The sequence below is a fragment of the Streptomyces sp. SYSU D01066-1 genome, from assembly GCF_054956795.1.
The window spans coordinates 112812-170482 of sequence record NZ_JBUDHV010000007.1; the positions used below are offsets into that span (position 1 = coordinate 112812).

Here is a 57671-nt window from a genome sequence, read left to right on the forward strand (position 1 = left end):
AGTCACGTCGCCTTGGATGCGCCCTGGTGCAGCTGACCTCCGACGGCAGCCGCACCGACGCGCACCGCTTCTATGAGCGGCTGGGCTTCTCGGCGTCCCACGTGGGCTTCAAGCTCCAGCTCTGACAAGGAAGCTCCAGCTCCGACAAGGCCGGGAAGATGTCCTGTTTCACGTGAAACAGGACACTCCCGCCACTCAGCCGATCCCCCGCCACCCCCGCGGGTCCACCCCGCCCGGCACGGGAGCGTCCTCGTCGTACGGCCGCCGCGTGAAGACGAACGACCCGAGGTCGAGATGGCTCACGGTCCCGTCCGGACGCCGCACGGCCCGCAGCAGCTCACCGGCGTAGTAGCCCTCCAGACCGCGCCAGGTACCGTCGCCGTTGGGCCGGAACCGGGAACGCCGGCCGCCGCCCGTCAACGGCTCCAGGGATACGCCCCCATCGGCGGTGAGCCGCAGGGCGAAGGTGTTCGTACCCCAGTACCACGGCCCCGTCAGCTCCAGTACCGACGCGTCGGCCTCCGGCAACGGCCGCCAAGGCTCGGGAATCCGCGGCTCGGCCTCCGCGACGATACGGACCAGATCGGCACCCACCGCGGACAGTCGCGGGCCCGAGGTGCAGTTGGCCAGGACCACTGCCGCGACATCGTCCTCGACACCGATGGTGAGGTTGGCCAGGAAACCCGGCAGCGAGCCGGAGTGCCCCACCAGCATCCGTCCGTCCCCGTACTGGATCTGCAGACCGAGGCCGTACGTCATGCCGTCACCGACATCAGCCGCCTCGGCGGGTGCCGCGGGCGCTCGCATCTCCCGCACGCTCTCCGCGCTCAGCACCTTGTCGTCCCCGTGCGTCAGGAACGCGGCGAACCGCGCCAGGTCTGCGGTCGTGGACCAGAGCTGACCGGCCGGTGCCATCCGCCCGAGGTCCTCCAAGGGCTCGGCCAGCATCACGTCCGCCCACGGGTGCACCGCCCAGCCGTCCGCGTGCGGCGGCCGGGGACGCGTACTCGTACGCCTCAGTCCCAGCGGTTGCAGCACCTCCCGCCGCAGTACGTCCTCCCAGGGCGCCCCGCGCACCTCCTCGACCAGCGCGCCCAACAGGGTGTAGCCCGGGTTCGAGTAGTGGTGCCGACGGCCCACCGGGTGAAGGAGAGGCTGTTCGCCCAGCACATCGGCGAGTTCGGGACGGAGAGAACCGGGGGTCCGCTCCCACCACGGGGCCGGCGTCTCGGCCGCCAGACCACCGGTGTGCGCGAGCAGACCCGCGATCGTGGCCTGCCCCGCCCCGGTGCCCGGCAGGTGCTCCTCCAGCGGGTCCCCCAGGTCGAGCAGCCCCTCGTCCCGCAGGCGCAGCACGAGAACGGCCGTGAAGGTCTTGGTGATCGACCCGATCCGGTACTGCACGTCCGCGTCCGGGACCTGCCCGTCCACCGATGTCCGCGCGCCGTGCCAGACGGCCCGCCCGCCCCGGACGACCGCGGCGGTCAGGGACGGCGCCCGGCCCTCGGACTGGGCCACGGCGATCCGGTGCAGCAACGCACGGCGGGTGGCGGGAAGCAGCTCTTCCTCAGATGACGTCATGGCCCCAGTCCACCCGCCCGGGCCGCCCGCGTCGAACTCATTTCGCCGGGACGGCCGGTCCTTCCACCATGGGGCACGGAGAATCCGTCTCCCGAGGGCGGCCTCTCCTCGGGGCAGGCGGCGGATTCCGGCGGTGACCTCGGCCCTTCCGCGCTCCGTCGCCACGGACCGACTTCCGCCGACCCTGGTCTCTCCCGGACCTCGCGGCTGCCCGCAGCCTGGCCGCGGCATCGGCACTGGCTGCTGCCGGGCAGGGGACCGACCCGGGTTCGGTGCCGGGCAAGAACCCGACCTGGGGTTGGTGCCGGGCAGGAGCTCGACCCGAGCTCGGTGCCGGGCAGGGGTGCGGGCCCGCTCCGGGGAGCCGGTGCCGCCCGCGCCGCTGCGGACCGGGAGCCCTGGAACCGGCCGGAACGCGTGAACGCGATCCGGCCGGCTGCGGTCCGGCCCTCGCCGGCACCGCCGACGGCCCACGCGAGCACCAACTGGGCCAGGTGCCGTCCGCTCCACCCGCTCGCGCACGGTCACGGCACGCTCGGACTCCGCGTAGGTGGGTGGTGCCCCGCGTCGTGGGCCCGCTGCCCGCCGTCGAGGGAGGCCGGCTGCCATCGGTGCCGGCTCACACCCAGCGCGCTGCGGTGAGTGCCGCCCGAGCTCTGTCCCGAGCCGCTGGACCTGCTTGCCGGGCACCGCGGCGGTGACGCCACCGAAGACGGGAGCCCCGCACCGGCCCGGATCAGGTCTGCGCCATGTCCACGAAACGCGAGTAGTGCCCCTGGAAGGCGACCGTGATCGTCGCGGTCGGACCGTTCCGGTGCTTGGCCACGATCAGGTCGGCCTCGCCCGCGCGCGGCGACTCCTTCTCGTAGGCGTCCTCGCGGTGCAGCAGGATGACCATGTCCGCGTCCTGCTCGATGGAACCGGACTCACGCAGGTCGGAGACCATCGGCTTCTTGTCCGTGCGCTGCTCGGGACCGCGGTTGAGCTGTGAGAGCGCGATGACCGGGATCTCCAGTTCCTTCGCCAGCAGCTTGAGGTTACGGGACATGTCCGAGACCTCCTGCTGCCGGCTCTCGGCCCGCTTGGAGCCGCCGGACTGCATCAGCTGGAGGTAGTCGATGACGACCAGCTTCAGGTCGTTGCGCTGCTTGAGACGTCGGCACTTGGCACGGATCTCCATCATCGACAGGTTCGGGGAGTCGTCGATGTAGAGCGGAGCCGCCGAGACGTCCGGCATCCGGCGGGCCAGCCGCGTCCAGTCGTCGTCGGTCATCGTGCCCGACCGCATGTGGTGCAGGGCGACACGGGCCTCGGCGGACAGCAGGCGCATCGCGATCTCGTTGCGCCCCATCTCCAGCGAGAAGACGACGCTGGGCAGGTTGTGCTTGATCGACGCGGCCCGCGCGAAGTCCAGCGCCAGCGTCGACTTGCCCATGGCGGGACGCGCCGCGATGACGATCATCTGCCCGGGGTGCAGCCCGTTGGTCAGCGAGTCGAAGTCGGTGAACCCGGTGGGCACCCCGGTCATCTCGCCGCTGCGCGAGCCGATCGCCTCGATCTCGTCGAGCGCGCCCTCCATGATGTCGCCGAGCGGCAGGTAGTCCTCGCTGGTCCGCTGTTCGGTGACCGCGTAGATCTCCGCCTGCGCCCGGTTGACGATCTCGTCGACGTCGTCGTCGGCCGCGTATCCCATCTGGGTGATCCGCGTACCCGCCTCGACCAGGCGGCGCAGGACGGCCCGCTCGTGGACGATCTCGGCGTAGTGCGGGGCGTTCGCCGCCGTGGGTACGGTCTGGACGAGGGTGTGCAGATAGGACGCCCCGCCGACCTTGTTGATCTCGCCTCGCCTGGTCAGCTCGGCGGAGATCGTGATCGGGTCGGCGGGCTCACCCTTGGCATAGACGTCGAGGATCGCCTGGTAGATCGTCTCGTGGGCCGGCTTGTAGAAGTCGTGGCCCTTGAGGATCTCCACCACGTCGGCGATGGCGTCCTTGGACAGCAGCATGCCGCCGAGCACCGACTGCTCGGCGTCCAGGTCCTGCGGGGGGACCCGCTCGAACGCCGGGCCCGCGCCGTCCCAGACCCCGCTCTCCCGGCCGCGCTCGTGCTGGTCGTCGCGCCCCCGCGCCCCGTCACCCCGGCGGCGGGAGGCGGGCAGACGATCGCTTGGGCCGCTGTCGGCCCACGGCTCGTCCAAGGGCTCGGAAATGCTCACCGAGCCACCTCCTCCCGTCCGCGGCGCGGACCTCGCCGTGCCCTCAGTTCTACGGCACGGCACTGACAAATAAGAGGCCCAACTCCGGTTCCGCCGCGGCGGATTTATACCGTTTCGCGAACCGGTGGACGGAGCGGGCGCCGGACCACCGTAGGCCCGTCGGCACCGTCAGCCAATCTGGTTATCCACAGGCCATGTGGACGACGGCCCAGATGCTGTGGAGAACTCCGCGAAACCTGTGCACGACCCGGTGGACAGCCCTGTGAACAAGCCCTCGCCGTTCCCAACGTGACCGCTGTGACCAGCGCTTTCGCCATCCACCGGCTGTGCAGAAGAAAAACTTGCCCGGTCGGGTCAAGATCGTTGTGGACCGTACACGGATATCCACACACCGCGACAAGAAGTAAGGGTCACGACTGCTTTGCATCTCTTACCTGTGGAAGATTAGATTGGTGCTCATGACACAGGCCCCCGCGCGCTCCCGCCCCACCCGGGCCCGGCACGACCGAGAGATCATCGCTCTGGCCGTTCCCGCTTTCGGCGCCCTCGTCGCCGAGCCGCTCTTCGTCATGGCCGACAGTGCGATCGTCGGCCATCTCGGCACCGCGCAACTCGCCGGCCTCGGCGTCGCCTCGGCCCTTCTGACCACCGCCGTCAGCATCTTCGTCTTCCTCGCCTACGCCACCACGGCTGCCGTCTCCCGACGAGTCGGCGCTGATGATCTCCAGGCCGCCATCCGGCAGGGCATGGACGGCATCTGGCTGGCCCTGCTGCTCGGCGCCGCCGTCATCGCCGTGGTCCTGCCCACGGCTCCGTCGCTCGTCGAACTCTTCGGCGCCTCCGACACCGCGGCCCCCTACGCCACCACCTACCTGCGCATCTCCTCGCTCGGCATCCCCGCCATGCTCGTCGTGCTCGCGGCGACCGGTGTCCTGCGCGGTCTGCAGGACACCCGGACTCCCCTGTACGTCGCCGTCGGGGGCTTCGTGGCGAACGCCGCTCTCAACGCCGGGCTGGTCTACGGTGCCGACCTGGGCATCGCCGGCTCAGCCTGGGGCACGGTCATCGCCCAGTGCGCGATGGCCGCCGTCTATCTGGTGGTCGTCGTCCGGGGCGCGCGCCGGCACGGCGCCTCACTGCGCCCGGACCTCGCCGGGATCAGGGCCTCCGCCCAGGCCGGCGTACCACTGCTGGTCCGTACGCTCTCACTGCGGGCGATCCTGATGATCACCACGGCCGTGGCGGCCCGCCTCGGTGACGCCGACATCGCGGCTCACCAGATCATCCTGTCCCTGTGGAGCCTGCTCGCCTTCGCCCTCGACGCCATCGCCATCGCCGGACAGGCCATCATCGGGCGCTGTCTGGGAGCCGGCGACGGACAAGGGGCCCGGGACGTCTGCCGCCGCATGGTCCAGTGGGGCATCGCGGTAGGAATCGTGCTCGGCGTGCTGGTGGTGGTCACCCGGCCGGCCTTCCTGCCTCTGTTCACCGGTGACTCCGCGGTCAAGGACGCGGCTCTGCCCGCTCTGGTGGTCGTAGCGCTGTCCCAGCCGGTCTGCGGTGTCGTCTTCGTCCTGGACGGCGTCCTGATGGGGGCGGGCGACGGTCCGTACCTGGCCTGGGCGATGCTGGTCACCCTGGCGGTCTTCACCCCGGCGGCGTTGCTCGTTCCCGTCTACGGCGGCGGGCTCACCGCCCTGTGGGCGGCCATGACACTGATGATGACCGTCCGCTTGGCCACGCTGTGGCTGCGGACGCGCTCCGGCCGCTGGGTCGTCACGGGCGCCACGCGCTGACCGTTTCACGTGAAACACCCGCTGTGCCGCATTGAAGGGTTTCTGAGGGATGCCTGCGGCGCTGCCACACACCGCACCGGGAACGCGCGTGCCGGACGTCGCTCCCTCTCCCCCGGAGGTCCCTCAGAAGCCCCCGATCCGGCACGACGTTCCACAACGTCCCACGTCGCCTCACATACACGAGGAGGGGGCCGTGTCCCAGCAGGACACGGCCCCCTCACTCACCGCTGAGCGGGTACGGCACTCAGGCCGCGACCACCTCAAGGCTGACCTTGGCGTCGACCTCGGGGTGCAGACGCACCGACGTCTCGTGGGCGCCCAGCGTCTTGATCGGCGAGCCGACCTCGATGCGGCGCTTGTCGACCTCGGGGCCACCGGCGGCCTTGATCGCCGAGGCGATGTCGGCCTGGGTGACGGAACCGAAGAGACGACCGGCCTCGCCGGCGCGGACCGCCAGGCGGACCTTGACGCCCTCGAGCTGGGCCTTCACCTGGTTGGCCTGCTCGATGGTCTGGATCTCGTGGATCTTGCGAGCACGACGGATCTGCTCGACGTCCTTCTCGCCGCCCTTGGTCCAGCGGATGGCGAACTTCCGCGGGATCAGGTAGTTGCGAGCGTAACCGTCCTTGACGTCGACGACGTCGCCCGCGGCACCGAGGCCGGAGACCTCGTGGGTGAGGATGATCTTCATGAGTCGGTCACCCTTCCCTTATCGCGCGGTGGAGGTGTAGGGCAGCAGCGCCATCTCACGGCTGTTCTTCACGGCCGTGGCGACGTCACGCTGGTGCTGGGTGCAGTTGCCGGTCACGCGGCGGGCACGGATCTTGCCGCGGTCGGAAATGAACTTCCGCAGCATGTTCGTGTCCTTGTAGTCCACGTACGTGACCTTGTCCTTGCAGAAAGCGCAGACCTTCTTCTTCGGCTTGCGCACAGGCGGCTTCGCCATGGTGATTCTCCTGTGTGATCAAGAAGTGTGGGTACGAGCCCGTCCCCGAGGGACGTCCCTGGAAGGGGCGCCCTAGAAGGGGGGCTCGTCCGAGTAGCCGCCGCCACCGCCGCCGGAGTTTCCACCCCAGCCACCGCCGCCGCCCTGCTGGCCACCGGCGGGAGCACCGGTCGCCCACGGGTCGTCGGCCGGAGCGCCGCCGCCCTGCTGGCCGGCGCCGGGGCCGCCGCCCCAGCCGCCGCCCTGGGCGCCGCCGCCACCGCCGCCGTAGCCGCCCTGGCCTCCGCGGCCCTGGCCCGAGGTCTTGGTGACCTTGGCCGTGGCGTTGCGCAGGCTGGCGCCGACCTCGTCGACGTCCAGCTCGTAGACCGTGCGCTTGACGCCCTCACGGTCCTCGTAGGACCGCTGCTTCAGCCGGCCCTGCACGATGACGCGCATGCCTCGCTGAAGCGACTCGGCGACGTTCTCCGCCGCCTGGCGCCAGACCGAGCAGGTCAGGAAGAGGCTCTCGCCGTCCTTCCACTCGTTGGTCTGGCGGTCGAAGGTGCGGGGAGTGGACGCGACACGGAACTTCGCGACGGCCGCACCGGAGGGGGTGAAGCGCAGCTCGGGGTCGTCGACAAGATTGCCGACGACCGTGATGACGGTCTCGCCTGCCATGGGGGAACCTCTCGGCGGGTTTGCTGCTGGCTGCTTGTGCTGCTACTCGAATCCCGGACCGGCTGAGCGGAAGCTCAGTGGGTCTCGGGACGGAGGACCTTGGTCCGGAGGACCGACTCGTTCAGGTTCATCTGGCGGTCGAGCTCCTTGACGACCGCAGGCTCGGCCTGCAGGTCGATGACCGAGTAGATGCCCTCGGGCTTCTTCTTGATCTCGTACGAGAGACGACGACGGCCCCAGGTGTCGACCTTCTCGACCTTTCCGCCACCGTCACGGACGACGGACAGGAAGTTCTCGATCAGCGGAGAGACAGCGCGCTCCTCGACATCGGGGTCGAGGATGACCATCACCTCGTAGTGACGCATGTGGAACCCACCTCCTTTGGACTCGGCGGCCACGGTCGTTCCGTGGCAGGAGGGTTGTGATGCGTTCGCCTCGGTATCCGTCAGTAGAACAGCGGCCACTGACAATCAGGACGATCGTCGCGGGCTCTGAAGCTGCGGCTGAGCAGACACCGGTGCAGACGGTACACAGTACCCGCACCCCGGCTTCCGGTTGAAATCCGGCCGGGGAGACAGACAATCTGTACACAAAGGGTGTGTAGGGCGCTACCATGCGCCGCCTATCGCAGGAGGTGCCCCCATGGCACAGGCAATGCGAACCGGCACCGCCGGCGGCCTCTTCGCCACCGACGGCAAGCCCCATCCGCTCCAGGACGCCCTGATGGCCGCGACCTTGGTGCTGGGCATCACGTCGTTCATCACCGCGATGTTCCACCATCTGCACCTGCTCAGCTCCTGGGCCGGCCTGCTCGGCATCGTCGCCGGTGTCTACGGCCAGTGGATCTCGGTGACCACCCGTGAGCGCTTCGGCCTGATCGTGGGCATGGGAGCCGCGGGCGTCGGTTTCCTGCTGGGCATGGCGCACGGCGGCCTGTTCGGCGGGGTCATCGACTGACGTCCGGGGTCGTCGACCGGCGTCGGGGGCACCGCGACCGGACAACGGGTGACGCTCCGGTCCCCGGTGGCTTCCGGCCCGGCCCGGGCGAAGGAGCCGTGGGCCCAGTCGGGGCGCCCCGCGGGCGCAGTAGGCTTCGCGCGAGAGCCGGAGCCCCTGTACCCATGGGGACGAACCAGCCCGAGGAGCGCCCCGAATGAGCCTGACCCTGAGGACCATCAGCCGCGAGCAGCATCTGGCGTACATCCAGAGTCTGCCGTCGGCGAGTCACATGCAGGTCCCGGCATGGGCGGACGTCAAGGCGGAGTGGCGTTCGGAGAACCTCGGCTGGTTCGACGACCGGACCGGCGAACTGGTCGGCGCGGGCCTCGTCCTCTACCGCCAGCTGCCCAAGATCAAGCGGTACCTCGCCTATCTCCCCGAGGGCCCGGTCATCAACTGGTTCGCGCCGAACCTCCAGGAGTGGCTGGAACCGATGCTGGCGCACCTCAAGCGCCAGGGTGCCTTTTCGGTCAAGATGGGTCCGCCGGTGATCATCCGTCGCTGGGGCGCGGCCTCCATCAAGAAGGGTATCCAGGACCCGGACGTCAAGCGCCTGCGCGACATCGAGGCCGACTTCATCGAGCCTCGCGCCTTCGAGGTGGCCGACAAGCTGCGCAAGATGGGCTGGCAGCAGGGCGAGGACGGCGGCGCCGGCTTCGGTGACGTACAGCCGCGTTACGTCTTCCAGGTCCCGCTGGCCAACCGGTCCCTGGAAGAGGTCCACAAGAACTTCAACCAGCTGTGGCGCCGCAACATCAAGAAGGCCGAGAAGGCCGGCGTCGAGGTCGTCCAGGGCGGTTACCACGACCTGGAGGAGTGGCAGCGGCTGTACGAGATCACGGCCGTCCGCGACCACTTCCGGCCCCGTCCGCTCTCCTACTTCCAGCGCATGTGGACGGCCCTCAACTCCGAGGACCCCAACCGCATGCGGCTGTACTTCGCCCGCCACAACGGCGTGAACCTCTCGGCGGCGACGATGCTGGTCGTCGGCGGGCACGTCTGGTACTCCTACGGCGCCTCCGACAACATCGGACGCGAGGTGAGGCCCTCCAACGCCATGCAGTGGACGATGCTGCGCGACGCCTACGCGCTCGGTGCCACCGTCTACGACCTGCGCGGCATCTCCGACTCCCTGGACGAGACCGACCACCTCTTCGGCCTGATCCAGTTCAAGGTCGGCACGGGCGGCGAGGCCGGCGAGTACCTCGGCGAGTGGGACTTCCCGCTCAACAAGCTGCTCCACAAGGCCCTCGACCTCTACATGTCGCGTCGCTGACGCCGCCTTCCCACCCCCGACACACGCTGCCACGAGAAAGGTTCCAGGTCCGGCCATGGCGCTCACGCTCTACGTCGACACCGCGCGCTGGCGGGCGCACCACAAGCACGTGCAGGAGCAGTTCCCCGCACTGGTCCCGGTCTGCAAGGGCAACGGCTACGGCTTCGGGCACGAACGGCTGGCGGAGGAGGCCACCCGGCTCGGCTCCGACGTGCTGGCCGTCGGCACGACGTACGAGGCCGCCCGGATCAAGGACTTCTTCGGCGGCGACCTGCTGGTCCTGACGCCTTACCGGCGCGGCGAGGAGCCCGTGCCGCTGCCCGACCGGGTCATCCGGTCGGTGTCCTCGATCGACGGGGTCTACGGTCTCGTCGGCGCCCGGGTGGTCATCGAGGTGATGTCCTCGATGAAGCGGCACGGCATCAGCGAGCAGGAGCTGCCGCAGCTGCACGCCGCCATAGAGAACGTCCGGCTGGAGGGCTTCGCCATCCACCTGCCGCTGGACCGCGCCGACGGTTCGGACGCCGTCGAGGAGGTCATCGGCTGGATGGACCGGCTGCGCGCGGCCCGGCTGCCGTTGCACACCATGTTCGTCAGCCACCTGAAGGCCGAGGAACTGGCCCGCCTCCAGCAGCAGTTCCCGCAGACCCGCTTCCGCGCCCGGATCGGCACCCGGCTGTGGCTGGGCGACCACGACGCCACCGAGTACCGCGGGGCCGTCCTGGACGTCACCAGGGTCGTCAAGGGGGAGCGGTTCGGCTACCGGCAGCAGAAGGCGGCCTCGGACGGCTTCCTGGTGGTCGTGGCGGGGGGAACGTCGCACGGCGTGGGGCTGGAGGCGCCGAAGGCCCTGCACGGGGTGATGCCGCGGGCCAAGGGCGTCGCCCGGGCCGGTCTCGCCACGGTGAACCGGAACCTGTCGCCGTTCGTCTGGGGCGGCAAGCAACGCTGGTTCGCCGAGCCGCCGCACATGCAGGTCTCGATCCTGTTCGTGCCCTCGGACGCGCCGGAGCCGAAGGTCGGTGACGAACTGGTCGCCCACCTGCGCCACACCACGACGCAGTTCGACCGGCTTCTCGACCGCTGACGGCCGGGCCTGGCCGGCCAGGCCCGGGGCTCGACGGCCCTGAGCGCCCGCCTCGGCCCCGAATCAGCTCCCACCGGTCCACCGAGGCCCTCCCGCAGCACACAGGCCGTACCCGGCGATCCGGGTACGGCCTGTGTGCTGCGGGAGGCAGTCGCTTCCCGGGAGCCCGATCAGCGCGGCCCGTCGCCGTGGCGCTCGGTGCCCCACTCCACGGGCGGACCCTCGGACTCCTCCGGGTGCCGCGCCGTCCCCGCCCCTCGGGCGAGGGCGAAGGCGTCGGCGGCGCCGTCGAGCACCCCGCCGGAGGGATCGTCGTCACCGGCCCTGCGCACCGGGTCCCGGTCCGGCATGAGGATGTCGCGGACGACCATCACGCAGAGGTAGAACGTGCCCAGCAGATGCAGTCCGATCGCCCAGTGGTAGCCGTCGGGCGGCAGCCCCTTGTGGGCGTCTCCGCTGGTCGTGTACGCGAGGTACATCCAGATGCCCAGGAAGTAGGCGACCTCGCACGCCTGCCAGATCAGGAAGTCCCGCCACTTCGGCCGGGCCAGCACCGCCAGCGGCACCAGCCACAGGACGTACTGGGGTGAGTAGACCTTGTTGGTGAGGATGAAGGCCGCGACGATCAGGAAGGCGAGCTGGGCGAAGCGCGGCCGGCGGGGCGCGGTCAGCGCGAGTGCCGCGATGCCGCCGCAGCACAGCAGCATCAGCAGCATGGCGAGCGTGTTGACCGTCTCGGTGCTGAGCGGGTCGTCCGAGTTCTGCGCCAGGATCAGCCAGAAGGATCCAAAGTCGACGCCCCGCTCCTGGCTGAAGGTGTAGAACTTCGACCAGCCGTCGAAAGCGAAGAGCATCACCGGCAGGTTCACCACGAGCCAGGAGGCGGCGGCGCCGCCGAGAGCGGCCCCGTACTCCCGCCACTTGCCCGCCCGCCAGCACAGGACGAGCAGCGGCCCGAGGATCAGGAACGGGTAGAGCTTGGCGGCCGTGGCGAGCCCCAGGAGGACACCGAAAGCCAGGGGGCGGCTCCTGGACCACATCAGCATCGCCGCGGCCGTCAGGGCGACCGCCAGCAGGTCCCAGTTGATGGTGGCGGTGAGGGCGAGGGCCGGCGCGAGGGCGACCAGCAGGCCGTCCCACGGGCGCCGCCGGTGGGTCCGGGTCACGCAGACCGCGATGACCACCGCGCAGATCATCAGCATGCCCGCGTTGACCAGCCAGTACCACTGCTGCTGGTCCTGGGTGCTGTCGGCGCCCGGTGTGAGCCAGGACGCGACCTCCATGAACACGCCGGTCAGCACCGGGTACTCCAAGTACCGCATGTCCCCGGGGAGCTCGTCGAAGTACGGGACGAGCCCGTCCGCGAACCCGCGTCCGGTGAAGAGGTGCGGGATGTCCGAGTAGCAGGCGTGTGTGTACTGCGAGCTGGCGCCGAAGAACCAGCCGCCGTTGTAGCAGGGTGCCTTCTGGACCAGACCGAGGGCGAACATGCCGATCGCCACGAGTGCGATCACCCGTACCGGGGTCCACCAGGACGTGCCGAGCAGGGCCCGTCGGCCGAGAGGGCCACCGAACAGCTCGCTGCCGGCCGCCGCGACCCGGTCCTCCCGGGTCGGCCGCACCGGGTCCGGCCGGGCGCTCGCTTGCGTCGATTCTGCACTGGGCATGGGGCACATCCTGCCGTACGCACCTCTGAAAACACCGAGGGCCGCCGCACCAGGTCGGTGCGGCGGCCCTGTTTCACGTGAAACATACGGGTGTTTCACGTGAAACGCCCATGCCGGGCGATCCGGAAGCTATCCGAAGATGCCTCCGTCATCACCCCGTGTGCCGCCGGCTTCCTCCGACTCCGTAGCGGATGACGAGGGGGACTCGCTGGCGCCGCCATCGTCCTCGTCACCCGTCTCGGTACCGCCGTCCGACTCCTCCTCACAGCCCCAGTCCCAGGCACCACAGGTCTCGCTGGTGCTGGGCGTCGGCGAGGTCTCTTCCTGCGTCTCCGATTGCGTGGGGGTCGCCGACGGGCTCTCCGATTCCTCCTCCTCGGTCTCCGTGACCGAGGGGGACGCCGACGGCGAGGGCTTGTCGTTGACGACCTCCCCGATGGACTCCGGCTTGGGGAACTTCACCGCCGGCTCACCCTTGAGCGCGTCCTCCATGTAGTCCTTGAAGATCTCGGACGGGAAGGAGGCGCCATGGATCTCCTTCTGGCCGCCGGTCCCGTACATCTCCAGGAACTGACGGTTCTTGACGCTCTCGTCGTCCGGGTAGCGGAACATGCTGATCGCGGTGGAGAGCTGCGGGGTGTAACCGACGAACCAGGCCGACTTGTTGCCGTCGGTCGTACCGGTCTTGCCCGCGACCTCGCGGCCCTTCAGCTGGGCGTTGGTACCCGTGCCCTCCTCCACGACGGTCTTCAGGACGTCCGTGACGTTGTCCGCGACCTTGGCGGTGAACGCTTGCTCGGTCGCCACCTTGTGCGTGTAGATCGTGCCGTCCTTGTTCGTCACCTTCGTCACGGAGAAGGGGTCACGCTGCTTGCCGCTGGCGGCGAAGGTGGCGTAGGAGCCGGCCATGCGGATCGCGCTCGGGTCGGAGATGCCGATGGAGAACGAGGGGAAGGTGGTGCCCGCCAGGCTGTCCTCCAGGAGACCGGCGTGGATCGCGGAGTCCTTCACCTTGTCCAGACCGACGTCCATGCCGAGCTGGACGAAGGCGGAGTTGATGGACTCCCGCATCGCCTCACGGAGATCGATCATGTAGTCCGGCGCCTCACCCGCGGAGGCGTTGGCGTTGCCGTCATTGGTCTGCAGCCACTCCTCGCCCTCCTCGTTCTGCCAGACGCTCCCGTCGTAGTTCTTGACCTTCCACTTGTTCTTGCCGCTGTACAGGCTCTTCGGCGAGACCAGGGTGCGCTCGTCCTCCGACTGCACCTCCCCGAGGTCCGGATCGCGGACGCCGTACGTCATCGCGGCGGCGAGCACGAACGGCTTGAACGTCGAACCGACCTGGGCACCGGTGACATCGGCGTTGTTGGTGAAGTGCGTGGTCGCGTCCTGACCGCCGTAGATGGCCTCGATGGCACCGGTCTCGGGGTTCACGGAGGCACCGCCGAACTGGACGTCGGTGTCCTTCTCGGGGCGCTTCTCCGGGTCGATGTTCTCCTTGTAGACCTTGGTGACCGCCTTCTCGAGCTCCTCGACCTTCTTCTTGTCGAAGGTCGTGTAGATCGAGTACCCGCCCTGTTCGAGCTGGTTGGTGGTGACCACGTCGTTCTTGACCAGCGACGCCTTGGCCAGGTCGACCAGGTAACCGATCTGCCCGCTCAGCTGGGTGTTCGACCGCGGGTTCTCCCACTTGGGGAGTTCGGTGTACTTGGCGCGTTCCGTCTCGCTGAGGTGCCCGTACTCGACCATCTTGTCGAGGGTGTCCTGCATCTGCAGCAGGGCCCGCTTCTGGTTGGCCTCCTGCGTGGCGGACGAGTCGATGGACGTCGCCCCGGCCGGGTCGTAGTAGGTCGCGCCCTTGAGCATCGCCGCGAGGAAGGCGCACTCCCCGGGGTTCAGCTCCTCGGAGTCCTTGTCGAAGTACGCCCGTGACGCCGCCTGGATGCCCCAGGCGCCGCGGCCGTAGTAGGCGGAGTTGAGGTATCCCTGGAGGATCCTCTTCTTGTCGAGCTTGCTGCCCACCTTGATCGAGACGAAGATCTCCTTGACCTTGCGGGAGATCGTCTGCGACTGGTCGTCCAGCATGGCGTTCTTGACGTACTGCTGGGTGATGGTCGAGCCGCCCTGGGTGTTGCCGCCCAGAGCCATGTTGTACACGGCGCGCGCGATGCCCTTGGGGTCGATGCCGCTGTCTTCGTAGAAGGTCTTGTTCTCCTGCGAGATCACGGCGTTCTGCATCGCCTTGGGGATCCGCGAGAGGTCGACGATCTGCCGGTTGCGCTCGCCGCCCGTGGAGACCATCTGGGTGCCGTCGGCCCAGTAGTAGACGTTGTTCTGCGCCGTCGCGGTCTTCGCCTCGTCGGGAATGCCCACCATCGCGTACGCGATGCCCGCCGCGGCGACCATGGCGCCGAAGAACCCGACGCACAGGCCGGAGACCAGCTTCCAGGAGGGCACCCAGCGGCGCCATCCGTACTTGTCGAAGCGCGGATAGTCGATGATCCGCTTCTTCCCCGGTGCGGCTGCCCGGCCGCGCCCGGACGGCGCCGCACGCCTTCCGCCGCGGCCCGGTTCGGCCGCCCTGCGGCGGCCACCACCGCCGCGCTGGGCCGCACGACGGGCCTCGGCGCGGCTCCCGTACTGTTCCTCACCTCCCGGCGCGTGCGAGCCGGACGGAGACTCTGTGGCGCCTCGCGGTGCCGCACGGCGGCCGGAGGACGAACCGGACTGGCCGCGTCGGGCCGCGGCACGTCCGCCTCCCTGCGGCTGCGGCGGTTTGCGACGGTGCTCGCTCATCGAACGACTACTCCTCGGGCAGGCGCACCATTGCGCGCCTCGCAACGGCGGCTGGTTTCCGGTCCCCCCGAAGTACGGATGCGGCCCCTGCCGTATTCACCCGTACTGCACCAGGGACAGGGACGCCCCCGGGCATCACTCGGTTCCCGGTGGTCTGCATGGCGCACAGACTACGCACCGGCGAAACCCCTGAGCTTCGAAGTTCACCTCAAATCAGGCAACTTGCTTCCCATGAATCAACGATGTGATCCCGTTCACGGGTTTCCCTCTTGTCGCACACGAGGGGCCGTTCTATCGTCTGGATGTATCGAGTCGATACATCAGCTCGGCATAAGGGCCCAGGCGATCAGGGGGAGGCGACGATGAGCCGGCGTTCCGGCATCCTCGAGTTCGCCGTCCTCGGCCTGCTCCGCGAGTCCCCGATGCACGGCTATGAGCTGCGTAAACGGCTCAACACGTCCCTGGGTGTGTTCCGGGCGTTCAGCTACGGAACGCTGTATCCCTGCCTCAAGACGCTGGTCGCCAACGGCTGGTTGATAGAGGAGCCGGGGAACGCCCCCGAGGCCACCGCCCCTCTGGCGGGACGTCGAGCCAAGATCGTCTACCGGTTGACGGCAGAAGGTAAGGAGCACTTCGAGCAGCTCCTCTCGCAGACGGGTCCCGACGCGTACGAGGACGAGTCCTTCGCCGCCCGCTTCGCCTTCTTCGGACAGACGTCGCGTGACGTACGCATGCGCGTACTGGAGGGGCGTCGCAGCCGGCTGGAGGAGCGCCTGGAGAAGATGCGCGCCTCGCTGGCGCGCACCCGGGAGCGTCTGGACGACTACACGCTGGAGCTCCAGCGCCACGGCATGGAGTCCGTGGAGCGCGAGGTGCGCTGGCTGAACGAGCTCATCGAGAGCGAGCGGGCGGGACGGGACCTGCGCGGTTCCGGCCCCGAGGGGTCCGCTCGACAGGACACCACACATGGAGCGCCGGGCGGTCTGCCCCGGTCCGGGGACGACCCGCGGCCGGACACGCCCGACGACACCGCCACGTGAGCGCCCGGCCAGGGCCTCACTCGTACACACAGGGAGCAACCGGAATGGGTTCGGTTCGCGTAGCCATCGTCGGTGTGGGCAACTGCGCCGCATCGCTGGTGCAGGGCGTCGAGTACTACAAGGACGCCGACCCGGCGGCCAAGGTCCCCGGCCTGATGCACGTCCAGTTCGGCGACTACCACGTCCGTGACATCGAGTTCGTCGCCGCGTTCGACGTGGACGCCAAGAAGGTCGGCCTGGACCTCGCGGACGCCATCGGCGCCTCCGAGAACAACACCATCAAGATCTGCGACGTGCCGAACACCGGTGTGCAGGTCCAGCGCGGTCACACCCTCGACGGTCTCGGCAAGTACTACCGCCAGACCATCGAGGAGTCCGCCGAGGAGCCGGTCGACATCGTCCAGATCCTCAAGGACAAGCAGGTCGACGTCCTGGTCTGCTACCTGCCCGTGGGTTCCGAGGACGCGGCGAAGTACTACGCCCAGTGCGCCATCGACGCCAAGGTCGCCTTCGTCAACGCCCTTCCGGTCTTCATCGCCGGCACCAAGGAGTGGGCCGACAAGTTCACCGAGGCCGGTGTCCCGATCGTCGGCGACGACATCAAGTCGCAGGTCGGCGCCACCATCACGCACCGCGTCATGGCGAAGCTGTTCGAGGACCGGGGCGTCGTCCTGGACCGCACCATGCAGCTGAACGTCGGCGGCAACATGGACTTCAAGAACATGCTCGAGCGCGAGCGCCTGGAGTCCAAGAAGATCTCCAAGACGCAGGCCGTCACCTCCCAGATCCCCGACCGGGACCTCGGCGCGGACAACGTCCACATCGGCCCGTCCGACTACGTGGCCTGGCTGGACGACCGCAAGTGGGCCTACGTCCGCCTGGAGGGCCGTGCCTTCGGTGACGTCCCGCTGAACCTGGAGTACAAGCTCGAGGTCTGGGACTCCCCGAACTCCGCCGGCGTGATCATCGACGCCCTGCGCGCTGCGAAGATCGCCAAGGACCGCGGCATCGGCGGCCCGGTGCTCTCCGCCTCGAGCTACTTCATGAAGTCCCCGCCGGTCCAGTACTTCGACGACGAGGCCCGCGCCAACGTCGAGAAGTTCATCGCGGGCGAGGTCGAGCGCTGACCCGCTCCCGACCGCGACCGGAGGAGGGCCCCCGAGGCAGTACGCCCGGGGGCCCTCCCCGTATGTGAGGTTGTGCCCCATGGCCGTCGTCCGTGACCTGCGTGTCCTGCTGCGTCTGAAGGGGTTCCGGCGCCTGCTCGCCGTCCGCCTGCTCTCCCAGGGGGCCGACGGTGTCTACCAGGTCGGCCTCGCCGCCTATGTCGTCTTCTCCCCGGAGAAGCAGACCTCGCCCGCCGCGGTGGCCTCCGCCATGGCGGTGCTGCTGCTCCCGTACTCGTTGGTCGGCCCCTTCGCCGGCGTCCTGCTCGACCGCTGGCGCCGCCGCCAGGTCTTCCTCTTCGGCAACCTGCTGCGCGCCCTGATGGCCTCGGTGACGGCCCTGCTGATGATCGCCTCGGTCCCGGACTGGCTCTTCTACGTCTCCGCCCTGTGCGTCACCGCCGTCAACCGCTTCGTCCTGGCCGGACTGTCCGCCGCGCTGCCCCGGGTGGTGGACGCCGACCGCCTGGTGATCGCCAACTCGCTCTCCCCGACCGCCGGAACCCTGGCGGCGACGGCGGGCGGCGGCCTCGCCTTCGTCGTCCGCATCGTGATCGCCGACACCGACGCCGCGGTGGTGGTCCTGGGAGCCGTCCTCTACCTGTGCGGCGCCCTGGCCTCCCTGCGCATGGCGGCGGAGCTGCTGGGACCCGACCGGGCGCTGATACGGCCCCGGCTGACCACCGCCCTCACCGGTACCGCACGCGACCTGGTGGCGGGGGTACGTCACCTGTCCGCACCGGTCCGCAGGGAGGCGGCCTGGTCGCTGGCCGCCATGACCCTGATGCGGTTCTGCTACGGCGCCCTGCTGGTGATGCTGCTGATGCTGTGCCGGTACGCCCTGTCCTCCGGGACGGACGAAGGACTCGCTCTGCTGGGACTGGCACTGGGCGTCTCGGGCGCCGGCTTCTTCGCGGCGGCGGTCCTCACCCCCTGGACGGCGGGCCGGCTCGGCCCCGGCCGCTGGATGGCCCTGTGCGCGGCGGCCGCCGCGATCCTGGTGCCCGCCCTCGGTCTGCCGTTCGCCACCGGGCCCCTGATCGCCGCCGCGTTCGTCCTGGGGCTCATCACCCAGGGTTCGAAGATCGCGACCGACACCATCGTGCAGTCCTCGGTGGACGACGCCTTCCGGGGCCGGATCTTCTCCGTCTACGACGTGCTGTTCAACGTCGCCTTCGTCGGCGCCGCCGGCGTCGCCGCCCTGATGCTGCCGCCGGACGGCCGCTCGGTACCGCTCGTCATGACGGTGACCCTGGTCTACGCGGTGGTCTCGGCGGCCATGGTCCGTCGCGTGCGCCGGCAGCCACAGCCGCGCACGCCGTAGCCGCAGTCGCAGCCGCGTACGCCGTAGCAGCGCCGGCGCCGGAGTCCAGGGGCGGTGTTTCACGTGAAACACCGCCCCCGCGCGGCCGTGAAACGTGGGCATGTTTCACGTGAAACATGCCCACGCTCACCCTTCCTTGCCCGCCCACCACTCCCGGAGCGCCGCCACCGCCGCCTCGTGCTCCATCGGCCCGTTCTCCAGCCGGAGCTCCAGCATGTGCTTGTACGCCTGCCCGACGGCCGGGCCGGGACGGATGCCGAGGATCTGCATGATCTCGTTGCCGTCGAGGTCCGGGCGGATCGAGTCCAGTTCCTCCTGCTCCTGGAGCTGGGCGATCCGCTCCTCCAGGCCGTCGTACGCACGCGACAGCGCGGTCGCTTTGCGCTTGTTGCGGGTCGTGCAGTCGGACCGGGTCAGCTTGTGCAGACGGTCGAGCAGCGGGCCCGCGTCCCGGACGTACCGGCGCACCGCGGAATCGGTCCACTCCCCGGTGCCGTACCCGTGGAACCGCAGATGGAGCTCGACCAGCCGCGAGACGTCCTTCACCAGCTCGTTGGAGTACTTCAGCGCCGTCATGCGCTTCTTCGTCATCTTGGCCCCGACCACCTCGTGGTGGTGGAACGAGACCCGCCCGTCCTTCTCGAAGCGACGGGTGCGGGGCTTGCCGATGTCGTGCAGCAGAGCGGCCAGCCGGAGGACCAGGTCGGGTCCGTCCTGCTCCAGGGCCATCGCCTGTTCCAGCACGATCAGCGTGTGCTCGTAGACGTCCTTGTGGCGGTGGTGCTCGTCGCTCTCCAGGCGCAAGGCGGGCAGCTCGGGCAGGACGTACTCGGCCAGGCCGGTCTCCACCAGGAGCGTCAGCCCCTTGCGCGGGTGCGCGGACAGGATCAGCTTGTTCAGCTCGTCCCGGACCCGCTCGGCCGAGACGATCTCGATACGCCCGGCCATCTCCTTCATCGCCTTGACGACCTCGGGAGCCACCTCGAAATCGAGCTGCGCGGCGAAACGCGCGGCCCGCAGCATCCGGAGCGGGTCGTCGGAGAAGGAAGCCTCGGGCGTTCCCGGCGTGCGCAGCACCCGGGCCGCGAGGTCGTCCCGCCCGTGGTGCGGGTCGATGAACTCCTTCTCGGGAAGTGCGACGGCCATCGCGTTGACGGTGAAGTCCCGCCGGACGAGGTCCTCCTCGATGGAGTCGCCGTAGGACACCTCGGGCTTGCGCGAGGTGCGGTCGTAGGCCTCCGACCGGTACGTGGTCACCTCGATCTGGAGGCTTCGGTCAGCGTCTCCGACGCGGGCGTCCTTCTGCGCGCCGACGGTCCCGAAGGCGATCCCGATCTCCCAGACGGCGTCCGCCCAGGGACGGATGATCTTGAGGACCTCCTCGGGGCGGGCATCGGTGGTGAAGTCCAGATCGTTGCCGAGCCGCCCGAGCAACGCGTCGCGCACCGAGCCGCCGACCAGGGCGAGGGAGAACCCGGCCTCCTGGAAGCGGCGGGCGAGATCGTCGGCGACCGGCGAGACGCGCAGCAGTTCGCTCACCGCGCGGTGCTGCGCCTGACTCAGGGCACGGGGGTTGACTTCATTGGCGTTCGGCACAACAGAAAAGGGTACGTGGCCCGAGCGCAGGCGGGCGCACCACTTGTTCGGACGCTCCCCTTTATACGGGCATATACGAGGCGTCCGGATCTCGGACCCGTTCCCGTCGCCGGCCCCACACCCGATCTTGTGGCCACTCCGCGGCACTTCCCCCCAGCGCGCATCGTTACCATGCCTGGACGCACATTCCGACGACCACTGACGACGAGGACGGGCGAGCGCGTGGCCGAGGCGGCAGACTTCCAGGGGACCCATCCCTCACCTGCCCGCCGCTGGGTACGGCGCACCGCGGCACTGGTGGCCTCCGCACCGCTGCTGGCGGGCCTCGTACAGGTGTCGGCCACCGGTCCGGCCCAGGCGGGGGAGCAGACCGGCGCCCGGGCCGCGGCCGGGTCGGACGGGGTGTCCGTGGCCGTCGACTCGCTCAGCCCCGCCGCCCCCACGGACGGCGACACCGTCACGGTGTCGGGCACGGTGACCAACAATGGAAAGCAGGCGGTCACCGACGCCCAGGTCGGCCTGCGGGTGGGCGAGCAGCTCGACACCCGGTCCGCCATCGACACGGTCGCCAAGAACAGCGACGACGTCGACGCCTCGCTCGGCACGCGGATCGACGACACGTACTCGGAGGAGTACGCCGAGCTCACTCCCGGGGTCGCCGAGCACTTCACCATCTCGGTCCCGGTCGACGCGCTGGACCTCGGCGAGGACGGCGTCTACGAGTTCGCCGTGACGCTTTCCGGGCAGACCTCCGCACAGCCCTGGGAACGGGTTCTCGGCGTGCGGCGGACCTTCCTGCCCTGGCAGCCGGGCGAGGCCGGCACCAGGACGCAGACGACGTTCCTGTGGCCGCTGGTCTCCACCGCCCACATGGCCGCGGAGACGGGGTCGAACGAGCAGCAGACCCCGGTCTTCCTCAACGACGACCTGGCCGAGGAGATCTCCCCCGGCGGCCGTCTGAACCAGATGGTCTCGCTCGGCAAGGAACTCGACGTGACCTGGGTCGTCGACCCCGACCTGCTGGCCTCCGTCGACGCGATGACGCGCGGCTACGAGGTCCGGGACGCGGACGGCAACGCCACGGCCGGCACCCACCAGGCCGTCGCCAAGCAGTGGCTGGCCGACCTCCAGAAGGCGGTGGCGGACAAGGAGGTCGTCGCGCTGCCCTTCGCCGACCCCGACCTGGCCTCCCTCGCGCACAACGGCACGGACTTCACCGGTTCGCTGAGCCAGCTGAAGGAAGCCACCGATGTCGTCGCCAACACGGTGGAGCCGATCCTCCACGTGGAACCGACCACCGACTTCGCCTGGCCGGTGGAGGGCGCCGTCGACCCGTCGATCGTCAAGGTCGCCACCTCCGCCGGGGCCGACAAGGTGATAGCCCGCAGCGACAGCCTCCAGGAGAGCAGCGGACTGTCGTACACGCCCTCCGCGGCCCGGCCCATCGGCGGCGGGACGACGGCGGTCGTCGCGGACGCCCGCCTGTCCACGGCGTTCGAGGGCGACCTGACCAAGGCGTCCACCTCCACGGCGGCCGTCCAGCGGTTCCTCGCGCAGAGCCTGTCCCTGAACCAGCAGACCGGGAAGCAGCGCAGCATCGTCGTCGCCCCTCAGCGCACGCCGACCGGAAGCCAGGCCCGGGCGATGGCCGAGGCGCTGACCGCCCTGCAGGACGGTGGCTGGTCCGAGTCCCAGGACCTGTCCGACGCCGCCTCGGCCAAGCCGGACCCGAGCGCCACGACGAAGGTGCCGTCGCGCGCCTCCTACCCCTCCTCGCTGCGCAAGCAGGAGCTGCCGTACTCGGTGTTCGAGCAGATCGCCCGGACGCAGGACAAGCTGGACCACTTCAGGGCCGTCCTGTCGGACCAGTCCCGGGTGGTGACCCCCTTCGGACGGGCCATGAACCGGGAGATGTCCGCGTCCTGGCGTGGCCGCGCCTCCGAGGGACAGACCTTCCGCAACGACGTGGAGACCTACCTCGACGGGCTGACCGGCCAGGTCCGACTGATCGACAAGTCGGAGACGAAGCTGTCCGGGCGCAGCGCCACGATCCCCGTGACCGTCCAGAACAACCTCGTGCAGGACGCCGACGACCTGGTGCTCCGGCTCACCTCGACCAACCCGACGCGTCTGAAGATCGGCGGCAAGGACTACCAGGAGCAGCCCGTCTCGGTCTCCGGCGGACACAGCCAGTCGGTGAAGTTCACCACGTCCGCCAACGCCAACGGACGGGCCACGGTGATCGCCCAGCTGTACACGGCGGACGGCCGCAAGTACGGCGCACCCGTGACCTTCGACGTGAAGGTCACCGAGATCACGGCCACCGTGATGCTGGTCATCGGCGGTGGCGTCCTCCTCCTCGTCCTCGCCGGCTACCGCATGTACCAGCAGCGCAAGCGGGCCGCCGCCCGCGGCGACGACGAGGGTCCCGGCGCCGGGGAGGAGAACGCGGACGGCCCCGGGAACCCGAAGGGTCCCGCCGGCCGTCTCACCGAGGATTCCGGGGCAGGCGCCCCGGAGCAGCCGAGTGACCCCGGAGCGGACACCGCAGCGGAAAGCGCCGACCCGTCCGGGACGGGTGAGAGAGTGGACCGTTGAGATGTCGTGGCCGGTGGGCCCGGGACGATGAGGTGGGGTAACCATGAACGCGCCGTACGACGGTGACCGTGGCGAGGCCGCGGGCAGCTCGGGCTACCCCGAGGGCCCGCCACCCGAGCACGACCGGACGCCGTCGCAGCCGCCGGCGGACATGTACCTCCAGGACGCCTACGACCAGGACCCCTACCGGGCGCAGGACCTCTCCGCGCAGGACCCGGTCGACGAGGCGCTCTACGACCGTGCCGCGCACCCCCCGCCGCCCCCCGGCACGTATCCGCCCCAGCGGCCGGTCTACGGGCCGCCGGCCCCGTCGCCGTACGCCCCGGACCCGCAGGTCTGGGCGCGGCCCCCGGCGCCCGAGCCGGAGGGTCCCACGCAGTACCTGCCGTACGGCGACGATCCGCGAACGACCCAGTTCGTCGGCGTGGACGACCTGGTCACCCAGGCCGGTGAACCGCGCCACGAGCCGGACGCCTTCGCCCATCTCCTCCGCGACCAGCAGCAGGGCGGCGGCCACCCGTCGTACCAGGAGGGCCCCTCGGTGCCGGGTCCGTCCCCGGCGCCGAACCAGCGGGCGGCCGCACCCGGCCCGTACGGTGAGCACACGGCCGCCCCGCACGGCCAGTACGGAGCGGCCCCGGCACCCGGCCCGTACGGCGCGGAGCCGCCGGCCCAGAGCCAGTACCCGGCCCCTCAGCCCGGCCAGGCCCAGCATCCGGCGCCCCCGCCCGGCCAGTACCTGACCGCGCCCCCGCCGGCCGCCGAGACCCCCGCGCAGGGCATCGACGCCGTGCCGCCGCCGGCCGCCGCGGTCCCGGCCAAGAAGGGCGGCCGTGCGGCGGGCCTGCTGAAGTCGAGCGCCGTGATGGCGGCGGGCACGATGGTCTCCCGCCTCACCGGCTTCGTCCGCTCCGCGCTGATCGTCTCCGCACTCGGCGTCGGCCTGCTCGGTGACACCTTCCAGGTCGCCTACCAGCTCCCGACGATGATCTACATCCTCACCGTCGGCGGCGGACTCAACTCCGTCTTCGTGCCGCAGCTCGTCCGCGCGATGAAGGAGGACGAGGACGGCGGCGAGGCCTTCGCCAACCGCCTGCTGACCCTGGTCATGGTGGTGCTCGGCGCGCTCACCGTCCTGTCGGTCCTCGGAGCGCCGATCCTCATCCGCCTGCTGTCCGATCCGGTCGCCAGCGACCCGGCGGCCAACCAGGTCGGCATCACCTTCGTCCAGTACTTCCTGCCCTCGATCTTCTTCATGGGCGTCCACGTGGTGATGGGGCAGATCCTCAACGCCCGCGGCAGGTTCGGCGCGATGATGTGGACCCCGGTCCTGAACAACATCGTCATCATCGTGACGCTCGGCATGTTCATCTGGGTCTACGGCACCGCCGCCTCCTCCGGGATGGAGGTAACCACCATCCCGGAGGAGGGGCAGCGGCTCCTCGGCGTCGGCATCCTGCTCGGCCTGGTCGTGCAGGCGCTGGCGATGATCCCCTACCTGCGCGAGACCGGCTTCCGGATGCGGCTGCGCTTCGACTGGAGGGGACACGGCCTCGGCAAGGCGGTCACGCTCGCCAAGTGGACCTTCCTGTTCGTCCTCGCCAACCAGGCCGGCGCGATCGTCGTCTCCCAGCTGTCCACTGCTGCGGGCAAGGTCTCGCCCGTGGACGGCACCGGCTTCGCCGCCTACGCCAACGCCCAGCTGATCTGGGGTCTGCCGCAGGCCATCATCACCGTCTCCCTGATGGCCGCCCTGCTGCCCCGCCTCTCACGCTCCGCCGCCGAGGACGACACCGGCGCCGTCCGCGACGACATCTCCCAGGGGCTGCGCACGACGGCCGTCGCGATCGTGCCGATCGCCTTCGGCTTCGTCGCGCTCGGCATCCCGATGTGCACCCTGATCTTCGGCTCCTCCGGCACCGGCGAAGCCACCAACATGGGCTACATGCTGATGGCCTTCGGCCTCGGCCTGATCCCGTACTCCGTGCAGTACGTGGTCCTGCGCGCCTTCTACGCCTACGAGGACACCCGGACGCCGTTCTACAACACGGTCATCGTGGCGGCGGTCAACGCCGGCGCCTCGGCCGTGTGCTACTTCGTGATCCCGGCGCGCTGGGCCGTGGTCGGCATGGCCGCCGCCTACGGACTGGCCTACGCCATCGGCGTCGGCATCGCCTGGCGCCGGCTGCGCAAGCGGCTCGGCGGGGACCTGGACGGCTCCCGCGTGCTGCGGACCTACGCCCGGCTGGCCATCGCCTCGGTCCCGGCCGCCCTGCTCAGCGGAGCGGCCTGCTACGGCATCGGTCACACGCTCGGTCAGGGCGTCGTGGGCTCCTTCGCCGCCCTCCTGGCCGGCGGAGCGGTACTGCTCGGCGTCTTCTACCTCGCCGCCCGCCGGATGCGGATCGAAGAGCTCAACTCGCTGGTCGGTATGGTGCGCGGACGCCTGGGACGCTGAGACAGGGGGTAGGCGCACAACCATCGTTCACCGCCGCGTGTCGTGCATAGCGGCGGACTGTGGGCACAATTGGGTTCGGCGTCGGACGACGCGCAACGGGTGTCCGTCGCGCAATGAATGGGGAGGCAGGGACGACGGTGGCGGAACGGAGCACAGCTGCCGTCGACGTGGCGGACAACAGCGACGACGAGTCGCTGACCGCGGAGGCGGACCAGTCCACGGCCGACGGGGTGGCCAACAACCGGGAGCGGGACACGGACAGCGACGAGGCACAGGCGAGCGCCGGCACCCACGGGTCCGGGAAGGCATCGCCTCCCGAACTGCACAGCGGTCACAAGCTCGCCAGACGCTACCGCCTCGAGGAATGCGTCACCCGCCTGGACGGCTTCAGCAGCTGGCGTGCCGTGGACGAGAAGCTCCGCCGCGCCGTCGGCGTCCACCTCCTGCCGGCGGAACACAGCCGGGCCAGGTCCGTGCTGGCCGCCGCCCGCTCCTCCGCGCTGCTGGGCGACCCCCGGTTCGTTCAGGTGCTGGACGCCGTCGAGGACAACGACCTCGTCTACGTCGTCCACGAGTGGCTCCCCGACGCCACCGAACTGACCGCGCTCCTCGCGGCCGGCCCGCTGGAGCCGTACGACGCCTACCAGATGGTCACCCAGGTCGCGTCCGCCATGGCCGCCGCCCACCGCGAGGGCCTGGCCCACCTCCGCCTCAACCCCAACGCCGTGCTGCGCACGTCGACCGGGCAGTGGCGGATCCGGGGGCTGGCCGTGAACGCGGCGCTGCGCGGCATCACCTCCGACACCCCGCAGCGCACCGACACGGAGGCCGTCGGCGCCCTGCTGTACGCGTCCCTCACCCAGCGCTGGCCGTACGAGGACGACGCCTACGGGCTGTCCGGGCTGCCCAAGGACCTCGGTCTGATCCCGCCCGACCAGGTCCGCGCCGGAGTCCACCGGGGTCTGTCGGAGCTGGCCATGCGCGCGCTCGCCAACGACGGCGCCACCGCCTCCCGCCACGAGTCCGCGTGCACCACGCCGGAGGAGCTGGTGAAGGCCATCGGCGAGATGCCCCGCATCCGCCCGCCGGAGCCGGCCTTCACGACGCCGCCCGAGTACCAGCGCACGACCTATCAGCAGGGCTCGTACGGCCGTGGCCGCCCAGCGCCGCATCCCGGTGTCGCGCAGCCGGTGCCGACCCCGCCGCCCCCGCTGCAGAGCCGTACCGGCAAGGCCCTGAAGTGGGGCGTCTCGGCCCTGCTGATCGCCGCCCTGGGTCTCGGCAGCTGGCAGCTGGCCGACGCCCTGATGAGCCGGGGCGGCCAGTCCGACGACCAGACCCAGACGCAGACGACGGACGACAACGACAAGGGCGCGTCGAGCAAACCGGAGTCCGGCAAGCCGATCGCCATCAGTGGCGCCCGCGACTTCGACCCCTTCGGCTCCGACCAGTCCGAGAAGCCCTCCGAGATAGGGAACGTCCACGACGGCGACACCTCGACGTACTGGCAGACGGACCACTACTACAGCAGCGACTTCGGTCGTCTGAAGTCCGGCGTCGGCGTCATCCTCGACCTCGGCAAAGCGCAGCAGGTCGGAAAGGTCACCGTCACCTTCGTCGGAAGCACCTCGGTCGAACTGCGCAGCGCCGACGCGGACGCCGGATCCGAGCCGACCTCTTTCGACGCCTATTCGAAGGTCGCCGAGGGCAAGGGAACGACCGTGGAGCTGAAGCCCGACAAGACCCTCGAAAGCCGCTACCTCCTGGTGTGGCTCACCGATCTGCCGATGCAGTCGAACGGGGAGTGGCGCGGCAGGCTGGCGGACATCGAGGTGACCAGCTGATCACACGCGATGCGGAGGACATACGTCCTCGTCAGACATGGGCCCGGCCCTTTTCGGTCCCGCTGGGTGAGCACCTTACGGTCCGTCTCCCTGCCGCATCCGCCCTCGGACGTCTTCTCACCATTCACCGATCCAGCACCCTTGTTCCCCTTCCCTCCCCTTTCACCCTTCCCTGAGGGAGCAAGCACCTCGGCCGCCTTCGATACGGACTCCCCAACAGTCTCCGGGCGCGTCCTCGCAGTCGGTACTGGTCCACCGGAGGACCGATCGCAACACCAGCAGGGCTGGGAAAGCCGCTGCCACACGAGCGCCCGTACCACCTCGGGCGGCCGCTTCAGCGGTTCCGCTTGGAGCAGACATAGGGCTCGGGCCCGCCAGAGCCACGCTTCCGAAATCCCCCTGTTCTTGGTGTTCTCTTCGGCGCCATTGACCCCCTGTCTCCTCTTGCGGAGCAAAACGGCGGATGAGGGCCGGTACTCACCCGCTGAGAAAATGTCCGATATCACCGCCACACCGAGCGGTTTGTACCCGGGCCCCCATCCGCGAAAGGGAACGAAGCGTTGTTGTTGTACGTCGGACCCGGTCGCTTCACGTCGGTGCACCGACCGTCACCGTGTCCGTGGAGCAAGTCGCGGGCGCGGCCGTAACCGCTGTTGAGGAAGACAGCCGCGTTCACGTCGTCCACGGGGTACGTGAGCAGTGAAGCGGAGGCCGCGGTGTTCACGTGGCTGCCGGCGCTTTCGCCGACAGCGGCGCCAAGGCCGCCGCGGACGCAGACATCACGGCCGCTGCAACGCGTCGCCTGGTTTTCGCCCATTTCGCGACAGGCGGATCAACGCTTTGGTATTCCACAGCCAGTCATGACAGTCAGACATGCGTGAGGCACCGTCTTTTCAGCTGCTTTACCTTGAACCGTCCGGGACGCGTACGCGTTCCCCGTACCAGTAATTGCCGCGCCCTCGTCCCCGCTCCGGCTGGTTGCGCGGTATTACGCAGTCTGGGCCGAACGGCTAGATTGACAGCGTCACGGTCGCCTCCCCTAAGGACTCGGGGGATATGAGTGGATAGCGCGCGGAGCCGAACCGACTGGTCAGACGCTGAGCTCCTGGCCCGCCACGTCAAAGGCGATCCCGATGCCTTCGGTGAGCTGGTAAGACGGCATCGGGACCGGCTCTGGGCGGTCGCCCTGCGCACGCTGGGCGACCGGGAGGAAGCCGCTGACGCCGTGCAGGACGCTCTCGTCTCCGCGTACCGGGCCGCCCACGGCTTCCGCGGACAGTCGGCCGTCACGACCTGGCTGCACCGGATCACGGTGAACGCCTGTCTGGACCGCGCCCGCAAGGCGGCCGCACGGAAGACCGCCCCGGTCGACGACGCCGAACGCCTGGAACAGTTACTGGAGCCGCACGAGTCGGCCTCCGCTCCCGCCGAGCGCAATGACCTGCACCGGCAGCTCATGGAAGCCCTGGGCACCCTGCCACCGGACCAGCGGGCCGCCCTCGTCCTGGTCGACATGCAGGGCTACCCCGTCGCCGAAGCCGCCCGCATCCTCGATGTGCCGACCGGCACGGTGAAGAGCCGGTGCGCTCGTGGCAGAGCCAGACTCCTGCCGCTGCTCACTCATCTGCGCCCGGACAGCGGCGACGACAGTGAACCGGGCGCGGGACGGAACCGGACCCAGGGGACGCCCGTCCCACCCACAGCGGGGCCGAACGATTCAACCGCAGCGAAGGGCGGAGGTGGACGAGCGTGACGTCGTCGACGACAGACATGGCCCGGCACCCGGACGTCGCGGAGATCTCCGACCTCACCGAAGGACTGCTCCCGCCGTCGCGTTCCACAGAGGTACGGCGTCACCTGGACGCGTGCCAGCTGTGTGCGGACGTCCACGCGTCGCTGGAGGAGATCCGGGGCCTGCTCGGCACGCTGCCGGGTCCGCCGAGGATGCCGGATGATGTCGCCGGCCGTATCGACGCCGCCCTCGCCGCCGAAGCCCTGCTGGCCGCCACGGCACCCGAGTCGACGGACCCGGACGCCCACGGCGCCGTCGTTCCCCTTTCCGAGGCGGGCGGGGGTCATCCACGTGTTTCACGTGAAACATCAGTCGCCGTGGACCGTCCCTCAGGCCGTGCCGTCACCTCCACCACCGGTCCGGGGCGCAAGAAGCGCACGCGGGCCGGGCGCCGCAGGATCGCCGCCCTCGGCGCCGTGTTCGCGGTGGCCGCCCTGGGGCTGGGCTCCGTGATCGTGTCTTCCCTCGACAGCGGCGACGCGCCCGGGGACTCCGGGCAGCCGTCCGCCCTCGCGGACACCTTCTCCGAGGGGGAGCTGGGACCGAAGGTCGCCGATCTCCTGGCCGACGACCAGCCGGGACAGAGCACCGAGACGCCCTCCGCACAGAGCTTCCGCTCGGAGTCCGAGACCGGCGCCGAGAACCACGTCTTCACCCAGCCCACCGTGCCCTCGTGCGTCCGCCAGGGCATCGGCCGCGAGGAGGCGGCGCTGGCCACGGAGGAGGGCGTCTACCAGGGCCATGAGGTGCTGCTGGTCATCCTTCCGGACGCCGCCGACGCCGGCCAGGTCACGGCCTATCTCGTGAAGACGGCCTGCGTCACCCAGCCCTCGCTCGGGGTGGGCGAGGTACTGCTCGAAAGCTCCTACCCTCGGTCCTGACGACCGCCGTCCCGCGTCCGCCCCGGCCGTCTGCCGCGTTGCCCCGTCCCACGCCTCACGGCCCCGCGCACGCCTCACGGCCCCATGCCCACGTCCCGCGTCCCACGCGCCCCGCGTCCGCCCCATGACACCCCGCGTACCGCCTCCGCAGTGTGCCCTGACACAGCGGGAATGCGCGCCCCGTAGGATCCGTTGGGTGGGGTGAGAGCTCTGAGAAACGCTTTCGCCGGTCATGAAGACGCAGTCCAGAGACGAGGAAACAAGCCGTGAGCGACGTCCGAAACGTGATCATCATCGGCTCCGGGCCTGCCGGCTACACGGCGGCGCTCTACACCGCGCGCGCGTCGCTGAAGCCGCTGGTGTTCGAAGGCTCCGTCACCGCCGGTGGTGCGCTCATGAACACCACCGAGGTGGAGAACTTCCCCGGCTTCCAGGACGGCATCATGGGCCCCGAGCTCATGGACAACATGCGCGCCCAGGCCGAGCGCTTCGGTGCCGAGCTCATCCCCGACGACATCGTGTCCGTCGACCTGACCGGTGAGATCAAAACCGTCACGGACACCGCGGGCACGGTCCACCGGGCCAAGGCCGTCATCGTCACCACCGGCTCCCAGCACCGCAAGCTCGGCCTGCCCAACGAGGACGCCCTGTCCGGCCGCGGGGTCTCCTGGTGCGCCACCTGCGACGGCTTCTTCTTCAAGGACCATGACATCGCCGTGATCGGCGGCGGTGACACCGCGATGGAGGAGGCCACCTTCCTCTCGCGCTTCGCCAAGTCCGTGACGATCGTCCACCGCCGGGACACCCTGCGCGCCTCCAAGGCCATGCAGGAACGCGCCTTCGCCGACCCGAAGATCAAGTTCGTCTGGGACAGCGAGGTCGCCGAGATCCAGGGCGACCCGAAGCTGTCGGGGCTCAAGCTGCGCAACCTCAAGACCGGCGAACTGTCCGACCTGGCCGTGACCGGTCTGTTCATCGCGATCGGCCACGACCCGCGCACGGAGCTTTTCAAGGGTCAGCTCGACCTGGACGAGGAGGGCTACCTGAAGGTCGACGCGCCCTCCACCCGGACCAATGTGACCGGTGTCTTCGCCGCCGGTGACGTGGTCGACCACACCTACCGCCAGGCGATCACCGCGGCCGGCACGGGTTGCTCCGCCGCCCTCGACGCCGAGCGCTTCCTCGCTGCCCTGTCCGACGAGGACAAGGCCGAGCCCGAGAAGACCACTGTCTGACCCTCATCCCCACGCACCAACCAGTTAAGGAGCCCGCCGTGGCCGGCACCCTGAAGCATGTGACCGACGCTTCCTTCGAAGAGGACGTTCTCAAGAGCGACAAGCCCGTCCTGGTGGACTTCTGGGCCGCTTGGTGCGGTCCGTGCCGCCAGATCGCTCCGTCCCTCGAGGCGATCGCCGCCGAGTACGGGGACAAGATCGAGATCGTCAAGCTGAACATCGACGAGAACCCGGGTACGGCCGCCAAGTACGGCGTCATGTCCATCCCGACCCTGAACGTCTACCAGGGTGGCGAGGTCGCCAAGACGATCGTCGGTGCCAAGCCGAAGGCCGCGATCGTCCGCGACCTCGAGGACTTCATCGCGGAGTGATGTTTCACGTGAAACGTGGAGGGGCCCACCCGTCAGGGTGGGCCCCTCCACGTTTCGGCCGTCATTACAGCGGCCTGAGCGCAGGCTCCTTCTGCACGGCGCCGAGCAGCCGGTCGAGCGCCATCTCCACGTCTTCCTTCCAGGACAATGTGGACCGCAGCTCCAGCCGGAGACGGGGATGGCTGGGGTGGTGTCGTACGGTCTTGAAGCCCACGGCCAGCAGATGGTCTGCCGGCAGCACGCACGAGGGCTGCTTCCAGTGGGCGTCCCCGAAGGCCTCGATCGCCTTGAAGCCTCGGCGCAGTAGATCCTTCGCCACCGTCTGGACCATCACCCGGCCCAGTCCCTGCCCCTGGTACCCCGGCACGATGAACGCCGTCATCAGCTGCACCGCGTCCGGTGAGACCGGGCTCGTGGGGAACGCCGCAGAGCGCGGGACATAGGCGGGAGGAGCGTAGAGGACGAAGCCGACCGGTACGTCGTCGACGTAGACGACCCGGCCGCAGGACCCCCAGTCCAGCAGGACGGCCGAGATCCAGGCTTCCTTCTCCAGAGCGGCTGTGCCCGCCTTTACCGCGGCCTCCCCACTGACGGGGTCCAGCTCCCAGAAGACACACGAGCGACAGCGCTGGGGGATGTCCTCAAGGTTGTCCAGCGTGAGCGGTACGAGCCGACGCCCCATGAAGGCTGTTCCTCGCTTCCTTCGCCCTGCGCTTTCAGGGCGGCTGCCAGAGCACTCCGCTCCCTGAGCAGACTGCCGATGAACCCGCCGATCGCTCCCAGCCCCAGCCCTGCGCTCACCAACCCGGTGCGGCTCGTCGTTCGCATGGCTCTGCCTCACTCCCAGGGGTAACCGCCAGGTGAAACCGCCCTCCCTGATCGCATCGTATCCACGATGCGATTGCCCCGATACCGGTGGAAAGCAAAGAGCGGACCGCGTTCCGGTACACACCGGACACGGCCCGCTCTGACGCCGATGCGGAGCACCCGACCGGGTGATCCGCCGCCGCGGGACTCAGGAATCGTCCTCTTCCGTCTCCCCGTCCACGAGGCTCTTCTGCAGCACAGAGCCCTCGCCCGGGGCCAGCGTGTCGAGGATCCGGCCCAGATCGTCCATGGAGGCGAACTCGACGGTGATCTTGCCCTTCTCCCGGCCCAGGTCCACCTTCACCCGGGTTTCGAAGCGGTCCGAGAGCCGGGTGGCGAGATCGGACAGCGCCGGCGAGACACGGGCCCCGGCCCGCGGTCCCTTGGCCCGGGGCGCCTTCTGCGGCCGGGACCCCATCAGCGTCACGATCTCCTCGACCGCCCGCACCGAAAGCCCCTCGGCCACGATCCGGTGTGCCAGCCGGTCCTGCTCCTCCGAGTCCTCCACCGAGAGCAGCGCCCGCGCATGGCCCGCGGAGAGGACTCCTGCCGCCACCCTCTTCTGCACGGACGCCGAGAGCTTCAGCAGTCGCAGCGTGTTGGAGACCTGCGGACGGGACCGACCGATCCGGTCCGCCAGCTGGTCATGCGTGCAGTTGAAGTCCTTCAGCAACTGGTCGTAGGCGGCGGCCTCTTCCAGCGGGTTGAGCTGAGCGCGGTGCAGGTTCTCCAGCAGCGCGTCCAGGAGGAGCTTGTCGTCCTCCGTGGCCCGCACGATCGCCGGAATCGCTTCCAGTCCCGCTTCCCGGCAGGCCCGCCAGCGCCGCTCGCCCATGATGAGCTCGTAGTGCTCGGCGTCCAGCTGACGGACGACGACCGGCTGGAGAAGACCGACCTCCTTGATGGAGGTGACCAGTTCGGCGAGCGCGTCCTCGTCGAAGATCTCACGCGGCTGCCGCGGATTCGGCTTGATGAGGTCCAGCGGAATTTCGGCGAAGTGAGCCCCCATGGGAGTCACAGGTGCCTCCACCGCGCCGGAAGCCGAGGGCTCCTCTGACTCAGGTGCTGTTTCACGTGAAACAGGCGGCAGTGGGGGCACCTTCGCCGCCGCCACACCGCGATCGGTCGTCAGCCCGGGAATGCCCGTGGGAGCCGCCGGAGCAGCCCCCGCCAAGGCGGCCGGTGCCACCGTCTTCTCCGTTGATGCGGGAGGAATCAACGCAGCCAGACCTCGGCCCAACCCCCTCCGTCGCTCGTTCACTGGATCCCCTCCACCGTGCTCGGATCGTTCTGGGCACTGATGGGGGCCTGGGTCGCGTCGTAACCGACACCCACGCCCCTCAGTGCGATCTCTCGTGCCGCCTCAAGATAGGACAGGGCACCGCTCGACCCAGGATCGTAGGTCAGCACCGTCTGCCCATAGCTCGGCGCCTCGGAGATACGGACCGAGCGAGGAATGCTCGTCCGCAGCACCTCGTCACCGAAGTGACTGCGCACCTCGTCCGCGACCTGGGACGCCAGACGCGTCCGGCCGTCGTACATCGTGAGCAGAATGGTCGACACATGGAGTGTGGGGTTGAGGTGCCCCCGCACCAGGTCGACGTTACGCAACAGCTGCCCCAGCCCCTCCAGCGCGTAGTACTCGCACTGGATCGGGATCAGCACCTCCTGGCCGGCGACCATCGCGTTCACCGTCAGCAGACCGAGGGAGGGTGGGCAGTCGATCAGGATGTAGTCCAGGGGCTGCTCGTACGCCTGGATCGCTCGCTCGAGTCGGCTCTCCCGGGCGACCAGGGACACCAGCTCGATCTCCGCACCGGCGAGATCGATCGTGGCCGGCGCACAGAACAGGCCCTCGACGTCGGGAACAGGCTGGACGACCTCGGACAGCGGCTTGCTGTCGATCAGCACGTCATAGATCGACGGCACTTCGGAGTGGTGGTCGATCCCCAGGGCGGTGGAGGCGTTCCCCTGGGGGTCGAGGTCGACCACCAGGACACGGGCACCGTGCAGGGCCAGCGAGGCGGCGAGATTGACGGTCGTCGTCGTCTTGCCCACCCCGCCCTTCTGGTTGGCGACCACGATGACACGGGTCTGCTCAGGCCGCGGCAGGCCCTCACCGGCACGCCCCAGAGCCTCTACCGCTAGCTGGGCCGCGCGACCGATCGGTGTGTCGTCCATCGGAGGCGGTGTTTCACGTGAAACATCCGCCCCCGTCGACTCGGTACGGGGACCGGGGACCGGATCGGTCATCGGGCCCGCGATATTGGCGTCGGACCGCAAGGATTCACTCTCCTCGACTTCAGGCTCGCAATGAACAGAGCCTCCCATGCCTCCGGGGTCGCGAACCAGTGAGGCCTGTTGTTCTGTGGAGAAATCCACCTCTGTGGAAAACTCCGTGCCCCCTCCGAGCGGCCGAGCCCGTCCCGAGGAGACTCTGCCCGCCGAGGGCGCTCCCTCATCGAGTGATCCAAGGGGCTTGCGGTCGCGGGGGTCGGCCGCAGCGCGTCCGCGACTGATGATGCCGTGCAGCAGTGAGCGACGTTTCACGTGAAACACGATGCACAGCGGCCGAAGTCGAACTGCCGCGACACTCCGGCTCGGCGCTATCCACGACGCCGACGGGTTCGTCCGGTGCGGGCGGCCTTGGCCCGTTTGGCCGCGAACCGCACTCCGCCCGGGCTCTCCCCGACCTCCACGCGCACCACCGTGGACCGCGGCTCCACGATGCCTTCCCCCACATGCAGGATCGACGTCTCCACGGCCCCGAGCTTGCTCAGTGCCGTCGCCGCGCTCTTCAGCTCCTCCTCGGCCGTGTCGCCCTTGAGCGCCAGCATCTCCCCGTACGGGCGCAGCAGCGGAACCCCCCAGGTGGCCAGCCGGTCCAGCGGGGCCACGGCACGGGCTGTCACCACATGGACGGGCGGGAGCTTCCCCATGACCTCCTCCGCCCGGCCCCGCATGACGGTCACATGATCCAGGCCGAGCAGTTCCACGACTTCGGTCAGGAAGTTGGTGCGCCGCAGGAGCGGTTCGAGAAGGGTGATCTTCAGATCGTCCCGGACCAGGGCGAGCGGGATACCGGGCAGCCCGGCTCCTGAACCGACGTCGCACACCGTCACGCCCTCGGGCACGACCTCGGAGAGCACCGCGCAGTTCAGCAGATGCCGCTCCCACAGCCGGGGCACCTCGCGCGGACCGATCAGGCCGCGCTGCACGCCCGCCTCGGCCAGCAACTCGGCATAGCGCACCGCATCCGCGTAGCGATCGCCGAACACCTCACGTGCCTGCTCGGGCGCGGGGGGAAGCTCCGCTGCCTCCGTCACGGGGGACCGTCCTTCCGTACCGCGTCGGCGCTTCGCACGCCGACACCAGAACCATCAGAACCATCAGCCAGAACTACCAGGCTGACAAAGTTCGGCCCCGCCTGCTCAACAGACGGGGCCGGGAGAACGCGGGGGCCGATCAGGCGGGCAGTACGACGACGAACCGCTGCGGCTCCTCGCCTTCGGACTCGCTGCGCAGCCCCGCGGCCTTGACCGCGTCGTGCACGACCTTGCGCTCGAACGGGGTCATCGGCTGCATGCGCACCGGCTCACCGCTGCTCTTGGCCTCGGCGGCGGCCTTGGCACCCAGCTCGGACAGCTCGGCACGCTTCCGGGCCCGGTAACCGGCGATGTCCAGCATCAGACGGCTGCGGTCACCGGTTTCCCGGTGCACGGCCAGACGGGTGAGCTCCTGGAGGGCTTCCAGGACCTCACCGTCATGGCCCACCAGCTTCTGCAGGTCACGGCCGCCCGTGTCACTGATGATCGAGACAGAGGCACGGTCGGCCTCGACATCCATGTCGATGTCGCCGTCGAGGTCGGCGATGTCGAGCAGACCCTCCAGGTAGTCCGCCGCGATCTCGCCCTCCTGCTCCAGGCGGGTCAGGGTGTCTGCGCCCTCGGCAGCGGCGGCGATGGTGCCTTCCGTCACGGGATGGACTCCTTCTTACTTCTTCGACGGGGACTTGGGCCGCTGCGGTCCCTTGCGCTGCCCGGACTGGGCCTTGCTGCGGGTACCGGAGCCGGGCTTCTGCGCGGCCTTCTTGGCAGCGGCGGGCTTGGCGTCCTGAGGCTGGTCGGACTTGCTCAGCGACGTCGGCTTCGACGTGGCCGACGCGGACGACGCGGCCGAGGAGGAGGACGCCTCGGCGTCACCGGCGGTCTTCGTCGCGCCGGACTGGCGCTGGGACTTCGACTGCCGCTTGGGCTGCTGGCGCCTGGGGGCGGCCGTGGCCGGCGTACCGTCCTCGGTCCCGGCGACGGCCACGGTGTCGCTCTTCACGACGGTGCCGTCGGCCTGGGCCGCGAGGCCGGCCTTGGTCAGGCCGTTGATGAACTTCCGCTCGAACTCGTTGCGGTCCCGGCCCTTGGCGACGATGGCCTTGACGATGGCGCGCTCGCTGCGGCGACGGACCTTGCCGGTGTGCGAGACGTGCTTGTACAGACGGTCCAGGTAGGCCGCCTGGGCCTTGGAGCCCGGGGTCGGGTTGTTGCGGATGACGTACATCTGCTGGCCCATGGTCCACACGTTGGTGGTCAGCCAGTAGACGAGGACACCGACCGGGAAGTTGATGCCGAAGACGGCGAACATGACCGGGAAGACGTACATCAGCATCTTCTGCTGCTGCATGAACGGCGTCTTCACCGTGGTGTCGACGTTCTTCGTCATCAGCTGGCGCTGGGTGAAGAACTGGGACGCCGACATCAGGACGATCATGATGGCGGTGACGACCCGCACATCGGTGATGGAGGAGCCGAGGGCGTCCACCTTCGAAGCACCGTCGGTGAACTTCGCCGCGAGCGGCGCACCGAAGATGTGGGCTTTCTGGGCGCTCTCCAGCAGCCGCTCGTTGATCACGCCGATGGTGTCACCGGTCGCGATGCCGTTGAGCACGTGGTACAGGGCGAAGAAGAACGGGGACTGCGCCAGGATGGGAAGGCACGAGGAGAGCGGGTTGGTGCCCGCCTCCTTGTACAGCTTCATCATCTCTTCGGACTGGCGCTGTTTGTCGTTCTTGTAGCGCTCCTGGATCTTCTTCATCTCGGGCTGCAGGACCTGCATCGCCCGGGTCGACTTGATCTGCTTCACGAAGAGCGGGATCAGACAGATCCGGATCAGCACCACCAGGGACACGATGGACAGGCCCCAGGCCCATCCGGTGTCGGGGCCGAAGACGGCGCCGTACAAGCTGTGGAACTGGACGATGACCCAGGAGACAGGTGTCGTGATGAAGCTGAAGAGGCTGGCAATCGTGTCCACTAATCATGCTCCTTGGGCATGGGACTGGGTCTCTGCGGCCGGGCTCGAAGGACCGTACGAACCCGGCTGAGCAGCCGGTCCTTCGGTGGCCGGTTCGGCGGCGGAGGGCCCGCCCTTGCGTGCGCGCCAGGCGTTCCGCAGCATCTCGTGCCACCGCGGACGCTTGCGCGGCGGAACGTGGTCCACCCCGCCCGGCGACCACGGATTGCACCGCAGGATGCGCCAGGCGGTGAGTGCCGTGCCCTTGACGGCGCCGTGCCGGTCGATGGCCGTGTAGCCGTAGTGGGAGCACGACGGGTAGTACTTGCAGACCGGCCCGAGCAGTGGACTGATCGTCCACTGGTACAGCTTGATCAGAGCCAGCAGCGGGTACTTCATCGCGCGCCCCCTCCCAGTAGCCGCTGGAGGGCGGCGTCCAGGTCTTGGGCCAGCTGTGCATGGTCGGCGTCACCCGCTCCGGGTAGCGCTCGTACGACTACCAGGCTACCGGGGGGAAACAGACCGACTCGGTCGCGCATCAGATGGCGAAGCCTGCGCTTCACCTTGTTGCGCACGACCGCACCACCGACGGCTTTGCTGACGACGAAACCCGCACGCGTCGGGGGAGCGCTCTCCCCAGGCGCGTGCGGGTCCGTTGCACCGCTACGAAGATGGACGACGAGGGACGGGCGGCCTGCCCGGCGACCTCGTCGTACCGCGGTCGCGAAATCCTCGCGCCGCCTCAGCCGGTTCTCGGTGGGCAGCACGACGTCATGACCTGATCGGGATCAGGCGGACAGACGGGCGCGACCCTTGCCACGGCGGGACGCGAGAATCGCGCGGCCGGCACGGGTGCGCATACGCAGCCGGAAGCCGTGGGTCTTCGCGCGACGACGGTTGTTCGGCTGGAAGGTGCGCTTGCTCACTCGGGGGCTCCAGAAGAAATCGGTGGTGGCGGGGTGCCGTCCTGGCTGTCACCGTGCGCCCACGAGTAGCTCGCGTCACGCCCGTGTGCACCGCTTTCCGATCACCTGAAGCGATCTGTGCCCATCGGAGGCAGGCGGCAGCAGCCATCGACAACTCGACCTGGTTACGGTACGCGCGGCTGCGCCATTCGGTCAAACCGACGGCCGCCGAGAGACACTTGTCCACAGGCTGGGGACAACAACTTGAATGCTACCGGCCACGCTGACTACCGTGGCCGGACTCCGATTCGTTCCCTTCCCACCGGCGCATCTGATTCGTTCCGACCCGCCCGCCCCCCGTACCGACCGACCTTCCCTCGGATCACACCTTCGAGGGACCCATGAGAGAGCGTGCCCTGTGGCTGACGTACCTGCCGATCTTGCCGCAGTGTGGCCACGCGTACTGGAGCAGCTCCTCGGGGAGGGGCGCGGCCAGGGCGTCGAGTCGAAGGACGAGCACTGGATCCGGCGCTGCCAGCCGCTCGCCCTGGTCGCCGACACCGCCCTGCTCGCCGTACCGAACGAGTTCGCGAAGGGCGTGCTGGAGGGCCGTCTGGCCCCCGTCGTCAGCGAGACGCTGAGCAGGGAGTGCGGCCGCCCGATCCGCATCGCGATCACCGTCGACGACTCGGCCGGCGAACCCCCCGCCCCGCCGGCCCCGCACGCGCGCGCCCCGCACCGCTACGAGGAGCCCGACCACCCGTCCGCCGGCCAGCAGGGCCGCGACGGCCGGGACACGCGGGACGGACGTGATCCGCGTGACACACGGGACGGTCGCGACCTCCGCGACTCGCGTGATTCCCGCGACTCCCGTGACGACTACGAGGGCTACGGCCGTCGCCGTCCCGACCCGCTGCCCACGGCCCGTCCCGCCTACCCCTCCGAGTACCAGCGCCCCGAGCCCGGCTCCTGGCCGCGCCCCTCCCAGCAGGACGACTACGGCTGGCAGCAGCAGCGCCTCGGCTTCCCCGGCGGCGACCCGTACGCCTCGCCTCCGGAATCCCCCTACGGGCAGCCCGCCCCGGACGCGTACCAGAAGGGCCCCTACCCGGAGGGCTACGCGCAGGACTACCGCTCGCAGTCGCCCGACCGCCCGCCCTACGAGCCGGACCGCCCCGCGTACGACTCCGAGCGCCCGCCCTACGAGCCGCAGCGCCCCGACTACGAGCAGTCCCGTCCGGACTACGAGCAGTCGCGCGGCGACTACGACCCGCGCGGCGGCCGGCGCGAGCCGCCCGAGCAGCCCTCCGGCTCCGGCCACGTCCACCGCGGCGGCCCCGTCGGCCCCGGACCCGCCACCGGCGCCCCCGGCCCGCTGGCCGCACAGCCCGCCCCGGCCGCCGGCCCCGGCGAGCCGACCGCGCGCCTCAACCCGAAGTACCTCTTCGACACCTTCGTCATCGGCGCCTCCAACCGCTTCGCGCACGCCGCCGCGGTGGCCGTCGCCGAGGCGCCGGCGAAGGCGTACAACCCGCTCTTCATCTACGGGGAGTCGGGCCTCGGCAAGACCCACCTGCTGCACGCCATCGGGCACTACGCCCGCAGCCTGTACCCGGGCACGCGCGTGCGGTACGTGAGCTCCGAGGAGTTCACCAACGAGTTCATCAACTCCATCCGCGACGGCAAGGGCGACAGCTTCCGCAAGCGGTACCGCGAGATGGACATCCTGCTCGTGGACGACATCCAGTTCCTGGCGGACAAGGAGTCGACGCAGGAGGAGTTCTTCCACACGTTCAACACGCTGCACAACGCCAACAAGCAGATCGTGCTCTCCTCCGACCGGCCGCCCAAGCAGCTGGTGACGCTGGAGGACCGGCTGCGGAACCGTTTCGAGTGGGGACTGATCACCGACGTCCAGCCGCCCGAGCTGGAGACGCGGATCGCGATCCTGCGCAAGAAGGCGGTGCAGGAGCAGCTCAACGCCCCGCCGGAGGTGCTGGAGTTCATCGCCTCGCGGATCTCGCGCAACATCCGCGAGCTGGAGGGCGCGCTGATCCGGGTGACGGCGTTCGCGTCGCTCAACCGGCAGCCGGTGGACCTGGGTCTGACGGAGATCGTCCTGAAGGACCTGATCCCCGGCGGCGAGGACTCGGCCCCCGAGATCACCTCCACGGCCATCATGAGCGCGACCGCCGACTACTTCGGCCTCACCGTCGAGGACCTGTGCGGCACCTCGCGCGGGCGCGCGCTGGTGACGGCCCGCCAGATCGCCATGTACCTCTGCCGCGAGCTGACGGACCTCTCCCTGCCGAAGATCGGCGCGCTGTTCGGCGGCCGGGACCACACCACCGTGATGCACGCCGACCGCAAGATCCGCAATCTGATGGCCGAGCGGCGCTCCATCTACAACCAGGTCACGGAGCTGACCAACCGCATCAAGAACGGCTGACGGCCCCTGCGGGCCGGCTGGCAGCCCCACGGGCGACACCACGGGACAGCCGGCAGCCCTCACGGGACGGCACAGCCCCGCAGGACGGCTGAGAGCCTTGTAAAACGGTGACGCCCCTGCGGGACGGCGACAGCCCCACAGACGACGGCCCCACGGGCGACAGCCCCACGGGACAGCCGGCAGCCCCCGCAGAACAGCTGACGGCCCTCACGGGACGGCACAGCCCCGCAGGACGGCTGACGGCCCCCTTGCACGGCGTTCTGGGCGCCCTCCGGAGGAGATCCGGGGGGCGCCCTTCGTCATGTGCGGGCCGAGGACCGGGGACGCGGGCGCCCTCGCTGTTCGAATCCGCACCGGGGTTACGGCCGCCGTCCACAGATTCGGGCACTTTTCCCCGTCCACACCTTGGGGACCGCCAAGTTGTCCCAACTCTGTCCACAGGCCGGGAAGCTGAGAGATCATCGAGCCAGGTCATTCGCCTGTGGATCAGTGGACGAACGTTGTCCACAGGCTGTGGACAACGGATCGGTCCACAGCCTGTGCGCAAGGTTGTCCACCGTCGGCCCACAGGTCAGGAGCGGTTGTCCCCAGCGGTCACCGGCTTCTCCACAAGGCTGTCCACTGTTCGGCAACCCGACGCGGCCTCTCACCGTCCGGAGTGAAAGGCGTCACACAACGGTGCCGGATTGGGCTGTGGGAAAGACGGGTAAACCTGGGGACGGCGCTGGGGAGAAGTCGCCTCTCCCTGTGCACGGAGTGTGCAGAACTTTCCGTTCTCCACAGCGGGCCCCACTTGTCCACCGGTCCCGCCCACAGGCCCCGTGGACAAAATCTCCGGGCTGACCTGCGCAGACGTGGTTATCCACGGTATCCACAGGCCCTACTACTACTGACGACTAGAGAGAGCCCGGAACTCGTTTCGAAGCGGGGCCTGTGCACAACTCGCCCTCTCGGGCCCGACCGCCCCTCGGCACGACTTGACCCCGAAGGGCACCTACTGTCAGTGCGGTGCGTCAGACTGGTCCCGGTGTTCCTGCCCCCCAGCGGGGCCGGCGACACCGAGTCAGACGACTGAGGCGAAGCAGGGCGAGAAGCGCCGGCAACAGCAGGAGGCGGCAACGGTGAAGATCCGGGTGGAACGCGACGTACTCGCGGAGGCAGTGGCCTGGGCGGCGCGCAGCCTCCCGGCCCGTCCACCGGCGCCGGTCCTCGCGGGCCTGCTGCTGAGGGCCGAGGAGGGGCAGCTGAGCCTGTCCAGCTTCGACTACGAGGTCTCCGCGCGGGTGTCGGTCGACGCGGAGGTCGAGGAGGAGGGCACGGTGCTGGTCTCCGGCCGCCTGCTCGCCGACATCTCCCGCGCCCTGCCCAACCGGCCGGTGGAGATCTCCACCGACGGTGTACGGGCGACGGTGGTCTGCGGCTCCTCGCGGTTCACGCTGCACACCCTGCCGGTGGAGGAGTACCCGGCCCTGCCGCAGATGCCGAACGCCACGGGCACGGTCCCCGGCGAGGTCTTCGCCTCCGCCGTGCAGCAGGTCGCCATCGCGGCCGGCCGCGACGACACGCTGCCCGTCCTCACCGGTGTGCGCATCGAGATCGAGGGCGACACGGTGACGCTGGCCTCCACCGACCGCTACCGTTTCGCGGTCCGCGAGTTCCTGTGGAAGCCGGAGAACCCGGACGTCTCCGCGGTCGCCCTGGTGCCCGCCAAGACGCTCCAGGACACCGCCAAGGCGCTGACCAGCGGTGACCAGGTGATCCTGGCGCTGTCCGGCTCGGGCGCGGGCGAGGGCCTGATCGGCTTCGAGGGCGCCGGCCGCCGGACCACGACCCGGCTCCTCGAGGGCGACCTCCCGAAGTACAAGACGCTCTTCCCGACCGAGTTCAACAGCGTCGCCGTGATCGAGACCGCCCCCTTCGTGGAGGCCGTCAAGCGCGTCGCCCTGGTCGCCGAGCGGAACACCCCGGTGCGGCTCAGCTTCGAGCAGGGCGTGCTCATCCTGGAGGCGGGCTCCAGCGACGACGCACAGGCTGTGGAAAGGGTCGACGCCCAGCTGGAGGGCGACGACATCTCGATCGCCTTCAACCCGACCTTCCTGCTGGAGGGGCTGAGCGCCATCAGTTCCCCGGTGGCCCAGCTGTCCTTCACGACCTCCACCAAGCCGGCCCTGCTCAGCGGCAGGCCTGCGCTGGACGCGGAGGCGGACGAGGCGTACAAGTACCTGATCATGCCGGTGCGGCTGAGCGGCTGAGGCCGCCGCCGGTTGTCCACAGGGTGTATCCGCAGGTGGGGGCGTACGGATGAGCGCGTATGCCCACAGCTGTGCGTGACGGTCCGGGTTTAGGCTCGGCGCCGGTGCGCATGCGCCTCACACGGCGACACGCGCCTGACACGCCACAGCGACCTTAAGGAACGCAACTGATGGAGCTCGGTCTCGTCGGCCTCGGCAAGATGGGCGGCAACATGCGCGAGCGGATCCGCCGCGCGGGCCACACCGTCGTCGGATACGACCGCAACCCGGACCTCGCCGATGTCCACAGCCTGGAGGAGCTCGTGGGCAGGCTCTCGGGCCCGCGGGTGGTCTGGGTGATGGTCCCGGCCGGCGCGGCCACCCAGTCGACCGTCGACGAGCTGGCCCGGCTCCTGGAGCCGGGCGACGTGGTCGTGGACGGCGGCAACAGCCGCTGGACGGACGACGAGAAGCACGCCGGGGAGCTGGCCGCCAAGGGCATCGGCTTCGTCGACTGCGGCGTCTCCGGCGGCGTCTGGGGCCTGGAGAACGGCTACGCGCTGATGTACGGCGGCGACGCGGAGAGCGTCGCCAAGGTGCAGCCGATATTCGACGCCCTCAAGCCCGAGGGCGACTTCGGCTCGGTGCACGCCGGCAAGGTCGGCGCGGGCCACTTCGCGAAGATGGTCCACAACGGCATCGAGTACGCGATGATGCAGGCCTACGCCGAAGGCTGGGAGCTGCTGGAGAAGGTCGACTCCGTGACCGACGTCCGGGAGGTGTTCCGCTCCTGGCAGGAGGGCACGGTCATCCGCTCCTGGCTGCTGGACCTCGCCGTGAACGCCCTCGACCAGGACGAGCACCTGGACCGCCTCCGCGGTTTCGCCGCGGACTCCGGTGAGGGACGCTGGACGGTGGAGGCCGCGATCGACAACGCGGTGCCGCTGCCGGCGATCACCGCGTCGCTGTTCGCCCGGTTCTCCTCCCGTCAGGAGGACTCGCCGCAGATGAAGATGATCGCGGCGCTGCGCAACCAGTTCGGCGGCCACGCGGTCGAGAAGAAGTAAGCAGGACCCGAAGGGTGGAGGTCGGCGCACGACCATGCACGTCACGCATCTGTCGCTGGCCGACTTCCGCTCCTACGCCAGGGCCGAGGTCCCGCTGGACCCCGGCGTCACCGCCTTCGTCGGCCCCAACGGCCAGGGCAAGACCAACCTGGTCGAGGCCGTCGGCTACCTCGCCACCCTCGGCAGCCACCGCGTCTCCTCCGACGCGCCCCTGGTCCGCATGGGCGCCGACCGCGCGGTGATCCGCGCCCAGGTCCGCCAGGGCGAGCGGCAGCAGCTGATCGAGCTGGAGCTGAACCCGGGCAAGGCCAACCGCGCCCGGATCAACAGGTCCTCGCAGGTCAGACCCCGCGACGTGCTGGGCGTCGTACGGACCGTGCTGTTCGCGCCCGAGGACCTCGCGCTGGTCAAGGGCGACCCCGGGGAGCGGCGCCGCTTCCTCGACGAGCTGATCACCGCCCGGTCCCCGCGCATGGCCGGCGTCCGCTCCGACTACGACCGGGTCCTCAAGCAGCGCAACACCCTGCTGAAGTCGGCGGCGCTGGCCCGCCGGCACGGCGGTCGCACCCTGGACCTGTCCACCCTGGACGTCTGGGACCAGCACCTCGCGCGCGCGGGCGCCGAGCTGCTCGCCCAGCGCCTGGACCTGATCGCCACGCTCCAGCCGCTGGCCGACAAGGCGTACGAGCAGCTCGCCCCCAGCGGCGGGCCGGTCACCCTGGAGTACAAGCCGTCGGCGCCCGGTGAGGCGCACTCGCGCCAGGAGCTGTTCGAGCAGCTGACCGCCGCGCTCGCCGGGGCCCGCAAGCAGGAGATCGAGCGGGGCGTCACACTGGTCGGCCCGCACCGGGACGACCTGCTGCTCAAGCTCGGGGAACTGCCCGCCAAGGGGTACGCCTCGCACGGCGAGTCCTGGTCCTACGCGCTGGCGCTGCGGCTGGCCTCCTACGACCTGCTGCGGGCCGAGGGCAACGAGCCGGTGCTGGTCCTGGACGACGTCTTCGCCGAGCTGGACGCGCGCCGCCGGGAGCGGCTGGCCGAGCTGGTGGCGCCCGGCGAGCAGGTGCTGGTCACCGCCGCCGTGGACGACGACGTCCCGCAGGTGCTGGCGGGGGCGCGGTTCGCGGTGGCCGGCGGGGCGGTGGAGCGCGTATGAGCGTCGACGAGTCCGCGCGGAAGGCGCCCGAACCCTCCGGCGTCGACCTCGCGCGCGTGGCGCTGCGGGCGGCCAAGGAGGCGGCACGCGCGCGGGGGGAGGCGGCGCGGCAGAAGAAGCAGGCCCGGCACGGCGGTCTGCGCTCGGGCGCGCGTGCCGACGGGCGCGATCCGATGGCGCTCGGGTCGGCGATCAACCGGCTGATCACCGAGCGCGGCTGGGAGACGCCGGCCGCGGTGGGCGGGGTGATGGGGCGCTGGCCGCAGATCGTCGGCGACGACGTGGCCAAGCACTGCGTGCCGGAGCGGTACGACGAGGACGAGCGGGTCCTGGTGGTGCGCTGCGACTCCACGGCGTGGGCGACCAACCTGCGGCTGCTGGCGCCGACGCTGGTGGCCCGGCTCAACGAGGACCTCGGCCACGGCTCGGTCCGCGTGATCAAGGTGCGGGGCCCCGGCGGCTCCCCGCGCCGCTACGGCCCGCTGCGCGCCCCCGGCAGCACGGGTCCCGGCGATACGTACGGGTGAGGACGCGCCCCGCGGCACCCCCGGCGCCGACGGTGACAGACATCACATGAGGGCCGCTCGGCCGTCGGTTCGAGGCGCCGGTGACCTCCTCGTCGTACAACCGCACATGGTTGCGAATCATGACCTGACTCGGAAGTAGCCAAGAGTTGACGGCCGGAGGCGCTGAGTGCCTCCGTGAGCCTCTTGAAGCCCCCTTCCGTATATCGGGAGTCGGGAGAGGACGTCTCAGGGCGGCACATGCGGACTCAGGTACCGGCAAACCCCCATCAGTGTCAGTGGTACCGGTAGACTGGAAGGCAATCCCGCCCCGGTCGTGGGGATGTCCGGGACACGCTGAGCAACGCTGATCAAGGCTTACCAACGCAACATGCCGCAGCCGCTCCGGCAAACGCCGACGAGCCCGGCTCGTGCTGTGCCAGAAAGGGCGCTTCGTGGCCGATTCCGGCAACCCCAACGAGAACATCCCGTCCACCGACGCCGAGGCGGCCCCGTCCCCCGGCGAGGGCTCCCCGTCGTACGACGCCAGTGCCATCACCGTCCTCGAGGGCCTGGACGCGGTCCGCAAGCGGCCCGGTATGTACATCGGTTCGACCGGCGAGCGGGGCCTGCACCACCTGGTGCAGGAGGTCGTCGACAACTCCGTCGACGAGGCGCTGGCCGGGCACGCGGACACCATCGACGTCACGATCCTGGCCGACGGCGGCGTGCGCGTCGTCGACAACGGCCGTGGCATCCCGGTGGGCATCGTCCCCTCCGAGGGCAAGCCCGCCGTCGAGGTCGTGCTGACCGTGCTGCACGCGGGCGGCAAGTTCGGCGGCGGCGGCTACGCGGTCTCCGGTGGTCTGCACGGCGTGGGCGTCTCCGTCGTCAACGCCCTGTCGACGAGGGTCGCCGTCGAGGTCAAGACCGACGGCCACCGCTGGACGCAGGAGTACAAGCTGGGCGTGCCGACGGCCCCGCTGGCCAAGCACGAGGCCACCGAGGAGACCGGCACCTCGGTCACCTTCTGGGCCGACGGCGACATCTTCGAGACGACCGACTACTCCTTCGAGACGCTGTCGCGGCGCTTCCAGGAGATGGCGTTCCTCAACAAGGGCCTGCGGATCAACCTCACCGACGAGCGCGAGTCGGCGAAGGCCACGGCCGGCGCGGACGAGGCGGGCGAGGACGAGAAGCAAGAGGTCAAGAGCGTCTCGTACCACTACGAGGGCGGCATCGTCGACTTCGTGAAGTACCTCAACTCCCGCAAGGGGGAGGTCGTCCACCCCACGGTGATCGACCTGGAGGCCGAGGACAAGGACAAGCTCCTGTCCCTGGAAGTCGCCATGCAGTGGAACGGCGGCTACACCGAGGGCGTGTACTCGTTCGCCAACATCATCCACACCCACGAGGGCGGTACGCACGAGGAGGGCTTCCGCGCCGCGCTGACCTCGCTGATCAACAAGTACGCGCGCGACAAGAAGCTGCTGCGCGAGAAGGACGACAACCTCACGGGCGACGACATCCGCGAGGGTCTGACGGCGATCATCTCGGTGAAGCTGAGCGAGCCGCAGTTCGAGGGCCAGACCAAGACCAAGCTGGGCAACACCGAGGTGAAGACCTTCGTCCAGAAGGTGGTCTACGAGCACCTCGCCGACTGGCTGGACCGCAACCCCAACGAGGCCGCGGACATCATCCGCAAGGGCATCCAGGCGGCCACCGCGCGCGTGGCGGCCCGCAAGGCGCGCGACCTGACCCGCCGCAAGGGCCTGCTGGAGTCGGCGTCGCTGCCGGGCAAGCTGTCCGACTGCCAGTCCAACGACCCGACCAAGTGCGAGATCTTCATCGTCGAGGGCGACTCCGCCGGCGGCTCGGCCAAGTCCGGCCGCAACCCGCAGTACCAGGCGATCCTCCCGATCCGCGGCAAGATCCTCAACGTCGAGAAGGCGCGCATCGACCGCATCCTGCAGAACCAGGAGATCCAGGCGATGATCTCCGCGTTCGGCACGGGTGTGCACGAGGACTTCGACATCGAGAAGCTCCGCTACCACAAGATCATCCTGATGGCGGACGCCGACGTCGACGGCCAGCACATCAACACCCTGCTGCTGACGTTCCTGTTCCGCTTCATGCGGCCGCTGGTGGAGGCCGGGCACGTCTTCCTGTCCCGCCCGCCGCTCTACAAGATCAAGTGGGGCCGGGACGACTTCGAGTACGCGTACTCCGACCGCGAGCGCGACGCGCTGATCGAGCTGGGCCGCCAGGCGGGCAAGCGCGTCCGCGAGGACTCGGTGCAGCGCTTCAAGGGCCTGGGCGAGATGAACGCCGAGGAACTGCGCATCACCACCATGGACCAGGAGCACCGGGTCCTGGGCCAGGTCACCCTCGACGACGCCGCCCAGGCCGACGACCTCTTCTCGGTGCTGATGGGCGAGGACGTCGAGGCGCGGCGCCAGTTCATCCAGCGCAACGCCAAGGACGTCCGCTTCCTCGACATCTGAGTCGGTCGCCGCTGACCGCACCAGGAAGGACCTTCACCAGCAATGACCGACGAGAACACTCCCGTCACCACCGAAGAGGGCGGCGTCATCGCCCAGCGCGTCGAGCCGGTCGGGCTCGAGACGGAGATGCAGCGCTCGTACCTGGACTACGCGATGTCCGTCATCGTGTCCCGCGCGCTGCCCGACGTCCGCGACGGCCTCAAGCCCGTCCACCGCCGCGTGCTGTACGCCATGTACGACGGCGGCTACCGCCCCGAGCGCGGCTTCTACAAGTGCGCCCGCGTCGTCGGCGACGTCATGGGCAACTACCACCCGCACGGCGACTCCTCCATCTACGACGCCCTGGTCCGCCTCGCCCAGCCGTGGTCGATGCGGATGCCGCTGGTCGACTCCAACGGCAACTTCGGCTCGCCGGGCAACGACCCGGCGGCGGCCATGCGGTACACCGAGTGCAAGATGGCGCCGCTGTCGATGGAGATGGTCCGCGACATCGACGAGGAGACCGTCGACTTCACGGACAACTACGACGGCCGCTCCCAGGAGCCGACCGTCCTGCCCGCCCGCTTCCCGAACCTGCTGATCAACGGCTCGGCCGGGATCGCGGTCGGCATGGCGACCAACATCCCGCCGCACAACCTGCGCGAGGTCGCGGCCGGCGCCCAGTGGTACCTGGAGAACTACGAGGCCTCGCACGAGGAGCTGCTGGACGCCCTCATCGAGCGCATCAAGGGCCCCGACTTCCCGACCGGCGCGCTGGTCGTCGGCCGCCGGGGCATCGAGGAGGCGTACCGCACCGGGCGCGGCTCCATCACCATGCGCGCGGTCGTCGAGGTCGAGGAGATCCAGAACCGCCAGTGCCTGGTGGTCACGGAGCTGCCGTACCAGACCAACCCCGACAACCTCGCGCAGAAGATCGCCGACCTGGTGAAGGACGGCAAGATCGGCGGCATCGCCGACGTCCGCGACGAGACGTCCTCGCGCACCGGCCAGCGCCTGGTCATCGTCCTGAAGCGGGACGCGGTCGCCAAGGTCGTCCTCAACAACCTCTACAAGCACACCGACCTCCAGACCAACTTCGGCGCCAACATGCTGGCCCTGGTCGACGGCGTGCCGCGCACCCTGTCCCTGGACGCGTTCATCCGCCACTGGGTGAACCACCAGATCGAGGTCATCGTCCGCCGGACGAAGTTCCGGCTGCGCAAGGCGGAGGAGCGCGCCCACATCCTGCGCGGTCTGCTCAAGGCGCTGGACGCGATCGACGAGGTCATCGCCCTCATCCGGGGCAGCCAGACGGTCGAGATCGCCCGCGGCGGCCTGATGGACCTCCTGGAGATCGACGACATCCAGGCCAACGCCATCCTGGAGATGCAGCTGCGCCGGCTGGCCGCGCTGGAGCGCCAGAAGATCGTCCAGGAGCACGACGAACTCCAGGCGAAGATCAACGAGTACAACGAGATCCTCGCCTCCCCGGCCCGTCAGCGGCAGATCGTCAGCGAGGAGCTGACCGCGATCGTCGACAAGTTCGGCGACGACCGCAAGACGAAGCTGATCCCCTACGAGGGCGACATGTCCATCGAGGACCTGATCGCCGAGGAGGACATCGTCGTCACGGTCACGCGCGGCGGCTACATCAAGCGCACCAAGACCGACGACTACCGGGCGCAGAAGCGCGGCGGCAAGGGCGTACGGGGCGCGAAGCTCAAGGAAGACGACATCGTCGACCACTTCTTCGTCTCCACCACCCACCACTGGCTGCTGTTCTTCACCAACAAGGGCCGCGTCTACCGCGTCAAGGGCTACGAACTGCCCGACGCCGGCCGCGACGCGCGCGGGCAGCACGTCGCCAACCTGCTGGCCTTCCAGCCGGACGAGGCGATCGCCGAGATCTTCGCGATCCGCGACTACGACGCGGCGCCGTACCTGGTCCTGGCCACCAAGGGCGGCCTGGTCAAGAAAACGTCACTGAAGGACTACGACTCCCCGCGCTCGGGCGGCGTCATCGCCATCAACCTGCGCGAGCGGGAGGACGGCAGCGACGACGAGCTGATCGGCGCCGAGCTGGTCTCGGCCGACGACGATCTGCTGCTGATCAGCAAGAAGGCGCAGTCGATCAGGTTCACCGCGTCGGACGACACGCTGCGTCCGATGGGCCGGGCCACCTCGGGTGTCAAGGGCATGAGTTTCCGTGACGGCGACGAACTGCTCTCGATGAATGTTGTTCGAACCGGTACGTTCGTGTTCACTGCCACCGACGGCGGGTACGCGAAGCGGACCTCCGTCGACGAGTACCGCGTCCAGGGCCGCGGCGGCCTCGGCATCAAGGCCGCCAAGATCGTCGAGGACCGCGGAGAGCTCGTCGGAGCCCTGGTGGTCGAGGAGACCGACGAGATCCTCGCCATCACCCTCTCCGGCGGTGTGATTCGCACGCGAGTCAACGAGGTCAGGGAGACGGGCCGTGACACCATGGGCGTCCAACTGATCAATCTTGGCAAGCGCGATGCCGTGGTCGGTATCGCGCGCAACGCCGAGGCGGGGCGCGAGGCGGAGGAAGTCGACGGCGACGTGGTCGTCGACGAGACCGCCGAGGATGCCGCGACCGCCGGCACGGACGGGGGCGAGGCGCCCTCGGCCGAGTAGCGCGAGGAGAGAGTCATCGTGAGCGGAGCCACGGGCGCCGGATCGGCCGGTACCCCGACGGGTACGGAAACGGACGGCGGCGGCCGTGGCTCCGCCGCGCAGGGAACGGACCGGCGCGAAGACGCGTCCTCATCCTCGTACGAGACTCATGGATCCCAGGGGGGAACTGTGACGGACACCCGTGGTCCGCAGACCCAGCAGTACGCCGCTGGCGCGGGCCCGGCCGCATCCGGCGCCCAGCCCGCGTCCCAGCCGGAGGCCGGCGAGCCGTCGGCCTCCCCGCTGCCGGGCGAACGGCAGCGGCAACAGTCCGGCGGGCCCTACCACCCGCCGCAGGCGTACCAGACCCCGGCGGGCGCCCCGCCGGGCGCGGTACGCCGCCCGCGCACCGGCGCGGGCCACACCACGCCCCGGGTCCGCAAGGCACGCCTGCGGGTCGCGAAGGCCGACCCGTGGTCGGTGATGAAGGTGAGCTTCCTGCTCTCCATCGCGCTGGGCGTGTGCACGATCGTCGCGGCGACCGTGCTGTGGATGGTCATGGACGCGATGGGCGTCTTCTCGACGGTCGGCGGCACGATCTCGGAGGCGACCGGCTCGAACGAGTCGAACGGCTTCGACCTCCAGTCGTTCCTGTCGCTGCCCAACGTCCTGCTGTTCACCACCGTCATCGCGGTCATCGACGTCGTCCTCGCGACGGCCCTGGCCACGCTCGGCGCGTTCATCTACAACCTCTCCGCCGGCTTCGTCGGCGGCGTGGAGCTGACCCTCGCCGAGGACGAGTGAGGTCACGCGACCAACCGATTTTGGGCCTGCCCCCGTCGTGCGCTAATCTTCAGGAGTCAGCGCGCGGGACACACACCGCAAGCGCGGCGGGGCTATAGCTCAGTTGGTTAGAGCGCATCCCTGATAAGGATGAGGCCACAGGTTCAAATCCTGTTAGCCCCACAGCGAGAAGACCCCCGGTCCGACAGGGCCGGGGGTCTTTCCGCTGTCTACGGCTGGTCGGCGTACGGGACCAGGTCGTACTCCTCGCGGCAGGGGCCGCACGCCGACTGCACGCCCCCGGGGCCGGAAGCCTGTTCCACCACCTCGATGACGCGGATGCCGGTGCTGTAGCCGCGGTGCCAGGCGCAGTAGCCGTAGGTCAGGGGTTCCGTCGTACCCTCGTTCACGTCGACTCCTTGTCAGTCGTCCATGCCCCTGGGTCGTTGCCGCGACCGCAGGGGCGACCTGTCTCCGCAAGCGTAGCTTAGGTAGCTAGGCTAGCTAGGGCAGTCAGGCTACCTCGCCTCGCCCATCGAGATAGTGCTGCTTAGCGTCGGATCATGGACTGGAAGCCGGACATCCCCCGCTGGAAGCAGGTGTACGCGGTCATCGAGCAGCGGATCGCCGATGGTGAGTACCCGCCGGGGAGCCAGTTGCCGGGCGTTCTCGCGATCCAGGGTGAGTTCGGCATCGCGCAGATGACGGCCCGGCGTGTCCTCACCGAGCTGAGGGAGGCCGGGTTGGCCCAGATGCAGCCGGGCATCGGCACGTTCGTCACCGAGCTGCCCGAGCCGTGAGGCAGGCGCGGGCAGGCGGCGGCGTGTGAGGGGTCAGTCGGTGGGGAGGGCCGCGCGCATCGCCTGTGCCGTGGCGGTGGGGTCGTAGTCGTCGGGGACGCCCTCGACCATGATGATGTCGCCCTCGATGTGCCGGGAGCGCAGGGGGGCGATCTCCTGGTAGGCGGGTGAGTCCCACCATGCCCGGGCCTCGGCGATGCCGGGGAAGCCGATCATTACGACCGCTCCGGGCCAGTCGCCCTCCTTCACCTCGTGCGGTGTGACGTGGACCAGGAAGCGTCCGCCGTACGGCTCGAAGGTGGCGGGGATGCGCTCGATGTACTCGGCGATCTCCGGGTGCGGGTCGGCGTCCCGCAGGTGGGCTATGACGTAGGCGGGCATGGCGTCCTTCCGGTCGGTCGAACTCCGTACGGCGGGGTCATGGCAACGCAAACGCCCGATCGCTGGCGACGGGGGATGCACCAGCGATCGGGCTGCGGCCAGAGTAACAACACCCCGCGCCCCGTGCGGGCAACTCTCCGCTCCTCGCGGGTCACTGTGACCGGCGTCATGCGCAGCGGGTCAGGTGTCGCAGGGCGGGTCGTAGGAGAGGCGGGGCAGGTACTCGTGCCAGCGGGCCGGGGTGAGGACGTCGCGGGTGGCGGAGCAGATGCGGCGTACCGCCTCGTCGACGTCCAGGCTCCACAGCCGCACGGTGTCCACGCCGCTCGACACCCCGAGCATCCCGCTGCGCGGGTTGAAGGAGAGGAAGGCGCCCGTCTTGGCGTTGGGGGACAGCGACCGGCCGATGGGGGCCGCGTCGGACGGGGTGGCGACGTCCCAGAGGCGGACGGTGTTGTCGTTGCCTCCGCTGGCCAGGGTGTGGCCGTCCGGGCTGAACGTCAGCGACGCCACCGCCTCGGTGTGGCCGGTGAGCGTGGCGACCGGCTGCTCCGTGCCGTCGTCGGCGAGTGTCCACAGGCGGACGGTGTTGTCATCGCTGCCGCTGGCCAGGGTGTGGCCGTCCGGGCTGAACGCGAGGGTGTTCACCGGGCCGGTGTGCTCCCCCAGGATCCGTCCGGTCCGGCCGCCGGCCGGGACGTCCCAGAGGCGGATGGTGCCGTCGGCGCTCCCGCCGGCGAGGGTGCGGCCGTCCGGGCTGAAGACCAGGGAGTTGACGTAACCGGTGGGGCCGGTGAGCGGCGTGCCCAGGGGGCGCAGGCGGGACGGGTCGCGCGCGTCCCAGAGCTGGACGGTGCGGTCGTCCCGGGCGGTGGCCAGGGTCCGTCCGTCCGGGCTGAAGGCGAGCGCGCCGGGGCCGGCGAAGCGGGTGCGCAGCTGGACGGGCGGGGCGTGGGCGGCGGGGTGCGCGGTGTCGGTGACGTCCCACAGCTGGACGGCGTGGCTGCCCGTCAGGACCGCCAGGGTGCGGCCGTCGGGGGAGAACACCACGGAGCGCACGTCGCCCTCGCCGGGCGTGAACGGCCCGCCCAGCGGACGCGGACGGTCGGGGTCCGTGACGTTCCACAGCCGTACCCTCCCGTCACGCGCCGCCGTGGCGAGCACCCGTCCGTCCGGACGGAAGGCCCCTATGCGACCGAGCATGTCCGAGGTCGGGATCGACCACAGCCGGACAGTGCTGTCGCCGCTCCCGGTGGCCAGGGTGCGTCCGTCCGGGCTGAAGCCGACGGCGTACATCTCGCCGCTGCTGCCCGCGAGCGGCTCGCCGACCTGGGACGGGTACTCAGGGTTGCGCACGTTCCACAGGGTCGCCGTGGAGTCGGCGCTGCCCGCGGCGAGCATGGTCCCGGCGGAGTCGAAGGCCACGGACCAGACGGGGCCGGTGTGGCCGGTGAGGGGGGTGCCGAGGGCGGTGGGGCGGCGGGGGTCGGACACGTCCCACAGGCGGATGGTGTCGTCGGCGCCGCCGCTGGCGAGGGTGCGGCCGTCGGGGCTGAAGGCGACCGAGTGCACGGTGCCGGTGTGGCCCGTCAGCGTCTTGCCCGTACGGTGCGGGCGGTGCGGGTCGGTGGTGTCCCAGAGCATGATCGTGTCGTCGTCGCCGCCCGCCGCCAGGGTGTCGCCGTCGGGACCGAACGCCACCGACCGCACGGCGTCGGTGTGGCCGGTCAGGGTGGCCAGCGGGCGCGCGCGGCCGGGGTCGGTGACGTCCCACAGCCGGACGGTGCGGTCGTTGCCGACCGAGGCGAGGGTGTGCCCGTCCGGACGGAAGGCGAGCAGGTAGACGGTGCCGGTGTGGCCGTTCAGGGGGGCGCCGAGGGGGCGGGGGCGGGCGGGGTCCCGTACGTCCCACAGGCGGATCGTGCCGTCGTCCGAGGCGCTGGCCAGAATCGTGCCGTCCGGGCTGAAGACCGCGGTGCTCACCCAGCTGGTGTGGCCGGTGAGCGGCTCGCCCAGGGCCTCGGGGCGGGAGGGGTCCGCCACGTCCCACAGGCGCACCGTGCGGTCGTAGGCGGCGGTGGCCAGGAGCCGGCCGTCCGGGCTGAACGAGGTGAGGTAGACGGCCCCGGTGTGGCCGGTGAGGGGGGTCGCCAAGGGGGCGTTGACGATGGATATGAGGCGGTTGCGGGTGCTCTCGTCGCCGGGGCGCAGATCGTGCGCCACCAGGTCGAGCTGGGCGGAGAGGGAGGGGTCGGAGTACTGGAAGCGGTCGGCTTCGGCGGAGATCTGCGCGAACACCGCGTCGTCCCGCTGCCGGGAGGCGGTCACCGCCGAGGCCGCGGCCACGACCGCCAGGGCGATCAGCGCCGCCACCGCGCCGCGGCTGAGCCAGACGGTGCGGCGCCGCAACCGTACCGACGCGGCCAGGAACTGTGCCGCGCCGCGCGTCAGGAAGACGGAGTCGGCCGACTTCGCCCAGGTGTGGGCCTGTTCCAGCCGCGAGCCCCGGTAGAGCAGGGACGCGTCGCGGCCGGATTCCTCCCAGGCCCGGCCGTCCTCCTCCAGCCGCTGGCGCAGCAGGTGGCCGCTCCGGTCCTCGTCGATCCAGCCGCGCAGCCGGGGCCAGGCGTGCAGCAGCGCCTCGTGGGTGATCTCCACGGACTCCGCGTCGAGCGTCACCAGCCGGGCGCGGACCAGCGCTTCGAGGGACTCCTCGGTCTTGCCGGGGTCCTTCGACTCCTCCGCCAGCGCGCGCCGCGTCCCTCGTCTGCGGGTGATCTGCGTGTCCTCGCTCAGCCGGACCAGTCTGAGCAGCAGCTGCCGCGCCGCGGTGCGGGCGGCCGGGTCGAGACCGGCCCAGGCGTGCTCCGCCGTCGTCGCCACGGCCTGCTGGATGCCGCCGGCGGCGCGGTAGCCGGCCAGGGTCAGCCGGCCCGACTTGCGGCGCTGCCAGGTGGCGAGCAGGGCGTGGGAGAGCAGGGGCAGGACGCCGGCATGGTGCACGCCGTGCGGGCCGTCGGCGCTGACCTCCCGGACGATCAGCTCCACCAGGCCCGGTTCGATCTCCAGGCCCACGGCCTTCGCCGGGCCGGCCACCGCCTCGCGCAGCTCCGCCGTGGTCAGCGGGCCGAGCACCATGTGGCGGTGCTGGAGGGCGTCGGCGAGTTCGGGGTGGCCGAGGCACTGCTCGTAGAAGTCCGCGCGGACGCCGACGAGGACGCAGGCGGGGGGCGGCCCGCCGGAGCCGGGGCGGGAGCACATCGCGTGCAGGGTCTGGATGAACGCGCGCCGCTCCGCCTCGTCGGGGCAGAGGGCGAAGGTCTCCTCGAACTGGTCGACGATGATCAGCGGGCGGTTGGCGGAGGGGGACGGCTCGCCGCTGTCCGCCGTCACCCATGCGGTGACGGCCTGCCGTACGGCCTGGGCGAAGGCGGGGGTGCCGGTGCCCGGGGCCGTCGTGTTCGTGCCCTGGTCCGCCGTGTCCGCCTGGTACGCCGTGTCCGCCGCGTTCGCCGCGTCCGGGGAGCTCGGGGGGCCCGAGTGGCCTGAGGGAGCCGAGTGGCCTGAGGGGCCCGAGGGATCCGCCGGGCCGGTGGTGTCGGTCGGGCCGGTGGTGCCGGTCGGGCCGGTGGTGCCGGCCGAGGGCGCCGGTGCCGGGACGACCTCGGCGAGCGGGGGTATCCGGCGGGTCAGCTCCTTGAGGGGCGTCGCCCCGGGCACCAGGTACAGCACCCTTCTGGCATCGGCTCCCCCGGCCTGGAAGGCCGGCATCAGGCCCGCGTTCAGCAGGGAGGACTTGCCCGCCCCCGACGCGCCGACGAGCGCGACCACGCCGCCCGTCCGCTCCGCCGCCCGGACCTGGGCGATGAGGTCGTCCCTGCTCCGCTCCCGGCCGAAGAACCACCGGGCGTCCTGCTGCCGGTACGCGGCGAGCCCCCGGTAGGGGCACACGCCGCCGATGTCCGCGGTCTCGGCGGGGCGGCCGTCCGCCGCCCCGGCCGGGGCCTCGGGACGGTCACCGGCGGGATCGGCCAGCGCCTGCTCCCACAGGCGCTGCCACTGGGCCAGGTCGTACAGGCCCTTGGAGACCGGGGTGGGCCGCGCGCGCCGGGCCGCGGGGATCAGGACGTGCAGCACGGCCGCGAGCGCGGTGAACTGCGCGGGTACGTTCTTCGCCCGCCGCCAGTCGCTGATCCGCTGCGCCGACACGCGCACGGGCCGGCCGCGCTCATCGACCCGGCGCAACCGGTCGACCGCCTCCGCCACCCGCTTGAGCGGAGGATTGCCGGCTTCCCTGTACAGCAGCGCGAGGCGCTCGGCGAAGGCCGTACGTGTCCCTGAGTCGGAGTTCAAGGTCCCACCCCTTTACCTCCCCCGCCGTCTGAACGTCCGGACCGGAAAACCCACTCTATATGTCTGACCTGCGACGAAGGGGGTAATCCGGATCCGGACCCTCCTCGGCGGGAGGGATCGCTGGCAGGATCGCAGGACCGCGGCACCGCACCCGGGGACCGCGGCAGCGGCAGCGCGTGAACCAGCCACCGGGGATCGTGGCGGCAGCGCGTGAACCCGCCGTATCTCGGCCCGAGCCCTCACCGGGCGGGCCGATCCCGTTCGCACCGTTCGGTACCGGTCCGCACGAGGGGAGGGACCGGTACCGGGCGGCGCGACGCCGATGTGCCCCGTGCGGGCGAAGGGGAGCGGATGAGCAGCACCGGTACGGAGGTTCTGGCGACCCTGGGACGCCGGTACGTGCGGGACGCCCCGGGTTCCTTCGGCAAGATCGCGCTGGCCG

Annotated in this window: 46 protein-coding genes and 1 tRNA gene (2 of these 47 cut by a window edge); 26 read left to right on the forward strand and 21 right to left on the reverse strand. The window is 70.0% G+C overall.

The features are described from left to right. On the forward strand, positions 1–125 hold the final stretch of the coding sequence (locus tag ACY1JF_RS09610; RefSeq protein ID WP_462704583.1) for an N-acetyltransferase family protein. Its footprint begins 328 nt before the window's first position; the window shows 125 of its 453 coding nt (coding positions 329–453); its start codon lies beyond the left edge, outside the window; the stop codon is at positions 123–125. Between the two features lie 70 nt (positions 126–195). Here ACY1JF_RS09610 and ACY1JF_RS09615 read toward each other — a convergent pair whose 3' ends face one another. Continuing rightward, positions 196–1581 carry a serine hydrolase domain-containing protein gene (locus ACY1JF_RS09615; RefSeq protein WP_462704584.1) on the reverse strand — a complete coding sequence of 462 codons (1386 nt, stop codon included), beginning with the start codon at positions 1579–1581 and terminating at the stop codon, positions 196–198. A 736-nt stretch (positions 1582–2317) separates the two neighbouring features. Continuing rightward, a complete protein-coding gene (gene dnaB / locus ACY1JF_RS09620) occupies positions 2318–3796 on the reverse strand; it encodes a replicative DNA helicase (RefSeq protein WP_462704585.1) in 1479 nt (492 codons plus the stop codon). Positions 3797–4254: 458 nt separating this feature from the next. On the opposite strand from dnaB, the gene ACY1JF_RS09625 reads away from it, so the two are divergent. Then, positions 4255–5592, forward strand: a complete 1338-nt coding sequence (locus ACY1JF_RS09625; protein WP_462704586.1) for an MATE family efflux transporter — start codon at positions 4255–4257, stop codon at positions 5590–5592. 244 nt (positions 5593–5836) lie between these two features. Here ACY1JF_RS09625 and rplI read toward each other — a convergent pair whose 3' ends face one another. The 4 genes from rplI to rpsF all read right to left on the reverse strand — a co-directional run bounded on the left by rplI (position 5837) and on the right by rpsF (position 7563). Beyond that, the gene (rplI, locus tag ACY1JF_RS09630; protein ID WP_462704587.1) at positions 5837–6283 is read right to left on the reverse strand and encodes a 50S ribosomal protein L9; all 447 of its coding nucleotides are present in this window, start codon (positions 6281–6283) and stop codon (positions 5837–5839) included. Positions 6284–6301: 18 nt separating this feature from the next. Next, positions 6302–6538 carry a 30S ribosomal protein S18 gene (gene rpsR, locus ACY1JF_RS09635; RefSeq protein ID WP_003949403.1) on the reverse strand — a complete coding sequence of 79 codons (237 nt, stop codon included), beginning with the start codon at positions 6536–6538 and terminating at the stop codon, positions 6302–6304. 72 nt (positions 6539–6610) lie between these two features. Continuing rightward, the gene (locus ACY1JF_RS09640) at positions 6611–7198 is read right to left on the reverse strand and encodes a single-stranded DNA-binding protein (RefSeq protein WP_462704588.1); all 588 of its coding nucleotides are present in this window, start codon (positions 7196–7198) and stop codon (positions 6611–6613) included. Between the two features lie 74 nt (positions 7199–7272). Then, the gene (gene rpsF, locus ACY1JF_RS09645) at positions 7273–7563 is read right to left on the reverse strand and encodes a 30S ribosomal protein S6 (protein WP_215169684.1); all 291 of its coding nucleotides are present in this window, start codon (positions 7561–7563) and stop codon (positions 7273–7275) included. A 277-nt stretch (positions 7564–7840) separates the two neighbouring features. Between rpsF and ACY1JF_RS09650 the strand changes: the two genes are divergently transcribed. The 3 genes from ACY1JF_RS09650 (at position 7841) to ACY1JF_RS09660 (ending at position 10560) form a co-directional block, all read left to right on the forward strand. After that, entirely contained in the window at positions 7841–8155 is a 315-nt protein-coding gene (locus tag ACY1JF_RS09650) for a hypothetical protein (RefSeq protein ID WP_462704589.1), read from the forward strand. Positions 8156–8351: 196 nt separating this feature from the next. Continuing rightward, on the forward strand, positions 8352–9473 hold the full coding sequence (femX, locus tag ACY1JF_RS09655; protein ID WP_462704590.1) for a peptidoglycan bridge formation glycyltransferase FemX: 1122 nt from the start codon (positions 8352–8354) through the stop codon (positions 9471–9473). Between the two features lie 55 nt (positions 9474–9528). Further along, positions 9529–10560: an alanine racemase gene (locus ACY1JF_RS09660; RefSeq protein WP_462704591.1), complete on the forward strand. Its 1032-nt coding sequence runs from the start codon at positions 9529–9531 to the stop codon at positions 10558–10560. A gap of 170 nt (positions 10561–10730) precedes the next feature. On the opposite strand, the gene ACY1JF_RS09665 is transcribed toward ACY1JF_RS09660, so the two are convergent. Both ACY1JF_RS09665 and ACY1JF_RS09670 read right to left on the reverse strand, forming a co-directional pair. Beyond that, a complete protein-coding gene (locus ACY1JF_RS09665; RefSeq protein WP_462704592.1) occupies positions 10731–12236 on the reverse strand; it encodes a glycosyltransferase family 87 protein in 1506 nt (501 codons plus the stop codon). Between the two features lie 120 nt (positions 12237–12356). Further along, positions 12357–15023, reverse strand: coding sequence for a transglycosylase domain-containing protein (locus ACY1JF_RS09670; protein ID WP_462704593.1), 2667 nt, complete (start codon positions 15021–15023; stop codon positions 12357–12359). 362 nt (positions 15024–15385) lie between these two features. Between ACY1JF_RS09670 and ACY1JF_RS09675 the strand changes: the two genes are divergently transcribed. The 3 genes from ACY1JF_RS09675 to ACY1JF_RS09685 all read left to right on the forward strand — a co-directional run bounded on the left by ACY1JF_RS09675 (position 15386) and on the right by ACY1JF_RS09685 (position 18553). Further along, the gene (locus ACY1JF_RS09675; protein WP_462704594.1) at positions 15386–16063 is read left to right on the forward strand and encodes a PadR family transcriptional regulator; all 678 of its coding nucleotides are present in this window, start codon (positions 15386–15388) and stop codon (positions 16061–16063) included. Positions 16064–16107: 44 nt separating this feature from the next. Continuing rightward, on the forward strand, positions 16108–17190 hold the full coding sequence (locus ACY1JF_RS09680) for an inositol-3-phosphate synthase (RefSeq protein WP_462704595.1): 1083 nt from the start codon (positions 16108–16110) through the stop codon (positions 17188–17190). Positions 17191–17269: 79 nt separating this feature from the next. Then, positions 17270–18553 carry an MFS transporter gene (locus ACY1JF_RS09685; RefSeq protein ID WP_462704596.1) on the forward strand — a complete coding sequence of 428 codons (1284 nt, stop codon included), beginning with the start codon at positions 17270–17272 and terminating at the stop codon, positions 18551–18553. 126 nt (positions 18554–18679) lie between these two features. Here ACY1JF_RS09685 and ACY1JF_RS09690 read toward each other — a convergent pair whose 3' ends face one another. Beyond that, positions 18680–20149, reverse strand: a complete 1470-nt coding sequence (locus ACY1JF_RS09690) for a CCA tRNA nucleotidyltransferase (RefSeq protein WP_462704597.1) — start codon at positions 20147–20149, stop codon at positions 18680–18682. A gap of 222 nt (positions 20150–20371) precedes the next feature. Here ACY1JF_RS09690 and ACY1JF_RS09695 point away from each other — a divergent pair, with 222 nt between their 5' ends. The 7 genes from ACY1JF_RS09695 (at position 20372) to trxA (ending at position 31328) form a co-directional block, all read left to right on the forward strand. Further along, positions 20372–22747 (forward strand): DUF6049 family protein, encoded by a 2376-nt coding sequence (locus tag ACY1JF_RS09695; protein ID WP_462704598.1) that lies wholly within the window; start codon positions 20372–20374, stop codon positions 22745–22747. A gap of 43 nt (positions 22748–22790) precedes the next feature. Then, positions 22791–25205 carry a murein biosynthesis integral membrane protein MurJ gene (murJ, locus tag ACY1JF_RS09700; protein ID WP_462704599.1) on the forward strand — a complete coding sequence of 805 codons (2415 nt, stop codon included), beginning with the start codon at positions 22791–22793 and terminating at the stop codon, positions 25203–25205. Between the two features lie 137 nt (positions 25206–25342). Next, a complete protein-coding gene (locus tag ACY1JF_RS09705; protein ID WP_462704600.1) occupies positions 25343–27049 on the forward strand; it encodes a protein kinase family protein in 1707 nt (568 codons plus the stop codon). Positions 27050–28109: 1060 nt separating this feature from the next. Further along, positions 28110–28802, forward strand: coding sequence for an RNA polymerase sigma factor SigM (sigM, locus tag ACY1JF_RS09710; RefSeq protein ID WP_462704601.1), 693 nt, complete (start codon positions 28110–28112; stop codon positions 28800–28802). Positions 28803–28819: 17 nt separating this feature from the next. Beyond that, positions 28820–29722 carry an anti-sigma factor family protein gene (locus ACY1JF_RS09715; RefSeq protein WP_462704691.1) on the forward strand — a complete coding sequence of 301 codons (903 nt, stop codon included), beginning with the start codon at positions 28820–28822 and terminating at the stop codon, positions 29720–29722. A gap of 266 nt (positions 29723–29988) precedes the next feature. Beyond that, the gene (trxB, locus tag ACY1JF_RS09720; RefSeq protein WP_462704602.1) at positions 29989–30957 is read left to right on the forward strand and encodes a thioredoxin-disulfide reductase; all 969 of its coding nucleotides are present in this window, start codon (positions 29989–29991) and stop codon (positions 30955–30957) included. Positions 30958–30995: 38 nt separating this feature from the next. Then, positions 30996–31328 (forward strand): thioredoxin, encoded by a 333-nt coding sequence (trxA, locus tag ACY1JF_RS09725; protein WP_307538647.1) that lies wholly within the window; start codon positions 30996–30998, stop codon positions 31326–31328. 64 nt (positions 31329–31392) lie between these two features. Here trxA and ACY1JF_RS09730 read toward each other — a convergent pair whose 3' ends face one another. From ACY1JF_RS09730 to rpmH, 9 genes are all read right to left on the reverse strand, one after another. Further along, on the reverse strand, positions 31393–32010 hold the full coding sequence (locus ACY1JF_RS09730; protein ID WP_462704603.1) for a GNAT family N-acetyltransferase: 618 nt from the start codon (positions 32008–32010) through the stop codon (positions 31393–31395). Between the two features lie 333 nt (positions 32011–32343). Beyond that, positions 32344–33456: a ParB/RepB/Spo0J family partition protein gene (locus tag ACY1JF_RS09735; RefSeq protein ID WP_462704604.1), complete on the reverse strand. Its 1113-nt coding sequence runs from the start codon at positions 33454–33456 to the stop codon at positions 32344–32346. Beyond that, the gene (locus ACY1JF_RS09740) at positions 33453–34526 is read right to left on the reverse strand and encodes a ParA family protein (RefSeq protein WP_462704692.1); all 1074 of its coding nucleotides are present in this window, start codon (positions 34524–34526) and stop codon (positions 33453–33455) included. The genes ACY1JF_RS09735 and ACY1JF_RS09740 overlap by 4 nt, the downstream gene beginning before the upstream one ends. A gap of 275 nt (positions 34527–34801) precedes the next feature. Then, on the reverse strand, positions 34802–35521 hold the full coding sequence (gene rsmG, locus ACY1JF_RS09745; RefSeq protein ID WP_462704605.1) for a 16S rRNA (guanine(527)-N(7))-methyltransferase RsmG: 720 nt from the start codon (positions 35519–35521) through the stop codon (positions 34802–34804). Between the two features lie 139 nt (positions 35522–35660). Beyond that, a complete protein-coding gene (locus ACY1JF_RS09750) occupies positions 35661–36173 on the reverse strand; it encodes a Jag family protein (RefSeq protein ID WP_215170433.1) in 513 nt (170 codons plus the stop codon). A gap of 15 nt (positions 36174–36188) precedes the next feature. Then, positions 36189–37502, reverse strand: coding sequence for a membrane protein insertase YidC (yidC, locus tag ACY1JF_RS09755; RefSeq protein ID WP_462704606.1), 1314 nt, complete (start codon positions 37500–37502; stop codon positions 36189–36191). Positions 37503–37505: 3 nt separating this feature from the next. Continuing rightward, positions 37506–37880 carry a membrane protein insertion efficiency factor YidD gene (yidD, locus tag ACY1JF_RS09760; RefSeq protein WP_462704607.1) on the reverse strand — a complete coding sequence of 125 codons (375 nt, stop codon included), beginning with the start codon at positions 37878–37880 and terminating at the stop codon, positions 37506–37508. Continuing rightward, complete coding sequence (gene rnpA / locus ACY1JF_RS09765) at positions 37877–38248, reverse strand: ribonuclease P protein component (RefSeq protein ID WP_462704608.1); 372 nt, start codon at positions 38246–38248, stop codon at positions 37877–37879. The genes yidD and rnpA overlap by 4 nt, the downstream gene beginning before the upstream one ends. A 21-nt stretch (positions 38249–38269) precedes the next feature. Continuing rightward, on the reverse strand, positions 38270–38407 hold the full coding sequence (rpmH, locus tag ACY1JF_RS09770) for a 50S ribosomal protein L34 (protein WP_003949374.1): 138 nt from the start codon (positions 38405–38407) through the stop codon (positions 38270–38272). Positions 38408–38804: 397 nt separating this feature from the next. Between rpmH and dnaA the strand changes: the two genes are divergently transcribed. The 9 genes from dnaA (at position 38805) to ACY1JF_RS09815 (ending at position 51878) form a co-directional block, all read left to right on the forward strand. After that, positions 38805–40835: a chromosomal replication initiator protein DnaA gene (gene dnaA, locus ACY1JF_RS09775; RefSeq protein ID WP_462704609.1), complete on the forward strand. Its 2031-nt coding sequence runs from the start codon at positions 38805–38807 to the stop codon at positions 40833–40835. A 1121-nt stretch (positions 40836–41956) separates the two neighbouring features. Then, positions 41957–43087 carry a DNA polymerase III subunit beta gene (gene dnaN, locus ACY1JF_RS09780; RefSeq protein ID WP_462704610.1) on the forward strand — a complete coding sequence of 377 codons (1131 nt, stop codon included), beginning with the start codon at positions 41957–41959 and terminating at the stop codon, positions 43085–43087. Positions 43088–43257: 170 nt separating this feature from the next. Further along, on the forward strand, positions 43258–44133 hold the full coding sequence (gnd, locus tag ACY1JF_RS09785; protein ID WP_462704611.1) for a phosphogluconate dehydrogenase (NAD(+)-dependent, decarboxylating): 876 nt from the start codon (positions 43258–43260) through the stop codon (positions 44131–44133). A 34-nt stretch (positions 44134–44167) separates the two neighbouring features. Continuing rightward, positions 44168–45289 carry a DNA replication/repair protein RecF gene (gene recF, locus ACY1JF_RS09790; protein ID WP_462704612.1) on the forward strand — a complete coding sequence of 374 codons (1122 nt, stop codon included), beginning with the start codon at positions 44168–44170 and terminating at the stop codon, positions 45287–45289. Then, positions 45286–45816, forward strand: coding sequence for a DciA family protein (locus tag ACY1JF_RS09795; protein ID WP_462704613.1), 531 nt, complete (start codon positions 45286–45288; stop codon positions 45814–45816). The genes recF and ACY1JF_RS09795 overlap by 4 nt, the downstream gene beginning before the upstream one ends. A 431-nt stretch (positions 45817–46247) precedes the next feature. Further along, on the forward strand, positions 46248–48296 hold the full coding sequence (gene gyrB / locus ACY1JF_RS09800) for a DNA topoisomerase (ATP-hydrolyzing) subunit B (RefSeq protein WP_462704614.1): 2049 nt from the start codon (positions 46248–46250) through the stop codon (positions 48294–48296). Between the two features lie 42 nt (positions 48297–48338). Further along, entirely contained in the window at positions 48339–50933 is a 2595-nt protein-coding gene (gene gyrA / locus ACY1JF_RS09805; RefSeq protein WP_462704615.1) for a DNA gyrase subunit A, read from the forward strand. Between the two features lie 18 nt (positions 50934–50951). Further along, on the forward strand, positions 50952–51716 hold the full coding sequence (locus ACY1JF_RS09810) for a DUF3566 domain-containing protein (RefSeq protein WP_462704616.1): 765 nt from the start codon (positions 50952–50954) through the stop codon (positions 51714–51716). Positions 51717–51804: 88 nt separating this feature from the next. Next, positions 51805–51878 (forward strand) — tRNA-Ile (locus tag ACY1JF_RS09815). Positions 51879–51925: 47 nt separating this feature from the next. Here the strand turns inward: ACY1JF_RS09815 and ACY1JF_RS09820 are convergent. Beyond that, positions 51926–52105: a hypothetical protein gene (locus tag ACY1JF_RS09820; RefSeq protein WP_437086457.1), complete on the reverse strand. Its 180-nt coding sequence runs from the start codon at positions 52103–52105 to the stop codon at positions 51926–51928. Positions 52106–52258: 153 nt separating this feature from the next. On the opposite strand from ACY1JF_RS09820, the gene ACY1JF_RS09825 reads away from it, so the two are divergent. Next, positions 52259–52495 (forward strand): GntR family transcriptional regulator, encoded by a 237-nt coding sequence (locus tag ACY1JF_RS09825; RefSeq protein ID WP_462704617.1) that lies wholly within the window; start codon positions 52259–52261, stop codon positions 52493–52495. 33 nt (positions 52496–52528) lie between these two features. Here the strand turns inward: ACY1JF_RS09825 and ACY1JF_RS09830 are convergent, their stop codons facing one another. After that, a complete protein-coding gene (locus ACY1JF_RS09830; RefSeq protein ID WP_462704618.1) occupies positions 52529–52876 on the reverse strand; it encodes a DUF1330 domain-containing protein in 348 nt (115 codons plus the stop codon). Between the two features lie 180 nt (positions 52877–53056). After that, a complete protein-coding gene (locus ACY1JF_RS09835; protein WP_462704619.1) occupies positions 53057–57229 on the reverse strand; it encodes a WD40 repeat domain-containing protein in 4173 nt (1390 codons plus the stop codon). A 351-nt stretch (positions 57230–57580) separates the two neighbouring features. On the opposite strand from ACY1JF_RS09835, the gene ACY1JF_RS09840 reads away from it, so the two are divergent. After that, positions 57581–57671: the 5' portion of an FkbM family methyltransferase gene (locus ACY1JF_RS09840; RefSeq protein ID WP_462704620.1), read on the forward strand. 833 nt of this gene lie beyond the right edge of the window; only the first 91 of its 924 coding nucleotides appear in the window; its start codon is at positions 57581–57583; its stop codon lies off the right edge, out of view.

Coding starts and splice junctions, on each gene's coding strand:
- ACY1JF_RS09615 (WP_462704584.1), bottom strand. CDS start 1,581: ATGACGTCATCTGAGGAAGAGCTGCTTCCCGCCACCCGCCGTGCGTTG.
- ACY1JF_RS09625 (WP_462704586.1), top strand. CDS start 4,255: ATGACACAGGCCCCCGCGCGCTCCCGCCCCACCCGGGCCCGGCACGAC.
- rplI (WP_462704587.1), bottom strand. CDS start 6,283: ATGAAGATCATCCTCACCCACGAGGTCTCCGGCCTCGGTGCCGCGGGC.
- rpsR (WP_003949403.1), bottom strand. CDS start 6,538: ATGGCGAAGCCGCCTGTGCGCAAGCCGAAGAAGAAGGTCTGCGCTTTC.
- ACY1JF_RS09640 (WP_462704588.1), bottom strand. CDS start 7,198: ATGGCAGGCGAGACCGTCATCACGGTCGTCGGCAATCTTGTCGACGAC.
- rpsF (WP_215169684.1), bottom strand. CDS start 7,563: ATGCGTCACTACGAGGTGATGGTCATCCTCGACCCCGATGTCGAGGAG.
- ACY1JF_RS09650 (WP_462704589.1), top strand. CDS start 7,841: ATGGCACAGGCAATGCGAACCGGCACCGCCGGCGGCCTCTTCGCCACC.
- femX (WP_462704590.1), top strand. CDS start 8,352: ATGAGCCTGACCCTGAGGACCATCAGCCGCGAGCAGCATCTGGCGTAC.
- ACY1JF_RS09660 (WP_462704591.1), top strand. CDS start 9,529: ATGGCGCTCACGCTCTACGTCGACACCGCGCGCTGGCGGGCGCACCAC.
- ACY1JF_RS09665 (WP_462704592.1), bottom strand. CDS start 12,236: ATGTGCCCCATGCCCAGTGCAGAATCGACGCAAGCGAGCGCCCGGCCG.
- ACY1JF_RS09670 (WP_462704593.1), bottom strand. CDS start 15,023: ATGAGCGAGCACCGTCGCAAACCGCCGCAGCCGCAGGGAGGCGGACGT.
- ACY1JF_RS09675 (WP_462704594.1), top strand. CDS start 15,386: ATGAGCCGGCGTTCCGGCATCCTCGAGTTCGCCGTCCTCGGCCTGCTC.
- ACY1JF_RS09680 (WP_462704595.1), top strand. CDS start 16,108: ATGGGTTCGGTTCGCGTAGCCATCGTCGGTGTGGGCAACTGCGCCGCA.
- ACY1JF_RS09685 (WP_462704596.1), top strand. CDS start 17,270: ATGGCCGTCGTCCGTGACCTGCGTGTCCTGCTGCGTCTGAAGGGGTTC.
- murJ (WP_462704599.1), top strand. CDS start 22,791: ATGAACGCGCCGTACGACGGTGACCGTGGCGAGGCCGCGGGCAGCTCG.
- ACY1JF_RS09715 (WP_462704691.1), top strand. CDS start 28,820: ATGGCCCGGCACCCGGACGTCGCGGAGATCTCCGACCTCACCGAAGGA.
- ACY1JF_RS09730 (WP_462704603.1), bottom strand. CDS start 32,010: ATGGGGCGTCGGCTCGTACCGCTCACGCTGGACAACCTTGAGGACATC.
- ACY1JF_RS09740 (WP_462704692.1), bottom strand. CDS start 34,526: ATGGGAGGCTCTGTTCATTGCGAGCCTGAAGTCGAGGAGAGTGAATCC.
- yidD (WP_462704607.1), bottom strand. CDS start 37,880: ATGAAGTACCCGCTGCTGGCTCTGATCAAGCTGTACCAGTGGACGATC.
- gnd (WP_462704611.1), top strand. CDS start 43,258: ATGGAGCTCGGTCTCGTCGGCCTCGGCAAGATGGGCGGCAACATGCGC.
- recF (WP_462704612.1), top strand. CDS start 44,168: ATGCACGTCACGCATCTGTCGCTGGCCGACTTCCGCTCCTACGCCAGG.
- ACY1JF_RS09795 (WP_462704613.1), top strand. CDS start 45,286: ATGAGCGTCGACGAGTCCGCGCGGAAGGCGCCCGAACCCTCCGGCGTC.
- gyrA (WP_462704615.1), top strand. CDS start 48,339: ATGACCGACGAGAACACTCCCGTCACCACCGAAGAGGGCGGCGTCATC.
- ACY1JF_RS09825 (WP_462704617.1), top strand. CDS start 52,259: ATGGACTGGAAGCCGGACATCCCCCGCTGGAAGCAGGTGTACGCGGTC.
- ACY1JF_RS09830 (WP_462704618.1), bottom strand. CDS start 52,876: ATGCCCGCCTACGTCATAGCCCACCTGCGGGACGCCGACCCGCACCCG.